Genomic DNA, 46,015 nt, shown 5'->3' with positions numbered 1-46,015 from the left:
TGAGATGAGATGAGATGAGATGAGATGAGATGAGATGAGATGAGATGAGATGAGATGAGAGAATCTTACAATATTCGGGAGTCTAATTCAATAGGCAAATAGTAAATTATCGTTATAAATCAATATGCTGTAGCAATATCTCTAATGCTCCCATGAGAATCAGAAGAGAAGATAAAGCATAAACTAAAACACTGAAATAGAGTGATAGGGCTACAAAAACCATATCCTTTTTTAAACAACTCTCTTCTTCTCGACAGATGAAACATTTCTGTTAAAGTGCTTTTTCAAAAAGTTTCATTCTTCTCATGCTTGTTGGAGATCAAACACGAAAAAATGATAAAGAGAGATCATATCGGAGAGTAACAAAATGAACTTACAACAAATTGATCCTGATATTTTTATCAGCGGACAAATTGATGTTGAAAACATCAAAACATTAGCACAAGTGGGCTTTAAAACAATTATTTGTAACCGCCCCGATCAAGAAGATCCTGATCAGCCTGATTTTTCCCTCATTAAAGCAGCAGCACAAGAATATGGCATAAAAGCCTATCATATTCCTATCGTGCCCCCCACCATTAAAAAAACAGATATTGAAACCATGAAGACAATTTTAAAAACAGCATCGACACCTCTTCTCGCCTATTGCTACCAAGGAACACGCTCCATGCATCTTTATCGTCTATCCTGTCTTTAAATCTGTGTTAATGGATCATAAAGAAAAAAGCAGTAAAATTTTAAACGATAAGAAAAACCCGAGAATTTCATAAATTTACGAAAAAGTTATGTTGAAATCAGATCGCCAACCCTTTGATTCCCCCTCTCAACAACAAAAAACGCATCTATTGCATGATGTTTTAGAATATATCTTCGTGATCATCGTGAGTTTGAGTGCTATTTTTGCCGCTCTACTCTCCTTTTCAGACCAACTTAGGGCGTATTTTTAAAAGTAAGCAGCTGATCCAACTGTGAGAGTGGTTTGGCTGCCGCCAAAATTTCTTTTGCTGCCTTTTCATCGCGTTGCATTTGTGCAATCAACGGCTCAAGCCCATCAAATTTTTCTTGCCCTCGCAAAAACTGGAAGAAAGAAACGGTGCAACTTTCTCCATAAAGATCGCCATTAAAATCAAATAAATAAGTTTCCAGAAGCGGTGCACCATTTTTAACAACTGTCGGACGACAACCAAAACTTGCAACCCCATCATACAAAACACCGTTAGCACGACGCAATCGTACCGCATAAACACCATGCGCTAAACTAACTTGAAGAGGTAAGATCTGATTAGCAGTAGGGAATCCTAAAAGGCGTCCTAGTTTTTCACCCTGAACAATCTTTGAGCATACACGGTAATGATAGCCTAACAAATGCGCTGCTTTTTCCACCTGCCCCTCAGAAAGGAGCTTGCGAATAGAGCTCGAGGAGATAATCAACGATTGTTTCTCTTGAATGTTAGAGATGCAAGGAACTTGCACCACCTCAAAACCATATTCTTTTCCCTTTTGATAAAGAAGGTGTGAATTTCCCCTTTTCTGGTGACCAAATTGAAAATTTTCACCCGTTACCACCACCGAAACATCAAAAGTTTGTTTTAAAATCACCTCGATAAATTTGTCTGCTGAAAGAGCAGCAAAATCTGCATCAAAGGGCTGTTCAATCACCCCATTAAATCCCAAAATTTTAAAGATTTCAGCTTTTTCAGCAGCTTCTGTCAAGCGATCGATAGGAGTTGAGGGGGAAAAAAAGCTTCTTGGATGTGGTTCAAAGGTTAAAACAACAGCAGGCTTATTGTTCAGACGAGCGAAATCAAGTGCTTTTTGAAGCACGGCCTGATGTCCACAATGAACACCATCGAAATTTCCAAGTGCCAACACGGTTCCTCGCCAAGCCAAAGGAAGCATATGAATCCCCTGAAGACGCAGAAAATCAGACATTATTGAAGAGCCCACATGACCGCTTGTGGCTTATAGCCATGCCGTTCAATAAAAGAGTGCAAAGCTTGCTTATCCACCACCCCATTTTGCATATAGTCATAACGGTGAATGCCTCCCATGATATAAAGAGCATCAAGACCAAAATGGATTGCACCTTTAATATCGGTCAAAAGACCATCGCCAATAGCTAAAACCTGATTTTTCTCTACTATTCCACGAATTTTTTGCAATTTTTCAAAGGCACATTCATAAATGGGTGCATAAGGTTTACCAGCAATACGAACCTCCCCGCCTAATTGTTGATAAAGACGCGCCAATGCACCAGCACACCAAAATTCCCGCTGTCCGTGATGGACAATCACATCAGGATTAGCACAAATGAAAGGCAAATTGCGCGCCCGCATACGGTGAAACATCTCCTCATAAGCAGAGGGTTCTTCTTCAAGATCTTCAAGAAAGCCACTACAAACCACAACAGAGGCTTCCCATTCTTCAACCAGTTCACACTCTAACCCTTCAAACAACATCAGATCTCGTTCTTGACCAATAAAAAAAACTTTACGGGGTGCAGCACGAATAAGATCGCGCGTTACATCTCCTGAAGTAATAAGAGCATCATAATAATCGTTATGCACATTCATATTTTGCAATTGAACAATGACATTTTCCCGTGGTCGAGGTGAATTGGTCAATAAAATAACACTTTTTCCCATCTGTCGAATTTTGTACAACACTTTTAATGCCGGTTCAAATGCGTGCACACCGTTATGCACAACACCCCAAACATCGCAAAAAACAGCATCATAATGCGCTATAACAGTCTCGATATGGGTAAGTTCATTCATTTTGCACCTGTTTATACATTTGCCATTGATCAAACTATCTTTAATCTTGTGAAACTCCTTATCGAAAGAGTATTCTTCTGTCATCTATTTTCTTAACACTGTCTTTTTTTCTACAATTTCTCAAACTTTAAGAGAGAAAATCATTTTTTCTGTCCGTAAAACTTTTGATCAGCAAACACAATATTCGTTATACACGAGAAGCGCATGAATTATAAAAGAATATTCTTTTATAATTTATTGATTTTTATCTTTTTTGGCTATTAAATTCTTGAGAGATTCATAGAGGAAAGACAAAGAGAGAGCAATTTCTTTTGCATTTTCTTAACTGTATAAAGATCAATTCTTATACCAAAGAAAAAAATTCTACGCTTCAACAAGAGAAGAGAGAACCAAACAGAGAAGCATCGTGTTCAGCAGCTGTATCAACAAACTTGATATTCCTGTTAAGTTCATTGATAAAAGTCTTGAGAGGAGACCATGGCTTACTCTTCTAAATCTTACAATCCTTCAACGCTTTCAGGTGTCTTGGCACAATATCCCATACCCAGTGTCAAGAGACGGCAAATGGAGAAGAGAGATGAGATCATCTCTTTTTAAATTTTAAGAATATAATGCCTTTTGCAAAACGAATGATGACTCTACAACCACATCCAACACAATGAATTTATTTGATGACACGCATTTGTCGCCAAATAACAGTTTTATCAATTGTTTTGTTACAATCAAAGCAGAAACAAAAGCATCCCATGGCCCCTTAATCCCATCGTGTAAGGTCCATTGCCATACTCCGCAGAATTCAAAACTCTATAATTGAAAATGATGCACAATTCTTTTTCTTCAGCCCTCCTCTATGAGCATGATAGTTTTAAAAGCAACATCACTTTTTATCTCTCTAGCCTCTGAATAAAAGAAGAGTTTTTTATAGAATTGTGTCAACAATGGTTTTTCGAGCAAAGAATGATTTGGGCAACAGTTCTAATCGCGAAGTGGTTTTGAAAATAAACGTCCCTTGAAAGAGAAATTAAACCAGTTCACCTCTCTTGAAAAAAAAGACACAAGGATTTTCACGCCTTCTTTCGACTTGCTTTTTGCCCTTTCAGTCCGTTTTATAAAATTTACGATAGAAACATCAGGGAAATCTGTCCATAAACCTCATTAGAAACTGGAAAAGGGATTATAGGATCCATTATCCCGCCTCCATTGTAAAGGCTCGGTGAATTCACTCGACCAAAGACCAATTTTATTCTGGCGTGCTCTTTCTTCAGCATGACGATATTGTATTGGAAGAGGATTTTTACTGTCTTTTGAAAGGACAAACATCCCCTCTGCAAGACCGACTTCAGCTAAATCAATTCCATCAACAAAACATTGCGCATAGGAAATACCATTGTGCATAAGTGCCTGCTGACAAGATAAATTCTGACCAAGTGTTTTGGTGACAAGCCAAGCGGTTGTAACCGCCCCACAAGGCCATTCTTGATCGTTTAATTTTGCCCTTTGACGCGGTGCACAGGTATCGACACCATAGAGATGAATATTACGAGCAACATGCTTACGCCAAGACTGTGCAACAGGAGTAACCAGTTTAAATGTAACACCACTGGTAACCAATGCCTTACCCTGAAAAGCAGTGGTATTCTTCAAGGAAACAGTGTTCTGCAAATTAAGATTCGGTTGTTTTTTTTCTAACCGCGGTGTGGCAAGAGCTTCTCTTGGCTTTTTTTCTTCCAAAGGCAAACCAACAATATCTTGCATTGTAAATATTTTTAAAACACCCAAATCTATTTTATCTTTATATTGACTGATCCCCCATAATATAGAACCCATAATATAAACAATAACGATGAATCTAAACCGCAATTGTTTAATACATTTGCTCAAAAAATTCATTATTTCTCTGTCCTTTCATATTTTTAACAATAACCTTCTTAAATTCTTGAAGAAAAATTTTAAGAAGGTCTGTCGCAAATTAACTCTGCAAAATATTACAACTTAAAATTGCCATTTTTATGTAGAACAATCTTAAGAAGAAAATTTTTGTCTCACGAGAAGAGCATTGTGAGAGTGAGAAAGAGTCACTGTCAAAGCTTTTATAAACGAGAAACCTGGGCGGGCAGGATGTGGGCTGTAAAGCTTTTTGAGGAGAGATGAAAGAATATCAGGAGATGAATAATTCTTTTTAAAGAGAGGTAAAATGACAAAAAATATATCCAAAAACATGATGTTTACCGTCCTTATGCTGTTTTTAACAGCAATCATTGTCTTAGATCCTTCTTATGCCGCTTCTACTAGTGCCGATGGACTAGGGAAGCTTGATGGTATTTTACAAAATATTGTTGACATGATGACGGGAACAACAGCAAAACTCATTGCGATTATATGTGTTGCTGCTGTGGGTATCGGCTGGATGTATGGTTTTATCGATTTACGCAAAGCTGCGTATTGTATTATCGGCATCGGCATTGTCTTTGGAGCACCTGCTCTTGTTGGTAAGTTAACGGGCACGACATAAATGAACGAAGATACCCTTTTCCTTGCTTGTACAAGACCAGCCATGTTTGCGGGTGTCACAATGGAAGCAATGGCTCTCAATATCATGGCGACGACCATTCTTTTTATTGTGACCAGCGATTTTACAATGTTTGGTTTAGGTGTTGGTCTACACTTTGTTTTACGTGAAATAACAAAGCATGATCACAACCAATTTCGCGTCTTATTTGCCTGGCTTAATACGCGGGGAAAACAAAAAAACCTCAAGCGATGGGGAGGAGGATCGACTTCCCCATTGCGCCTTATCCGTACTTATAAGGAATTAATTGCGTGAAACAAGCATCAATCATGAAACGGGAAATGCTGCCTGAAGACTATATTCCGTATATACGTCATATCAACCAGCATGTCATTGCATTAAGTTCACGGTGTTTAATGACGGTGATCGCTGTTGAAGGGGTCAATTTTGATACGGCAGATATTGATCAATTAAATTCCTTACATAACCAATTAAACACTCTTTTAAAAAACATTGCTGATGAGCGTGTTGCTTTATATTCTCATATTATTCGTCGTCGCGAAACGATCTATCCAGAGGGCCATTTTTCTTCCTCTTTTGCAGCAACATTAGATGAAAAATACAAAAAGAAAATGGTTTCGCAAGAGCTTTATAGAAATGATCTGTTTGTGTCATTGTTGTGGAATCCGGCATCAGACAAAACAGAACGCTTGGCTTCATTTTTTCAGCGTCTCACAAAAGCGAAGAAAACGCAAAGTGAACCGGATGAGGAAGCTATTCGTAAGATCGAAGAATTAAGTCGAGATTTTATAGAAGGTTTGGAGGCCTATAAAGCCCGCCTCTTATCAATTTATGAACATGATGGCCTTTTATTTTCTGAACAAAGTGAATTTCTTCACCAGTTAGTAGGAGGACGACGTGAACGTATTCCTCTCACCTTTGGGACGATTGCTTCAACGATTTACTCGGATCGTGTTATTTTTGGGAAAGAAATTATTGAAATTCGTCATGAAAGCAATGAACGTTTTGTTGGTATGTTTGGCTGGAAAGAATATCCCTCTAAAACACGCCCTGGCATGACGGATGAATTGCTGACCGCCTCCTTTGAATTCATCCTCACACAATCTTTTGTCTTTAAGAGTAAAGCGGCTGCCGGTGCCATTATGAGCCGCAAACAAAACCAAATGATTAATACAGCAGATCGTGCTAGCTCACAAATTGATGCCCTTGATGAAGCGCTTGATGATTTAGAGTCCAATCGTTTTGTTTTAGGCGAACACCATCTCTCTCTAGCCGTTTTTGCCGATCACCCTAAAATATTAGCTGAAAATCTCTCAAAAGCACGCTCACATTTAACCAATGGTGGAGCCGTTATTGCTCGAGAAGATTTAGGATTGGAAGCAGCATGGTGGGCGCAACTTCCTGGAAACTTTAGCTATCGTGCACGTTCTGGAGCTATTACCAGCAGAAATTTTGCAGCTTTATCACCGTTCCATTCCTTTCCCCTTGGACAACTTGAAGGGAATGTTTGGGGGTCCGCTGTAGCCTTGTTAAAAACGCAAGCAAGTTCTCCTTATTATTTTAATTTTCACTATGGCGACCTTGGTAATACCTTTGTTTGTGGTCCTTCTGGATCTGGTAAAACGGTCATTGTTAATTTTCTTCTTGCCCAATTACAAAAGCACAATCCAACAATGGTCTTTTTTGACAAAGATCAAGGTGCAGAGATTTTTGTGCGTGCTGGAGGTGGAAAATATAAACCCTTAAAAAATGGTCAACCTACGGGCATTTCCCCTTTAAAAGGCATGGAATACACCGAAAAAAATAAAGTTTTTCTTCGCAATTGGGTCTTAAAACTTGTGAGTCCTGAAGAACAAACTGTGACAGAACAAGAGCGACAAGATATTGCAAAAGCCATTGATTCTCTAGAAAGTTTGCCCCGTTCCCAACGCTCTCTTGGTGCACTTCAGCTGTTTTTTGATAACACATCAAAAGAAGGAATTGCCATAAGGTTACAACCTTGGATTAGAGGCAATGCTTTAGGCTGGGTTTTTGATAACGATCAAGATGATCTTAATTTAGACTCCCAATTTATTGGTTATGATATGACCGATTTCTTAGACAATGAAGAAATTCGACGTCCCTTGATGATGTATCTGTTTCACCGCATTCTCGATCTCATTGATGGGCGACGCATTATTATTATCATTGATGAATTCTGGAAAGCTCTTGAAGACGATTCATTCAAAGCGTTTGCGCAAGATCGTCTCAAAACGATCCGTAAGCAAAATGGTATGATGCTCTTTGCTACGCAAAGTCCCAAAGACGCTATCAATTCAACAATCGCCCACACGATTATTGAACAGTGCCCTACTCAAATATTTTTTCCAAATCAAAAAGCAAATTACCAAGATTATGTTGAAAATTTCAGACTGACTGAGCGTGAATTTGAACTGATACAATCAGAATTAAGTAGAGAATCCCGTCGTTTTCTCATCAAGCAGGGACAAAATTCTGTCGTTGCAGAACTTAACTTACGTGGAATGAATGATGAGATTGCTGTCTTGAGTGGCACAACCAAGAATATTGAACTCATGAACCAAATTATCAATGAACATGGCACTGCCCCCGATATATGGCTGCCCATATTTCATCAAAGGAGAGAAAATCAATGAAAAAATATAGTTTAGTTACCCTCTTATCTTTGTCTTTTATCCATCACGCCATAGCAGAAAATGGAGAAAATGTTGAAGAATATTATAAAAAGGCACTAGAAAGCACACAACAATTAAATGCTGTAAAATCAGAAACAGCTGAAACTATTCATCAGCAGGCAGCTGCAGCTATAAAAGAAATTGAAAAAATAAGCAAAGAACTTACACAAGCTCAGACACAGGCACAAGCTCCAGCAGAAGAAAAAGCTGGTACAGAAAAAATACAGGCTCTTCAAGCAAAACTTTCCGTTCTTCAAGCAAAACTTCAAGCGGACGCTTTAAAACTCCAATCTTTGGATATGATTCAAGCAAAAGATACAAAAACAAAAGAGGAGCTTCGTGAAGAAGAGATCCAAAAAGGCCATGAAAATCTTGCAAAACAACTAAAAGAAAAACTTGATAAATCTAATGTTCCATCAAGTCTTGGGAGTTTAGATGTCGGACTTTAGCTCTGCACCATTTGAGAGTGTTTCTGGATACATTTTAAAGCCACTCAATGATGTGATGGATATGACAGTGAGCAATTTGTCGAGTGCTATTTCGGCACCCCTTAATCTTGCCTCGATCATTTTCATCTTTCTTTATGGCTATAATGTCATGACGGGTCGTGCTGCTCTTTCCATGCATAGTCTTCTCAACAACGTCGTTAAAATTGTTGTTGTAACGACTATGGCAACCAATGCAGATACTTTTAACATCTATGTTAAAAATGTCTTTTTCAATGATTTAGTAAACGCCATTGGCAATGCACTCAACGGCAATAACACGGGTTCCAATGTCTTTGACTATATTTTGTTACAGGCCTCTCTCCGCTATCAAGAGGTCTTAGCGAAAGCGTGGTTCCTTGAAAAGATCTTGGTAGGGCTTCTTGGCTTTTTAATGATTTGCGCTGTCATTATCTTTTGTATCGGTGGTTTTATTGTGCAAATGTTTGCCCAAGTTGCCCTTGTGATGATTATAGGTCTTGGACCGCTGTTTATTAGTTTATACTTATTCAATGCAACCAGAAAATATACCGATGCTTGGATTACGACCTTAATCAACTTCACTATTTTGCAAGTTTTGGTGATCATGCTTGGAACGATTATGTGCAAAGTTATTCTGCACGTTCTTAGTGGCTCATATCATTCGATCTACGTTCTCTTTCCCCCTGTTGTTGTCATCTCAGTAATAGGAGCTATTCTGTTCCGGGCACTTCCTGGCATTGCCTCTGCCCTCTCCTCTGGTGGCCCATATTTTAACGCTGGCATCTCTTCAGGAGGACAGATTTTCACGATGCTCTCCGGTGGAGCTAAAGCTGGTGGAAATGTAGCCAAAGGTGCTGCTTCAAAACTCTCTGGTGCAGCAAAAATGGCGGGGGCTGCAAGATCGGGGGCCGCAGGAATAGCAAATGCTGCCGCCAAATCCGCAAGAATGGGATCTCAGGGCCGTGGTCGATTTTAATGTTGGACACCTTAAAAAGGCAAAGTTTTTGTTTTTGCAATGCGCGCGTATCAAAGCGCGCGCATTAGGCACACATTGTGGAGAGTCCTTAATATCCTTGGTTTCATCAGACCAATTAAAACCTTGCATCCCTTTCCTTTGTGAAGTGGCTCAAAGCAAGAAGTCTGAGAGGTTTAATTGTATTCCAAAATATTTGTGAGTTTAAAAAATGAAACGAAAAATAACTTTTTTTGTAATCTTAAGCATAACCCTTACCGGCTGTGCCTCTCTGAGTGGTCCTAAAAAACCGCCACGCTGTAATGGGAAACAAACCCGCATTTTAAATAGGGACAAATGGGATTGGGACAATAAAAATACATTACAAGGAAAAATCGTAAAATCTGTCACAACACCCATCATTCTGAATACCTTAGAAAGCGAAAAAGCAGGAGCGGATGTAACGATTAAGGAAGCTTCACTCAACCCCATAAAAGATGAAATGCTCTTTGAGAAAACGATGGAGAACACGCGTGAAAAGTGATGCCCTTGAAGAATATATAAAAGAAGCACGCTCATTCGATATTGATCGCATGCATGGGATGCGCGTGCGAATGAAAATTGCCATGGCTTTAACAGTGCTTTTTGGCTTAATGACCATCGCCTTAGCTTTGGCTGTAGCAGCATTAACCCCCTTAAAGTCCGTAGAGCCCTTTGTTATCCGCGTTGATAATTCAACAGGCATTGTTGATACGGTTAGTGCCCTAAAGGAATCTCCCAATGACTATGATGAAGCAATAACACGCTATTTTGCTGCCAAATATGTTCGCGCACGCGAGGGATTTCTAGCATCAGAGGCAGAAAATAATTTTAGCCTAGTCTCTTTGTTATCTTCACCAGCCGAACAAAACCGTTTTGCAAAATGGTATGCAGGCAACAATCCAGAAAGTCCACAAAATATCTATCAAAATATGATTGCGACTGTCACGATCAAATCAATTTCCTTTTTAAGCAAAGATCTTATTCAAGTGCGTTACTACAAAGCGGTCAGAGACATTAATGGTAAAGAAAATATTTCCCATTGGGTTTCGATTTTAAACTTTTCCTATGTGAATGCACAAATTTCAACGACAGACCGCTTAATCAATCCCCTTGGCTTTCAAGTGTCGGAATACAGATCCGATCCAGAGGTGATACAATGAGCAAATTTTTAAAAATAAGCTTTTTAACTTTCATGGTCGCAATCAATTGTTATACGGCGCCCCTCTTTGCAGAAACAGCACCTGTGAGTGCCCGCAAAGACAATCGTATTCGCTTTGTCAATTATGATCCCTACAATGTCACGCAAATCATTGGTTCTATTCGTTCCTCAGTGCAGCTTGAATTTGCCGATGATGAAGAAGTGATCTATGTTGGTATTGGCAATTCTGTTGCTTGGCAAGTTGCACCAGCTGGTCACTTTGTTTTCTTAAAACCACGCGAAGTTCAACCTGTCACCAATTTACAAATTGTCACCAGCCGCGAAGACGGTACAAAGCGATCTTATCAGTTTGAACTCCAAGTGCGAGAAGGCGATGTTTCAGCGGGCAATGAGACCTATTTCCTTGTAAAGTTTCGCTATCCAGAAGATGAAGCCTTGCGTAAGAAATTAGCGGAAGCAGCGAAAGCCGAACAGCACGAGGAAAATTTTGTCAATGATATTCTGAATATTCATGAAAATTTTGGTCCACGCAATTGGGCTTATGAAGCACAAGGATCAACGCTCATTGAACCAAGTTCTGTCTATGACAACGGTAAAACGACAACCTTTATATTTTTAGGCAATAGCGAAATTCCTTCCATTTATCTTGTCTCTTCTGATGGACAAGAATCGCTCGTTCCAAAATCGATTAAAGGCAATAAGGTTATCGTTCATGCGACAGCTGCGCAATTTACTTTGCGCCGTGGAAATGACGTGCTGTGCATCTTCAATAGAAGATTTACTCCAGAAGGGATCAACCCCGAAACTGGTACAACATCACCCTCTGTACAACGTAAAGTGCATATAGGAAACAACCATGAATGACACAATGGATGAAAAAGACATCAATGACCGTGATACGATAAGAGACGCTCGCGGGAAAAACCAACAGAGCAATATAGGCAAAGCAGCTGTTCTTATTATTCTTTTCAGTGTCTGTATTTATTTAGCATATTCAACACTTGCCACAGAAAAGAAACAAGCTGTTGAACTTCCCAAAGAAGGGATTATTAAGCAAACGGAGATTTTCCGACCTGCTAAGATAAAACCTACACCTCTTCCACCGAACGAACAAAATAGCAGCACGCTGTTGCCCAAGGTTGAGCTCCCAACCCCAACAATTACTCAATCAAAGCCCGATGCGAAACTTTTGGAAGCAGCACAACGTGCTCCTGTCTTAGCCTATGCGAATAAACAGCAAGAAAAAGCAATAACACAAAATGGCTTGTCCCTTAACCAACTCGAAAAAAAACCTGATGAAATAGCACAACGCTTTAACAATCTTCTCAAGCCAACCACCCTTGAGGGGATTCGTGCCTCAACGCTTGGCAACCGCAACTATATCATTGCCATGGGTGCTTCTATTCCCTGTATTTTAGAAACGGCCATTAGCAGTGATCAACAAGGTTTTACCAGCTGTATCGTCTCGCGAGATATTTTGTCAGATAATGGTCGCGTTGTCCTGCTTGATAAAGGCACACAAATTGTTGGCGAATATCGTGCTGGCTTGAAAAGAGGGCAAAAGCGCCTTTTTGTTCTCTGGAATAGAGCAAAAACCCCAAGTGGTGTCATTATCACATTAGCTTCACCGGCGACTGATTCCTTGGGGCGTTCTGGTATGGATGGAGATATTGATAATCATTGGTTCGAACGCATTGGCTCTGCACTTCTTGTTTCGATTGTCAAAGATGTAACAAACTATGCGAGAAACCGTTTTGCACCAAATCCAGAGCAGCAAAACTCTGAAACAGCCTCTTCGGGACAAAATATTGCAAATATTCTCACAGAAAACTACACCAACATTCCTCCAACATTGACCAAAAATCAAGGTGAAATGGTCAATGTTTTTGTGGCCCGCGATTTAGATTTTTCCAGTGTTTATAAATTGAAACTCACTGAAAACAAAAGACAAATCATTCATCGCATCCTTTCAAGAAACTTTTATAAAAATTCTGTGGTGCCGTTACAATGAACCCCACAATACCTCCGTTGAATGATGAAACTGTTGCAATTGTTTTAACAAAACTTGAGCCACTGCGTGCTTTTTTGAAAGATGACAGTCTTTTTGAAATTGTCATCAATCGCCCCTATCAAATCATGACCGAAGGGTTTGAAGGATGGAAAACGGTAGAGGCACCCGCCCTTTCATTTAATGAACTTATGGGCATTGCTAAAGTTGTCGCTTCCTATTCTAAGCAAAATATATCGGATAAAAATCCCATATTATCGGCAACTCTACCAGAGAATGAACGTATTCAAATTGTCATTCCTCCAGCGGTTGAAAAAGACACAATCAGTATAACAATTCGCAAACCGTCATCACGCACTTTTTCCCTCGAAGATCTTGCCAATAAAGGTCTTTTTTCCTTGTGTGAACAAGTCTCATTCACACCTTTAAAAACTTATCAATCACATTTTAACGAACTGAAAAATATTGAACACGATTTGATAACCGCTTATTATAAGAAGGATTTCGTCTCCTTTTTAAATCAAGCGGTACAACGTCAAAAAAACATTTTGATTGCTGGAAAAACCGGTTCTGGGAAGACAACACTTTCAAAGGCCCTCATTGCCAAAATTCCCAAGGATGAACGTATTATCACCATTGAAGATACACAAGAACTGATTGTCCCACAACCCAACCATGTTTCTATGATCTATTCAAAAGATGGGCAAGGTTTATCCTCTATTGGTCCTAAAGAATTGCTTGAATCTGCTTTACGCATGCGTCCTGACCGCATTCTTTTACAAGAACTTCGAGATGGAACAGCCTTTTATTATATCCGCAATGTCAATTCGGGGCACCCCGGTTCGATTACCACGGTTCATGCCTCAACAGCACTTTCTGCCTTTGAACAGATGACCCTTTTGGTCAAAGAAAGTGAAGGTGGAAGTGATTTAGAGCGTGATGATATTCGAGGACTCTTGATCTCAATGATTGATATTATCATTCAATGTAAACGGGTTAATGGGAATTTTAAAGTCACAGAAATCTATTATGACCCATTCAAACAACGAAACATTTTTGGCGGGTAAACGCATGAAGAGAACCTCTTGTGTAAAAAGACCTTTTTAAAACAACCGTTGAAAAACGCTAAAGGAAAAACAAATGGAAACAAAGGCAACAGAAAATCTTTTCTTGCATACAGCGGAAGAATTAAAAAAACGCCGCGAAGCGGTTAATGCAACCATCAACAGCTATGAAATTGAGGGGTTAACACTTCATCCCAAAACGCTGGAAATTTTAGAACGATACGCAAGGGGAGAACTTTCACTCGAAGAATTTAACACTCTCATGGACAACGCTATATTATAAAGAGGAAACAATGCCAAAAGCAAAAGCAAAAATAAAAGGAAGCGCCTCGCCCCTTCATTATGTCTATCCTAAAACGACAACACTCAAAAATAAATATGGAACAAAAGACTTAAAATCCTTTCTGGAAAAATGCTCGCATGATACAGCCCAAGCAATGATCAATCTGCGTGAAGCCCCCCTACCAGAAAACTTTGATAGTGCCTATTTATGCTCTCTTCATCATGCGTTATTTAAAAATACATTTGAATGGGCTGGACATCTACGCCATCTCCCCTTTACATTTTCAGATGGCACCACGGCCATCATGCCGGAAATGAAAAGAACGGGTTGGGACAATCCTTTTGCTATCGGTGATGAAATCGAAGAAGGTTTACAAAAATTAGAGCAAACACTTGCAGAAAAAAATAATTTGCAAGGCTTAACACGTGAAGAGTTTAATATTGAAACAATAGGCTTATTTAACTCTCTCAACCAACTCCACCCTTTCAGAGAAGGGAATGGACGCACCCAACGAGTCTTTTTTGAAAATCTCGCCAAAGCAGCAGGCCATCAGCTTGACTTCTCGCTTGTCACAAAAGAACGCATGATGCTTGCCAGTGTTGCAGTAACAGAAAAAGACGATCTAGAACCTATGCGCCATCTGTTTGAGGATATCTCCAATCCAGAAAAAATTCTTCTTTTAAAAGAATTCATGGAAAACATGAAAACTCTTGGACGCAATGTTAATGACCGCCCTGTCATGATTGTAAAGGAAGGAGAGACCTATTCAGGCACCTATAGAGGTGCTGGTATTGAAGGTTTTACCATCAACGTCAAAGGTGCTTACATCATTGGCAAAAAAGATCATCTCACACCCGACCAGCTAAAAACCTTAAAGCCTGGTGATAAATTCACCTTTACAGTTCCAAGAGCACAAGACCTTGAAAAAATCCTCATTCCAGAAGAGAAGTTGGCTCCTTTGTCTCAATCTGAATATATTGAAATGGTTTCCCAAGATGCCTGTGTAAACACATGTCGCGAACAAATTCAAAAATACGCAAAAATTGTTTATGGAAAATCGAAAGCATTAAATACACAGATGGCAGATCTTATTAAAAATCCAAACCTTAGTCAACAAATCGCTACACAGATTGCGGAGCATCCGCAGTCTGTTGCTCATCTTGCCGGTATTGACTTCTTGTGCTTTAAAAATCAAGCCCGTGCCAATGCTGAAGAGCATGTTGAAACACTTTGTAATGCCGTTGCAAATTTCGCGCATGCTGTAAAACATGCACAGCAAGAAATTACGCAAGAACATCAAAAAGAACAACAACGTCGCGGACAAAAAGTAGAAATGCCAAGTCAAAACTTGCAAAGTCTCTTCGCCTTGCCAAAAGAATTACAAGGAGAAACCTTAGCAACCTCTCCCTCTCTTCAAAACGAACTGCGTCGTTTTGTAAGAAATGCCCATAGCCGTCTCTCACAAAGTGAGCAGAAAGCAATCAAAAACAGTGATCATGAAACACTGGCGAAAAGTCTTGGAGTCTCACAACAGAAAGCAAAAGAAATTACTCAAATCACGAAGCAAGCCAAAGAAGTACATCAACAATCGCAAGTGTGTACACTCCATCGCTCAAAAGTGCTCGCAATCGCTAGCTAAACATTTTGCGCTGGTCCTCCTTGATTTAAACACCAAGAGCGAGAAGATATTTTAACAGATACACTCTCTCATGAGAAAAGGAAGTATTTCATGCTATACCCCGTCATTTTTGGTCTCTCCTCACCGAATAAAAAGGAAGACACCACAAGTGATGACTTTAATGGGAGAGAAATTCTATAAAAATGTCATGAAAGAGAAATAGATGCAGAACACTCAACATCTCGACACTTGAAAGAAAAAGCTTTCTTTAAAATGCCCTTTATAGAGGAGACCAAGCAAAAAGAGAGACTTCGTAAAGAAACCTAATACCCCTATCAATCAAGTTCTATTATTAAGGAGGTCATTATGCCAAAAGCACAAGCCAAAACAAGAGGAAGTGCCTCGCCCCTTCATTATGTCTATCCTGGAACGAACATCCTCAAAAATAAATATGGAGAAACAAATTTAACAATTTTTCTAGAAAAATGTTCAGCTGATAGAGAACAAGCACTAAAACTTCTGCGTGAAGAATCTCCGCCAGAACATTTTGATTCCAGCTATCTTTGCCATATTCATTACCAGTTATTTAAAAATACCTTTGAATGGGCTGGAAAGATCCGCACTGTTCCCTTCACATTTGCCGATGGCACCACGGCCATCATGCCAGAAATGAAAAGAGCAGAGTGGAATAAAGGTTTTGTAAACGATGAGGAAATCCTTGAAAATTTACAAAAATTAGAGAACATACTCGCCGAAAAGGACAATTTGCGAGGCTTAACGCGCCAAGAATTTATCTCTCAAGCAGTAGGAATTTTTCTTTCTCTCAGATATATTCATCCATTCATAGATGGCAATGAACACACAGAACAATTCTTTTTGGAAAGTCTTGCCGATGCAGCAGGGCATCATCTTGACTTTTCGCTGGTAACAAAAGAACGCATGACGATTGCCTATAGCGAAGCAGCACAATATGGCAATCCAGAGCCTATGTGGCATGTCCTTGAAGATATCTCCAATCCAGAAAAAAGACGTGCGTTACAAGCATTCATGAAAAGCATGAAAGACCTTGGACACGATGTTAACGATTATCCTGTTATGACTGCAAAAGAAGGTGTCACTTACCTTGGCACCTATAAAGAGATTAATTCTGATGTCTTTATGCTCGATGCGCAAGGAACTTACATCATCGGCAATAAAGAGCATCTCACGCCAGAACAAATAAAAACATTAAAATCCGGTGATACAATAACCTTTACAGCCCCAAAGAAGCAAGAGCTTGAAAACATTCTCATTCCCAAAGAAACACGAGCGCCTCTCACAGAAAGTGAATTTTCACAAAAAGTTGCAAACAGTATCCATGTCCAGTCAACTCGAGATCACATTCAACATTTGTCAAAAATTATTTATGGCAGCTCAAAAAAATTAAACACACAGATGGAATTGATTTTTACAGATCCAGATTTAGGCCAAAAGCTTGCACGTCAAATTAAGCGCTTTCCTGACTCGATTGCTCCTCTTTCAGGGATCGATTTTTTTTTCTTTAAAACGCAAACGCGCACGAGAGCTGAAGAGCATGTTAATCTGCTCTGTAGCGCAATTGTCGAATATGCGGATGCTGTAATTTATAAGCGTCATGCCATCACTCAAGAACATCAAAGCGAACAAGCACGCTGTGGAAGAGCCGTCGAGAAGCCGAGTAAAGACTTACAAAATCTATTTTGCTTATCACCAGAAGAACAAAGAGCCGTTTTGTCTCAATCTCCTCTGTTATACAAAGAACTCCGCACTTTTATATGCAGTTTAGAGCATCGTCTCTCATCAAGTGAATCTCAAGCAATCACAAACCATGATTATGAAGCCCTCGCGAAAAGTCTTGGAGTCTCACAACAAAAAGCAAAAGAGATTACCAACACTGTTGAGAAGGCCAAAGAAGCGCATACGCAAGCCTACACACGTAAACTCCATCACTCAAAAGGACTCGCGATGGCTAGCTAAAAGAGATGAAAATTTGCATCTTCCTTTGAACACTTATGGCTCAAAGAGCGTTGTCGTTTTCTTCCACAGAGGAAAAAAATGGCTATTTAACGCTCTATCTCCATTTTTCAAAAGTAAAAAAGATCGTTTTCACAGCATACCGCAATAAAACTGGAAGTAAGAAACAATGAAATACACAAAAACGCAATTTGCGCTTATTCTCATGCCAATCGCTTTAGGAATTTTAACAATATTTCTTGTTCCTCATTTTTTGTTGTCGATCACAAATGGGCTGACAGACAATGAAATTTATTGGTATATTCGCTCAAAGCCATTATTAATACTCGTCCTGTTTTCTGCTGTTTCATTACTTTATACTCTCTTACAAAAACTATACCTGCGCAAAGCGATTACCCTCGTCTCAGCACTTTTTTTTGCAATCATTGCCCTTTATTACATCGGAAGTGAAATAAAACGCTTAAGTCCCTATGTTGGTCAACAAGGAATAACTTGGAACTATGCTCTCCAATTCATGGATCCGATGATTATCTTTGGCGTTCTTATCGGCTTTGTTCTTTTAGCAATTCAAAACTTTATAACTTCTCCACAGACAAACAAAGTCAAGCGTGCTAAAAAAGGAATTTTTGGTGATGCCGCATGGATGAATTTACGCGATGCAGGCAAAATCTTTCCTGCCAATGGGCAAATTGTTGTTGGCGAAAGATACCGTGTTGATCAAGATAGTGTGTGTAATATTCCCTTTGCTCCTGGCAATAAAACAACATGGGGAAAAGGTGGAAAAGCGCCTCTGCTCTCCTTTAACCTTGATTTTGGTTCAACTCACATGATTTTTTTTGCTGGGTCTGGTGGATATAAAACAACAAGCACAGTGGTTCCAACATGCCTAACCTATCCAGGTTCTATTGTTTGCCTTGACCCTTCCACGGAAGTTGCACCAATGGTTAGATTTGCTCGGAAAAAAATGGGCAATAGAAATGTTATTGTTCTTGATCCCAATTCTATTTTAACGAAAAATTTTAACGTGCTCGATTGGCTTTTAGACGATAGCGTCCCCCTCACACAACGTGAAGCGAATATTGTTGGTTTTTCCAAATTGCTTCTCACAGATAAAAAGTCAGAAAACTCTTCAGCAGAATATTTTTCAACACAAGCACATAATCTTTTAACGGCTCTTCTTGCTCATGTGATATTTTCCGATGACTATGAAGACAGTGAGCGCAATTTAAAAACCTTACGTGGGATTTTGTCTCAATCAGAAACAGCTGTTGTCAATCAACTCCGCATCATTCAAGAAACCACCCCTTCTCCTTTTATCCGTGAAATGGTTGGTATTTTTACAGAAATGGCAGAGCAAACCTTTTCAGGCGTCTACACAACCGCTTCCAAAGACACCCAATGGCTTTCTTTGTCCAATTACGCGGATCTTGTTTGTGGCGATGACTTTGCATCCTCGGATATCACCAATGGCAATACAGATGTTTTTCTCAATCTCCCAGCGAGCATTTTGAACAGTTATCCAGCAATTGGACGGGTGATTATCGGTGCTTTCTTAAATGCCATGATTACCGCTGATGGAAACTACAAAAAGCGTGTTTTATTTGTCTTAGATGAAGTTGATCTTCTTGGATATATGAATATTTTAGAAGAAGCACGTGATCGTGGTCGTAAATACGGCACCTCGCTGATGCTTTTTTATCAATCCACAGGTCAGTTGGTCAATCACTTTGGGGAATCAGGGGCACGATCATGGTTTGAAAGCTGTTCCTTTGTCAGTTACGCTGCCATTAAAGATCTTCAAACAGCCAAAGACATTTCAGAGCGCTGTGGTCAAATGACAATTGAGGTAGCTGGAACAAGCAAATCGAGAGGTTTGTCATTGGGAAAGAACTCTTACAACATCAATTATCAACAAAGAGCCCTGATTTTACCTCACGAAATTATTCAGGAAATGCGTCAAGACGAACAAATTATTCTTATGCAAGGGCATCCCCCTTTACGATGTGGTCGAGCGATCTATTTTAGAAGAAAAGAAATGTTAGCGGCTGCTGAAAAGAACCGTTTTGCCCCACAAAAAAAGAAAAGCTGAAAAAACACCCTCTTATGGGGAATGACAGCATAAAAAAGAAAAAGCCAAGCGTTCTCTTTCATAAAAGTCTATTAAAAAGGGATTTTTATAGAGCCCAACAAGGAAAAAATGATGGAGAAGATCTTAGGTGCTACATCTGTCCGTGCGTTCCCAACATCAGCGTCCCTTGTGAACGCCCTCAAACAAAATCAACGGCAATCACGCTCTGCTCTCCATTCCTTAAAAGCCGAACAAAGAGCTTTTGAAGAAGACAACTTGGAAAGGAAAAGGACTAAAGAAGATGTCAGTGATGACAACGACAACCAAGAAGAGGAAAGCTATCAAAGAGAGCGTTTTCTAAGCACATCAAAAAAGACAACGTCCATGCAAACAATTCGAACAAGCCATCAAATCCCGTACAAAGAAATGACAAAAACGAAGAGCAACAATTGCTACAGTCAATCATACCGATCCTAAGACAGAGAGTTGAAGGAATAAAATTTTCTCCTCAAAAATTTGGAATCGCAAAAGAATACGCGAAGGGGGGATTTGAACACGAAGCGTTTAGCGCGCTCATCGCCCACCCACCCTCATAAGGAAAAAAATATGTTGGAGCAAAATTATCTGTATAAAAAGAGCAAAACACTGAAAAACAAATATGGGATCAAAGACCCACACAAACTATATACACGCACGGCCCATGATACAGCCAAAGCAGCAATGAATTTTCGCCATGAACCACCACCGCAAAGATTTGATGCCGCTTACTTAAAAACAATTCACTGGAGCCTTTTTCATCAGACTTTTGAATGGGCCGGCCAGACGCGTGACAAACCCTTTACCTTTGCAGATGGAAGCACCGCTCGTATGCCAGCGATGCGCCCAAAAGGTTATGAGATCCCCTTTGCTGTTGGTTCACAGATTCACAAAGAACTGAAACAATTAGAGCAAAGACTTCGTGCAAAGAATAATTTACAAGGTTTATCACGCCAAGAGTTTTCTGTCGAAGCCGCTGAAATTTTTATGGCACTCGATCATGCACATCCTTTCAGAAAAGGGAATGGGCGTGTCAATCGCATGTTTATGGAAAAGCTTGGAGAAGTAGCAGGTCATAGAATTGACTTTTCTTTTATCACACAAGAGCGCATGACCACTGCTTGTATTGAAGCAATGCAATATAACAATCCACAGCCAATGAGAGATCTATTTGAAGATATCACCCATCCGCAAAAAGCCCTTCTTTTAAAAGAATTCATCTCCCAAATGAGAAATTCTGGTCTCAATGAAATCAATAATCGTATTGTTGTCGCTGCAAAAGAAGGAACCACCTATGAAGGCATCTATAGGGGCTCTTCAGCAGAAGGTTTTGTTATGGAGGTAGGAGGTATTTTCGTCGTTGGCCATAAAGATGATCTCAAACCCGAGCACATCAAAACCTTACACAATGGCGCCCACATCTGCTTTGAAAAAACCAACGTTCAAAACTTACGAGAAGATCTGATCCCAAAAGAAACATTATCGCCTCTGACCAATGAAGCACTGTTTGAAAGCCTGAAATACAATCCCTGGGTCGAAGCGGGCCGAAAAAAAGTTGAAGAGCTCTCAAAATATGTTTATGGCAACCCGCAAGCTTTAAGCACAAAGCTAGATCTCATCAATGCCGATCCAACCTTAGGAAACCAGTTTGCCGATCAAATAATGCAAGATCCTAAATCCGTTCATAAGCTTGCGGGAAGGAAAATTCTTGGCATGAAAAGTCCATCGCGAAGACGCGCTGAAGAGAATGTCCAACAGCTTTGTGAAGCATTAAAAGACTATACAACAACAGCGCAACAGACAAAGGACAATATTCTAGAACAACACACAAGAGAACAAAATCGCTTGAGCCAGCCTGTTGAAAAGCCGACAAGAAACTTGCAAACCCTTTTCTCCTTATCAGCGGAACAACAAAAAGAAGCCTTGTCTCATTCTCCTACGCTGCAACGAGAACTGCATGCTTATGGACGCAAATTACACAGTCGTTTATCATCAGAGGAGCGTAAAGCCATACAGGACCAAGAGATCACAAGACTTGCTTGCCTGCTTGGCACCTCAGAAAGCAAAGCAAAAGACATTGCCAAAGTTGTGACCTCCACCAAAGAAGCACAATGTCAAACGCGTGCCCTCAAAGTCAGTCGCTCTTCATCCCTCGCTCTTAGCAGCTAACAACCACCATCATTTTTGCTTGTACTCGCATCTCTTGGCGCACATCATTTTTTCTCAATTGCGTCAAGAGGTGTTCTAAAACGTTACAAAAAATTCCCTCAAAACAGACTTAGTAATTTTATTTAACTTATTGATAAAATTTCACAAAAAAACTGTATAAAAGACACAAACATCCATTACGAAAGGGGTGAATAGCGCAGAATCTTTGGAGGTTATTCTGTCATTCAAATGAGCACTTTTTTATAAAAGCGCTCCCACCATAAAGGGAGAGAATACTCCAAAGAGGTTTTCTAAAATTTTGAAAGGAAACATGCATGAAAAAACATCAACCAAGTCCTTCTGCACCATTTGACCCAAGTGAGCTCTACGCAAAGGTTAATAAGCAAAATAGAGGACAGCGTCAAACACAATCAGCAGAAAATGTCCGAACAGAAACTCTCTATGCGCCGCAAAACCCACCAGAAGGTGCCAATCCCTATTCGAGACCGCGCAGTGAGCCAACCCCTCAAAAAACTGCGAGCCCTTATGCAGTAACTGATCTGTCAGAAGACAATTGGCGCACATCCCTCCAAGAGCCTCCTGAATTGGGTGCGGTTGGTGGACGAGCCCCCCATCAACCAGAAACTCCCTACGCAGATCTTGACTTCAGCGGAAGTGGAGGGCGACAACCCCGACCAAAATCAGAGCATCTCTACGCAGAAGTCGATCCAAGGGGCGGACGGCATCCCGCACAACCAGTAGACTCTGTCTACGCAACGCTTGGTATGGGAAGTGGTGGACCAGACGCTGAGCACCGAGAAAATCCTATCTACCAAGGACCGGAGTCAAGAAGAAGAACATCCCCTCCTCAGAGCGAGAAGGATTTAATCACCTCAGCGCTTTTAAAAAACACAGACTTCCAATATGGTGCAAGAGAAATCCAAGTGTGGTGCAAAACCGTTTATGGTAACGAGCATGCTTTGAACACCAAGCTTGCTCAAATTCTTGACGATCCTCGCAAAGGACGAGACATCTTAAAAAATCTGATGGAGAATCCTGAAATCCCTGGTAAGCTTGCGGGAACAAAGGCACTTGGCATTAAAAGCTCAGCCCGCAGAGACGCTGAGGATGCTTTTGCTCCCCTTTGTGACGCCCTTGAAAGGCATGTAATGGTTGCAGAAAAGCTCCACAAAGATCTCACCCGTGATCTCGCACAACAAAAAGGTGTTGAGAGGGGACAACAAAGTCCAGAGCGTCAAGCACACAATCAGCACCATGAACGCCATCGCACAGGAGAAGAACGGCATTCTCCACAACAAGAAAGGCAAGCACGTGGCAGACAGCAAGGTGGTAGCATGGCTTTTGCGATGTAAGCGTACAGAAGAGAGAGAAGCATAAATTCTCATCTTTTATCTGACCTCTTGGCGCAAAGTGTTGTCTTTCGATTTGCGCCAAGAATTGTTATAAAATGTTATAGAAAAATCTCTCTTCAACAAATTCCATAATTTATATAAGTTATTGATAAAATTTTATAAAATAGCTTTATAAAAGACATAAAGGTCTCTTACAGCAATGGCGAAGAGCCAAATCTTTGCAAATTATTGCAAGGGATATTTTTTGTCACAAAACTCTCAAACGATAAAGGTGGTGTGCTCACCAAAAAGGTTTTCTGAAACAATTTTGAAAGGAAACAGGCATGAAAAAAAATCAACCCCTTCCTTCACACCGTTCGGTAAAAGAGCTCATAAAACTCTACGAACAAACTGCTACAGAGCACGCTCCCTCAGAAAATCTTGCTACAAAATCTGCCTCACAACACAAGAAACAATCTTCCAGCTTGAAAAAACAACAGCAAAGACAATCGTTAACGAACACTGAAGCAGGAACGCTCTACGCAACAGCATCTTCACAAAGTCCCCCAAAGGTTCTCTCAGAAGAACAAATTATGCAGCTGCTTCCGCACAGCCGATTGGTAAAATCATATCAAGAGAAACTCCAAGATTTATGCCAAAGCGTTTATGGCAATACAAATATTTTACAAGAAAAAATGGAGGAAATTCAGAAAAATCCCACTCTAGCAGAGAGCCTCTCATGGCAACTTACAACACATCCTGAAAGTGTGTCTAAACTTGCCGGTATGGACTTCTTAGGCATAAAAAATCGTCCACGCAGAAATGCAGAAGAAAATCTTTCTACCCTTTGTAGCACTCTTGCTGGTTATGGAGAAGCTGTAAAATATGCAAGAGAAGAATTGGTCATGACCCCAGACGCAGTGCTCGTCCATTATGAACAATCAATGGGAAGTGAAGCAATAGCCAAAATTCTACAAAGCTCAGATCATCCTGAAAGGATGCACCCCCCCCTTTCGAAAGCAGAAATTTCTACCATGGTTGAGGAAAATTCAGCGATCAAAAGGCATCATGCACAAGTCAACCATTGGAGCAAAGTTGTTTTTGGCAGCTCCACTATTTTTACCGAAAAAATGAAAGAGATTCTCCAAAATCCTGCTGTAGCAGAGGAGTTCACATGGCAACTTGCAGCTTATCCCCAATCACTTCGCTCCTACGCTGGTCTGAACCTCTGTGGCTTTAAAAACAGTGCACGCCGACATGCTGAAGCAGGTCTTTCTCACCTCATTGACGCGGTTGACAACTACGCAAGTGCGGTAAATTCGCTACAAAATCACCTTCTACAATCCCATCAAAAACAACAAAAACACCACGATCCCTCTGCTCAACGAGCGAAAAGCTTACAAAGACAGCAAGAGTCACCAAAAGCTTCTAAACTGCCTAAATATTTATCCTCTACCTCACAGCATGAGTCTAGTCAAACCTCTGGGCATTCATACGAAAAAGGTCCAACCGTTCGTCCTCGTAAAGTTTTATGCCAAAAAACGATAGCCTTCTCTAGCTAAGCATGGAGAAGTTTTAGTTTCCAATCGTGTCTTTTGACACACTTCTCGCAAAGGTGAAGAAGGAATGAAATAAAAAGTTTTATCATAATTCTCCTCAAATTTGTTCTAACGGGTTCATATGACAGCATCTTTAATGACAAATATTGATGATCATCTCTATCAAAGAATGCAAAATTTTTTGAAAGCATCCAATTTTAGCATTCTCCATAAAAAGTGATGAAAAAGCATGAAGATGAAGAGGAGCTTGAAGAACTTTTCGAAAGCAAATCGTGTAAAAATTTGAAAGGAAACATGCATGAAAAAAAGACAACCTTCCCCTGCTATAGCAAACCTGATGGAAAAATTTCAAGGACCGCAAGAACAATCAACCCCAATATCCCCTACCCCAAATGTTTCCCCAAAGGAACAAACACCTCCTCACCACCAACAACCAACACAAGCCGTACAGGAAAGCGTTCCTTCGCAAAGGACATCTCCTGTAAGCGAAAAGCAACAAAGCACCATAGCAACACAAGAGAGCCCAACACCACAAACAAGGGTTTCCCCTCCAAGACCACCGCGTGCGCACGAGAGAAAGTTAAGCAACCAAGCGGCACAAGACAGCCAAACACTACAAACAAGAACTTCTCCACCAAGACCACCGCGCGCAAGAGACAGAGAGTTAAGCAACCAAGCGACACAAGACAGCCAAACACTACAAGCAAAGTTTTCCCCTCCAAAACCGCCCCGGGCGAAAGCTATGCAGAAAGACAGCTCTTCCTCTCAAGATAGTGCAGGACTTTATGCAACAGCGGTTCCACCAAAACCACCTCGTACGAAAGCCATGCAGAAAGACAGCTCTTCCTCTCAAGACAGTGAAGGTCTCACTGCAACAGCCGCTCCTCCAAAACCACCTCGTACGAAAGCCATGCAAAAAGACAGCTCTTCCTCTCAAGATAGTGCAGGACTTTATGCAACAGCGGCTCCACCAAAACCGCCTCGTACGAAAGCCATGCAGAAAGACAGTTCTTCCTCTCAAGATAGTGCAGGACTTTATGCAGCAGCGGCTGCGCAAAGACCACCGCACCTCAGCGACAAAGGGCAAAAGCGCGCAACACTTCCTTCCGCAAAAATAACCTCCTCTCTCTCTCCAGAGGAAATTCTCGACAGAGTTAGAAGCAATGCACTGGTCCTAACCTGTAAAGACAACGTCAGAAGTTTGTCTCTAACTGTTTATGGCAATCCAGATATTTTTAATCAAAAACTTGCAGAAATTGAAAAAAGTCCTTCCCTAGGCGAAAGCCTTTCATGGCAAGTTGCAGACAATCCTAAACTTGTTGGTAGACTTGCTGGAAAAAAAGTTCTTGGTATAAAAAATCAAGCACGCAAAGAGGCCGAACAGCAGGTTCCCTCTCTCTGTTTTGCCCTTGAAAATTATGCCGAGACTGTAAAACGAGCAAGAGAGAATATTTTTCAGGCCCGTTTAGGAAGAAGACCACAGCATAGAGCATCAATGGACCTAAAGACTCTCGCTGAAGATTTACAAAAAAAACCGCATCAAGCTGAGCAAGAAAGAGATACCCTTTCACCGAAGGAACTTGCCCGCAGAGTTAAAAGCCAGACACCAGTGAAATATTGTCATTCAGAAGTCACTTATTGGTGTGCAGTTGCTTTTAATGATCCGGGCATTTTGCAGTATCGGATTGAAGATATTGAAAAAAATCCTGCCATGGGAGAGGAAGTTGCATGGCAAGTTACACATCATCCTCAATTGTTTGGTAAACTTGCTGGTCGCAATTTCCATGGCTTTAAAAGTAATGCACGCAAAGAGGCTGAAAGTGCTCTTCCCTATCTAGGGGAAGCCATTGAAGGTTATGCAGAAGCTCTAAAACATGCAAAAGAGCACATTGTAGAAACCCATCAACAACAACAACGCCATACCCCTTCTAGCAGCCTAGAGAGAAACTTGCAACAACAAGACCTCTCGAAGCCTCATAAACAACTTGAACGCTCACCAGAAAATCTCCACCCAAAAGCTGCTGAAGCTTCTCTGAAGCAAGCGGAAAAGGGCAGTCTAGAGGAAAGCTTGCAACCACAGCATCCCCCCTTAAAACCTCATAAAAAACTTGAGCGCACACTAAATGTCCACCAAAAAGCTGCTGCCTCTTCCCTGAAGCAAGCAGAAAAGAGCTCTCAAGACGTTCGACCACGCAAAGTTGAGAGAGAAGGAAGTCGAGCTCTGAGCTGCTAAATAGACATCAACTTTGGTCTTTCATTTGGTCCCTTAAAGAGAAATTATATCAAGGAATAGTGTGCAATACCCCAGCAAAATTTTACCAAATATCTCGCTCACCCTAAAGAATTGAGAAAACAAAATGTTGTTCTCACTCTCTCTCAAAAGAAAGGGAATAAGCGTATTATGAAGCGTTTGACACAAGCAAGCAGACCCCATATGCTTGCAAGGATAACGCTTCATTTAAAATAAAAACGCTTGAAATTTTAAAAGAATGTGTAAAGAAAGATTCCATCAGAAGAATTAAAGACTCTGATAAACCGAGCTCTATGACAAGGAAAGATCCCTCTCTTTGAGCATAATTTTCTTTATCCAAAAAGGATCACACTGAAAAAAAAGAAACAAAAACGCTTCCAAGATTACCAGTGCAGTATGCCGGCAATTGTGCCAAAGAAATTCTTCATTGACACCAAGAAGCACCACCGCAAAGGCTAACATCAGCAAATCTGCGCTCCCTTCATCACACTTTATTGAAAAATACTTTTGAAGCGGCTAGCTCTGCCCATGAAAAACCATTCACCTTTGCACAGAACACTATCGCTCGTCCGCCAGAGTTGAAAAAAAACGATCTTGTTTTGCATCGGAAAGCATAAGGATTAAGAGAATCTTGAAAATGAAGACCGAACACTGAGATAATAATTTGCCAAACTTAACCCGCAAAGCATGGATTGAAAATGCCGCTAAAATCATGACACAGTTAAACGACACGCATCCTTTCATAAAAGACAATGAACGCACGCAACAGATGTTTTTTGACAAACTTGCTAACGTTGCAAACCACATATGTGCCTTTTTTCTTATGACAGAAAAACGCATAAATCTTACCAGTCTTGCATCCCTGAAAGACAAAAATTGACAACCTATGTAAGATTTGTTTAAAGATATCTCCAATCCAAAAAAGCGCTTGTTTTAAAAGAACGCATGGAACATAGAGATTTTGGGCTCAAGACTCTTCCTCATCATCTTATTAGGACTGTTAAAGAGGGTGAAACCTTTAGGGGCTCTCGTAGAGTCATCAAGGTATTGATTTATAACGATAATTTATCGTTTTGCCTCTCAAATGGGATCCTCAAATATTGTAAGATTCTCTTAATCTTAAATCCTTTCATTTTGTATCAATCATAATCATTTATTTGCACGTCTAAGCGGGGTTGATGTGTGAGTAAAAAACTCTAAAGAAAGGAGCAAAAATACCTCTTATGAATCGTCTGAAGAGCAAGGGCTGTCGCAACATTGAGGGCCGGTAAAGAGTATGACGGGGCCAGCTTGCACCTTTATAAGGGTAAAGATAGTGGTGCTCAATGGCGGTAGAGCAAATGGTTTCATGTTTATTTCCTCAAAGGAAAAGTCCCCTAATGATAATTTTAAGAAGCAAAACAGAGAGTGTGAAAACAAAGAAATGCCCTCTGTATCATAACCAGAAAAAACGCAATAAAAGTCCCAACAAAAATAATCATCACTCTTATCTACTCTCTGGACGTTCTCTTCTATTCGTGACAAAAATCCTCTCTCTTCAGTTTAAGAGAAAGAAACTTTATTTCTTTATGCATATTCTAAAAACTTTAAGACAGGAGCAACAAGCACGATTTAAAACGCTCCCAGCACTTTTGATGAGAGAAAGATAAACAGCAGCATAAAACACTTTAAAAGAGTATTTATTAACACTATTGTATTAACACGCTAATCAGATTTTTATAATCTCATGATTTATAGTCATCTTTTATTACCTGTCCTTTATGAAAAACCCGATGTATTTTTATGATTTTAATTAAAAAATTTGCAACTGTTGCTTCTGGAACCCTGATGAGCCGTATTTTTGGCTTTATCCGTGAAATGCTCATGGCGGCAGCTCTTGGAACTGGCCCTGTTTCCGATGCATTCAATGCAGCATTTCGTTTTCCCAATACATTTCGCCGTTTTTTTGCTGAAGGCGCCTTTAACGCAGCTTTTGTTCCTCTTTTTTCGAAAAAAATTACTGAAGATGGTGGGGAAGCTGCTTGCAAATTCGCAGAAGAGGTCTTTGGCGTTCTCTTTTCGCTGCTGTTACTTTTAACCATTGCCATGGAACTCAGTATGCCTTTTTTGGTACGAACGATCATTGCTCCAGGTTTTACAGAAGATGCGACAAAATTTAACGCAACGATTCATTTTACCGCAATCATGTTTCCCTATTTAACTTGCATGTCTTTAGCAGCAATGATGGGGGGCATGTTGAATGCTCTACGGCGCTATTTTATCGCAGCCGTAGCCCCCCTCTTCTTGAACATTATTCTCATCGGCGTGCTTGCCTATGCTTGGTTCTATAAGCTTGATGCTTGGCATATCGGCTTAAATCTTTCTTGGGGTGTCTTAGCGGCAGGCATTCTCCAACTCACCTTAATCGCTATTGCTTTGCGTCATAGTGGAATGAAGATTTTTCTTCGCCGCCCCCATTTCAGTCCCAATGTTCGCAAGCTTTTAACTTTAGCATTCCCTGCCGCCATCACAGGGGGGATCACGCAAATCAATTTGCTCATCAATACCAATATTGCTTCCAGCCAATCGGGTGCTGTATCCTCTTTGATGTATGCTGATCGTCTTTATCAATTGCCCCTAGGCGTCATAGCAATTGCCGTTGCAACGGTTCTTTTACCAGAATTAACAAGAGCACTGCGTAGCAAGAAGCATGAAGAAACGCATGATTTACAAAATCGCTCCATTGAACTTACCCTGTTGTTAACACTTCCTGCCTCTGTTGCCTTTTTGCTGCTCTCCACGCCCATTGTCAGTTTGCTTTTTGAGCGTGGGCAATTTACCAGTGAGTCAACGCACCATGTTGCACAACTCCTTAGACTTTATGGATTAGGGCTTCCAGCCTTTGTCCTCATCAAGGTGTTTATTCCCAATTTCTTTGCCCATGAAGATACAAAAACGCCGATGATTTTCACTGGTATTTGCGTTTTCATCAATATCAGTCTTGCTTTAACATTGTTCCCCCTTTTATCAGCCCGCGGCATTGTCATTGCCGAAATCACCTCTGGATGGGTTAACACACTGTTGCTTTGTAGTATCCTTATCAAACGGAGCTATTGGAAAGTTGATGCACAACTGATAAAGCACATTGCCTGTCTGATATTCGTTACTTCTTTAAGCACGATAGCCCTTCATTATCTTCTCGATGAGCTTGGTTTTTTGTCTATTCCCCTCTCCTCACAAGCATCCTTTTTCTTGCGTGCAAGCACGCTTGCAGGGATCATGCTTGCCCTCCTCTTGGTCTATTTCAGCGCCTATTTTTTAATGAATAAGCGCTCCTTTTTTCTCACCTTCAAAAATTTTAAAAAACGGCTGTAATATTTTATCTTGCTTTCAGAAAAGCGTTTTGACACAAAACGCAAAAGAAATAACTTTATTGAGGAAAGAACACTTCTATGGACACTTTCACACCGCTTGTTTTTTCTGGTGTACAACCAAGTGGTAATTTACATCTTGGTAATTATCTTGGCGCTATCCAGCATTGGGTTGAGCTACAAACCTCTTATCAATGCCTCTATTGCGTTGTCGATATGCACGCACTCACAGTAAATCCAGATCCCCTCGTTTTGACTGAAGCAACCAGAGCCGTTACAGCCGCCTTTTTAGCAGCGGGTATTGATCCTCAAAAACACATTATTTTTAACCAATCTCGGGTTTTTCAACATGCCGAACTCGCATGGATTTTCAATTGTATTGCTCGCATTGGTTGGCTCCAACGGATGACGCAATTTAAAGATAAAGCAGGAAAAGATCGTGAAAAAGCATCCCTTGGACTTTTTGCTTACCCAAGTCTGATGGCCGCTGATATTTTACTCTATCGTGCCACCCATGTTCCAGTTGGTGAAGATCAAAAACAGCATGTTGAACTGACGCGAGACATTGCCCAAAAATTTAACAACGACTATTCTGATCGTATTGCAGAATTAAATTGTGCTGTTTCGATGCAAATGGGTGAGGAAGAAAAACAAGGTTTTTTCCCAATACCAGAAGCCCTGATAGGAGAGACAGCGATGCGCGTTATGTCTCTACGCGATGGAACAAAAAAAATGTCAAAATCAGATCCTTCAGATTTTTCGCGCATTAATTTAACCGATGATGCTGATCTTATAGCCAAAAAAATCCGCAAAGCAAAAACGGACTCAGCCCCTCTTCCCGATACACTAAAAGCTCTCGAAGGACGACCAGAGATTGACAATCTTCTTGGGATTTATGCCGCCTTTGCGCAAGTGAAGAAAGAAAAAGCGCTTTTAGAATTTTCAGGGCAACAATTTTCACTATTCAAAACAGCCTTAGCAGACCTTGTTGTCCATAAACTTGCCCCAATAACAGAGGAATTGCGTCGATTGCATCAAGACAGCGCTTATATTGACTCCGTTTTGCATGATGGCGCACACCGTGCTAGCGCATTAGCAGAAAAAAATATGAAAAAAGTCCGTGAAATCGTTGGATTTTTGCACGATACATGAAACAATAGGATTTCAATCATCAAGAGGATAGAGAGAAAACCCATGGTTTCTAAGCAAAAAAATCCCCAAAAACAGCACAAGAAAAAAATTTTGGTCATTATTGATGAAACACCAGAATGTCGGCGTGCTGTTGCTTTTGCCGCACAACATGCACAAAATACCAATAGAACACTGGTCTTGCTCTGTATCGTTGACAGTATAGAATTTCAACATTTTTTGGGTGTCAATAACGTTATGCGCACAGAATCAACGCAAAGTGCCTATAAAGTGTTGCGAGAAATTGCTCATGATGTCCGCACCACACATGCTCTAGAAACAGAAATGATTATCCGCGAAGGAAAAAAAATTGATGAAATTTCTAAACTCATCGATGAAGATAAGGAAATTGCACTCATTGTTTTAGCAGCCAGTGCACACGCAGAAGGACCAGGACCACTGATTCAAATGATTGGTAACAAGGGGACAGCTTTTTCAATTCCTGTCACTGTCATTCCAAGCAACCTTGCCGATGAAGACATTGAATTGATTGCTTAAAAGCGCGAAGAAGCGTCATCATATTCCTCATCCCTCACAAAAAAAGGAGAGTTCTATGTTTATTCAAACAGAAACCACGCCCAACCCTGCAACACTCAAATTTCTACCAGGTCGTGTGGTTCTTTCCGAAGGAGTATTAGAATTTCGCAACCGTGAAGAAGCGGCTAAAAATTCACCTCTGGCGGCGAAACTGTTTAATATTCCAAATGTCAATGGTGTTTTCTTGGGTTATGATTTCATCACTGTCAGCAAAAAAGAGGGGGAATGGCAACATCTAAAACCAGTTATTTTAGGCACAATTATGGAGCATTTTCTTTCCGGTGATCCAGTTATCACCACCAACGCTTCTACACAAGCGCAAACCCATGCCCTTAACGAAGAATTTTATGATGAGAAAGATGCTGAGATTGTCTTAACAATTAAAGAGCTTCTCGAAACACGCGTTCGCCCAGCTGTTGCCAATGATGGAGGAGATATTACTTTTCGTGGATTTGAAAATGGTATTGTTTACCTCAATATGCGAGGAGCATGCGCCGGATGCCCCTCTTCGACCGCAACACTCAAACATGGCATTGAAAATCTTTTGCGGCATTTTATTCCAGAAGTTTTAGGTGTAGAAGCAATGCCGCAATAAAAAGCAAAGCGACCGATAAGCAAATGCTACAACCAAAAGAGTCTTACCACACTGTTACAAAAATGTCCACTTATGAAGGTACAAGCCGGCGCCATCATACTCTTTACCAGCCCCCAATGTTGCGACAGCCCTTTCTATTCAGACGATTCATAAGAGGCATTTTTACTCTTTTCTAAACTGTTTTCTACCCACACGATAACCCCGCTTATGGCGTGCAAATAAGTGACTTTAATTGATTGAACATAAGCAGGTTTGAGATGAGAGAATCTTACAATATTCGGGGGTCTCATTCAATAGGAAAAACAGTAAATTATCTTTATAAATCAATGTGTTGTACGCCTCTAACACAACCACAGCACTCCAATAGTGCAAAAGAAACACTCGAATCCCTAAAGCCAATGCGCTACACAAGGTACTGTCATGCAAACAAAGTGATACATCTATAGCTCCGTTGTTTCATCCCCCTCATTCTTTCATCCTATTACTACAGCACATTGATTTATAATGATAATTTATCATTTTATCTGTTGATGTGAGACCCTTGAATATTGCAAAACCCTCTCATTTTGTATCAATCATAATCATTTATTTACACGTCACAAGAGGGGCTGGTGTGTGGACAAAAACTCTAAGAAAAGAGTAAAAATGCCTCTTATGAATCGTCTGAATAGCAAGGGCTGTCGCAACATTGGGGGCTGGTAAAGAGTATGACGGCGCCGGCTTGTCTTTTCACAAGCGTAAAGATGGTGGTGTTCAATGGCTTTATCGTTATACTATCCACGGGTAGTGTCGTAAAATGGGTTTTGATGCTTTAAGAAATGTTTCTTAAAAAAGCTCGTGAATGTGCAACCCAATGGCGTTCTATTTTGCCACAAAATCTTTGATATTGGCGCCAAAACATCTTAGCAAACTTTAAAAGAAGAGAAGAGATCCTCCTCTCTTCATCACAAGCAAATGCACTTAAACAAACAGCAAGTGCTTCAACTCGATACCGCTTAAATTTTTTTAACAAATTCTGATTTTAAGCCAATTTGGCCAATTCCAGGAATCTTACAATCAATATTATGATCTCCATCAACCAGGCGAATATTCTTCACCTTAGTCCCAGTTTTGAGAACGGAGGCTGCGCCTTTTACTTTAAGATCTTTCACCACCATAACGCTATCGCCATTTGTCAAAACCTGACCATTCGCATCATAAACAATTTCCGAGGCAAAAGAATCTTCCCTCTTTTGTGGCCACTCATGGGCGCATTCAGGACATAAGAAATTTTCACCCTCTTCATAAGTATAAATCCCACCACAGTGCGGACATTTAGGGTATTGATTCATAAGATTACCTCTAATTTATTCATTCAAGAAAAGTCATCCCTCTGAGCCCTCAATAGAGCAATATATCCTCACTGTCCATTGCTAAAGCACAACACAAACATGGCATTTTTCTAAAATGCTTCGCGATTAAAATCATCTCACAAGAAATAAAAGCGAAATTTTGCTAAAGACCAAAACATCTTCTAAAATAACATGACCATCAAAACACTTCTTAAAAAAATGCATCAATGAAGCATAAGATCTCTTGGCACAAGAAGAGCACAGTGCAACCATAAGAAAAAATCACAGAAAAAATGACACTCTCTTGATCCATTTTTATCTTTATGAAAGGGCTTAGAAAACCATTCCGCCCCTTCCACCTCTAAACATTGGGGGCATTGGGATCTCTTCTTTAGCATTTCAACAACTATTGCCTTGTATCGTGATAAGAAGGTTCGCAATTAAAGCAGCATGGGCAAGAGCACAACGGACAACCTTCACGCGATCAACTTCCCAAAGCAATCAAATCAGCAACTTCACGCGATACATATCTCAACAATACGCCGCTCTGGTATACCGATAAAGCCATTGAGCACCGCCATCTTTACGCTTATGAAGGGACAAGCCGGCCTCATCATACTCTTTGTCAACATCCAATGTTGCGACAGCCCTTACTATTCAGATGATTCATAAGAGGCATTTTTACTTCTTTCTTTAAATCTTTACACACACGCCAGCCCCACTTCTGACGTGCAAATAAATGATATCACTTGATTCAAAATGAGAGGATTTAAGAGAATCTTACAATATTCGGGAATCTCATTCAATAGGAAAAACGATAAATTATCGTTATAAATCAACCAATTAGCATCGATTAAAAAAGGGTTTAAAAAAACGGGCCCAATGGACCCGTCCTCTTTATTTTTATGAAAGGGCTTAGAAATCCATTCCACCCATTCCACCCATTCCGCCACCAGGCATCGGAGGCATTGGGGTTTCTTTCTTTGGCATTTCAGCAACCATTGCTTCTGTCGTGATAAGAAGGCTCGCAATTGAAGCAGCATTCTGAAGAGCAGAACGCACAACCTTCACAGGATCAACAATTCCCAAAGCAATCAAATCACCAAATTGACCGGTTGCAGTGTTGTAACCATAGGTATCGGCATTGTTTTCCAAGACCTTACCCACAATAATTGCTGCTTCTTCACCGGCATTCGTTGCAATTTGACGAGCTGGTGCTTGGAGTGCACGACGAACAATATTAATCCCAGCTTCTTGGTCAGGATTGTTTCCTTTAACGGTCAACGCATTTGCTGCACGCAACAATGCGGTACCACCACCAGCAACAATACCTTCTTCCACAGCAGCACGTGTTGCATTCAAGGCATCATCAACACGATCTTTCTTTTCTTTCACTTCAACTTCTGTTGCACCGCCAACACGAATAACGGCAACACCACCAGCGAGTTTAGCAAGTCTTTCTTGCAATTTTTCACGATCATAGTCAGAAGTTGTTTCTTCAATTTGTGCTTTGATTTGATTAACGCGTGCATTAATTTCAGCTTTTTGCCCAGCACCATCAATAATCGTGGTATTTTCTTTCGAAATATTCACTTTCTTAGCCCGTCCAAGCATATCCAAAGTGACATTTTCAAGTTTAATGCCCACATCTTCAGAAATCACCTGACCCGATGTTAAGATTGCAATATCTTCAAGCATTGCTTTACGACGATCACCAAATCCTGGCGCTTTCACGGCAGCAATTTTCAAACCACCACGCAACTTATTAACAACGAGTGTTGCCAAAGCTTCCCCTTCAACATCTTCAGCGATGATGAGCAATGGCTTACCAGACTGAACAACAGCTTCAAGCACTGGAAGAAGAGATTGGAGATTAGACAATTTCTTCTCATGAATGAGAATGTAAGGATCATCGAGATCAGCCACCATTTTCTCAGCATTGGTGACGAAATAGGGGGAAAGATATCCACGATCGAATTGCATCCCTTCCACGACTTCTAATTCCGTTTCAGCAGTTTTTGCTTCTTCCACGGTAATGACGCCTTCATTGCCTACTTTTTCCATAGCATCAGCAATCATCTTACCGATTTCTTCCGCACCATTAGCGGAAATTGTTCCCACTTGTGCAATTTCTGCTGAAGTTTGGATTTTCTTCGCTTTTTGGAAGAGATTTGCTACCACTTCATCGACAGCAGCATCAATTCCACGCTTAAGATCCATTGGGTTCATACCAGCAGCAACGGCTTTTACGCCTTCTTGAACGATAGCTTGTCCCAAAACAGTTGCCGTTGTTGTTCCATCACCAGCAATATCATTGGTTTTGGAAGCCACTTCACGCAACATTTGCGCACCCATATTTTCGAACTTATCTTCTAGTTCGATTTCCTTTGCAACGGATACACCATCTTTTGTGATGCGAGGTGCACCAAATGATTTATCGATCACCACATTGCGCCCTTTAGGGCCGAGGGTTACCTTAACAGCGTTAGCAAGGATATCAACACCGCGCAACAAACGCTCACGCGCTTCACGGCCAAACTTGACTTCTTTAGCAGCCATTTAATTTCTCCTTGAAATTATCTCAAATAGTACAAAACAAAAAATTGGGATTCTTAAATTAGCCTAGAATACCCATAATGTCAGATTCTTTCATGATGAGGAGATCTTCCCCATTAATCTTTACTTCAGTGCCAGACCATTTTCCAAAGAGGATACGGTCCCCTGCTTTCACTTCGAGAGGCACACGCTTTCCGTTGTCATCAAGAGCGCCATTGCCAACAGCAATAATTTCACCTTCTTGAGGTTTTTCCTTTGCAGTATCAGGGATGATAATGCCACCAGCGGTTTTATTTTCAGATTCAACCCGACGAACAACGACACGATCGTGAAGTGGGCGGAATTGTATATTAGCCATGTTTTAAATCCTTAAAACTTAATATAATTGATAAAATTGAATTAATCTTAAGTTCTTGCTAGCACTCTCAAACTACGAGTGCTAACAGCAGTTGGAATATAAAATCGCTGCTCACAGATGTCAAGGATGATTAATAAAATAATTTCTCTAAAGAGCCTTCAAAGGCTTGCCTCTCTTTTCTATTTTGCGTTATCTAGCTTTTTATTAAATTTGCGAACAAAAAGGATCTTAGTCATGGTTGAAACACGTCAGGAAACCGATAGCTTTGGAACGATTGCCGTACGGCAAGATCGTTACTGGGGTGCACAAACTGAACGTTCTCTGCATAATTTTAATATCGGCAGTGAAAAACAACCTCTCAGCGTCATTTATGCCTTAAGCCTTATCAAAAAAGCAGCAGCCATTGTGAATATGGAAAAGGGCAAACTTTCAGAAAAAATTGGCAAAGCGATCATTACAGCTGCTGACGAAGTGCTCGCAGGGGCATTCGACACCCATTTTCCCCTTTCTGTTTGGCAAACCGGCTCTGGAACCCAAAGCAATATGAATGTCAATGAAGTGATTGCCAACCATGCCAGCATGCTGTTAGGAGGAAAATTAGGCAGCAAAAAACCGGTTCACCCCAATGACCATGTCAATATGAGTCAATCCTCAAATGATTCTTTTCCCACAGCGCTTCATATTGCCACCACATTGCAAACACGCCAACACTTATTTCCCATTCTTGAAGCCCTTATTATGACTTTAAAGAAAAAGGAGGAAGAATTTGCCGACATCATCAAAATCGGCCGGACTCATACCCAAGATGCAACCCCTCTCACTCTCGCACAGGAATTTTCAGGCTATCGTTCTGCCTTAGAAGCCAACCGCCAACGCATTGAAACAGCTCTAAGCGATGTGCAAATGCTTGCCCAAGGAGGCACAGCGGTTGGAACAGGGCTCAATGCACCGCAAGGTTTTGATGTTGCCTTTGCGCAAACAATCAGCACCCTGACAGGGATCACTTTTAAGACCGCTGACAATAAATTTGAAGCTCTTGCCCATCATGGAGCCCTTGCACATTTCCACGGCAGTCTCAATGCTCTGGCCGCCGATTTATTCAAAATTGCCAATGACATTCGGTTTTTGGGTTCAGGTCCACGTTCAGGATTGGGAGAACTAAATTTGCCCGAAAATGAACCAGGCTCTTCTATCATGCCGGGTAAAGTCAATCCCACACAATGTGAAGCAATGACGATGGTTGCCTGCCAAGTTTTTGGCAATCATACCAGTGTAACATTTGCTGCTAGTCAGGGACATTTTGAACTCAATGTTTATAAACCAGTGATTGGCTATAATGTTTTACAGTCGATTACGCTTCTTGGTGATTGCATGCGCTCTTTTGATCTCCATTGCATACAAGGGTTACGTGCCAATCGAATCCATATTCACACTCTCATGGAACGCTCCTTAATGCTGGTAACAGCTCTTGCCCCAGAAATTGGCTATGAAAAAGCTGCTGAAATTGCCAAAGCAGCCCATAAAAATGATACAACGTTGCGTGTTGAGGCCATAAAAGCAGGCGTTTCTGGGGAAACTTATGACCGACTGGTTGATCCTAAAAAGATGATTCAACCGCAATAAGCTCGCACAACGAGCCCGCATAATAAACAATAAAAGCAGCAAAAATCTTGATTGATGAAAACATCGGACCTTTTACGGTCCGATGTTTTCTCTCTTCAATGCGTTCACAATTACCGAATGCAAAAATCTAATTTTTTGCGCAAAGATCAAGGACATAACGCAACGCACAACACCCTCAAGAGAGCAGCGGAGAGACTTATGCCAGAAACCTCGAAAGCGCTCCACTCGACAAAAAGCGCTTCACACCACAGAAAAGAAGAAACATTTTAATCGAAAGCTTTATGTCATAATGTCGGGCTTTTCACGACCCAATTGCTGTTTTATATCCAACAATTTGAACGCAACCTGTTGCAAAGGCTGGATAACCCTTTGCGGATCTTGAAAATGTTTGCGTGGATCGCCTTCATACTGCTCAAAATAAAGCCGCAAGGTAGCCCCCACCGTTCCCGTTCCCGATAAGCGCACCACCAACCGTGCTCCATTTTTGAAAAAAATACGCAGACCTTGCCTGCTACTCACACTCTGATCAACGGGATCATGATAGGTAAAGTCCTCTGCTTTTTCGACCAAGAGTCCAGCAATTTCGGTTCCCGCCCGTGGTAAATGAGCCCGCAATTGCTCTATAAGTGCATTGGCTTTTTCCTCGTCCACTTCTTCATAATCATAGCGCAAAGAGTAAAAACGTCCATAGGTAGCCCAATGATGGTGCACAATTTGTGCGACAGTTTTCCCTGTCACCGCCAAAAGATTTAACCAAAACAACACCGCCCATAAACCATCCTTTTCGCGAATATGATGAGAGCCTGTTCCAAAGCTTTCTTCCCCACAAAAGGTTACTTTTCCCGCATCCAAGAGTGAGCCAAAAAACTTCCAACCCGTTGGTGTTTCAAAACAATTTAACTGTTTTTTTTCAGCAACCAAATCAACAGCACGCGTTGTTGGCATAGAGCGAGCGACCCCCACAATGCCTTGGCGATACGCTTTAATGAGATGTGCATATTCCACCATAATCGCCAAGGAATCAGAAGGCGTCACAAATTGCCCACGCCCAATAATGAGATTACGATCCCCATCCCCATCAGACGCCGCCCCAAGATCAGGCGCTTGCTGCAACATTAAAAGATCATAAAGCCCCTTGGCATAAACCAAATTGGGATCTGGATGTTCTCCTCCAAAATTGGGTAAGGGAACACCATTTACCACCGTTCCTTCAGGAAATCCCAAACATTTTTCAAAAATTTCATAGGCATAAGGTCCGGTTACCGCATGCATTGCATCAAAGCGCAAAGTTAAGCCTTCTTTCACAGCCTGAGCAATACAATCAAAGTCAAAAATCTCCTGCATCAAAGCGACATAATCGGCAACGGGATCAATAATATCAACCCGCATATCCCCTAGAAAAGTTGTCCCTTCTCTTTCTAAATCAATATCTGGCGCCTCAAAGATTTTATAAAAAGAAAGCTGCTGTGATGTAGTGAAAATCTCTTCACACAGAGAAACGGGAGCAGGTCCACCATTGGCAATATTGTATTTGATGCCACAATCCCCCTCTAAACCACCAGGATTATGGCTTGCTGAGAGAATAAGCCCCCCATGGGCATGCGTTTTGCGAATAAGATGCGAAACAGCCGGCGTGGAAAGAATGCCCCCTCTTCCTACTTTTACGCAAGCAACACCATTGGCCGCTGCCATTTTCAGCACAGTTTGCAAAAGGGTAGCATTAAAATAGCGCCCATCTCCGCCAAGAATGAGACATTTTCCCTCAAGATCTGCAATGCTCTTAAAAAGAGACTGGATAAAATTTTCCACGTAATGGGGTTGTTGAAAAACCGACACTTTTTTACGCAAACCAGAGGTTCCCGGTTTTTGATCATCAAAAGCCGTTGTTAAAACTGTCTTTATCATCGCAAAGGTGCCTTCATACTCTCCCCTTTAATTTTAAAGTGAATATCACACAAAGTCGACCATTAATTTCCCTTGACGCAACAATGAAATACTTGCACACTCATTAAGTATAGAAGACTTTTTAAGACACCTTCTTGAAAGCATATTTAAAAATGAGGTTTAAGTGCATATTTAAAGAAGGGATCTATTTCGAAACGCAATTTTCACAAAAATACAGGAGCATAATTATGATAAAAAAAACCGTTCCCAATGTCACTTTCCATACACGTGTCCGCGATGATTCCGTTGGTGGAGATAATCCGTATCGATGGCAAGAGGTTCACAGTGATGCGTATTTTAAAGGAAAACGGGTTATTCTTTTTTCTCTTCCAGGAGCTTTTACCCCTACATGTTCAACCTTTCAACTGCCTGATTTTGAAAAACTTTATGATGAATTTAAAAAAGCAGGCATTGATGAAATTTATTGCCTTTCCGTCAATGATGCTTTTGTCATGAACGCTTGGGGAAAGGCGCAAGAAATTAAAAATGTAAAATTAATCCCTGATGGTTCGGGGGAATTTACCCGCAAAATGGGGATGTTAGTTGCAAAAGACAATGTTGGTTTTGGCATGCGCTCATGGCGTTATGCCGCTGTTATTAACGATGGTGTCATTGAAAAATGGTTCGAAGAACCAGGTTTTTCAGATAATTGTACGACAGATCCTTATGAGATTTCTTCACCAAAAAATGTTTTAAAAACCTTACAAGGCTAATTTCATCTCTCATTCAAATATTTAAAAGCACAGATTTCACGGCATAAATTCCTTCGCGAGGATGAATTTGTGCCGTTTGTCTTTTAGAAATTTTTGAGTGCAAAAAATGTAACGAGAATATTTTACGAAACGCACATATCACTCTCTCATCATACCAACCCTCATAATGATTGAAAGAACAACCCTCCATCCTCATGGAGACTAAAGAAAGATCCATTGTAAGAGATGTCAAAGAGGTATACCGTCCCCCAAACAGCCTCCGTATAGCAGTCTCCCCCCCTCATCAAAAGGGGGACTTTTTATGCAATTGCGAGGACTATTCATCCTCAATTTTATTTTTTAAAATCATTGACTCTCAAGAATTAAGATTTCTTTTTAAATTTCAAAATGATTTCTAAAACAACTGTTTATTCGAGGGATCTCCCGTGAAAACCACATCCATTTCTTCATCTTCATCAAAGTCACACTCTTCATCACCTCTTGCAACCCCAAAAATATCTGGATTTATAAAATAACAATCCTTTTTTGTCCCTTTCGCTATAATTTTGTTACATTCTAATTCGTCAATACCTTCTTTAAAAGTTGTAAAATTAAGGTATTCTGGTTCTTGAGTAGAAAAATCACAGGACAAGAATTCAGTGAGAATATCCTGATTTAATGTTACCTGATCAAACCATAAATCCACTTCATCCTCCTCTAACATTTTCCCCACTTGCCACAGCATAACAAAAAAACTTTTCATACCAATAAAGGAGAGCCCAAGGATCATACGCCGACTCTCAGACGCTCCTGAAAATGTGATTTGGGGCAGATCTTCAAATCCGAAGTGTGAAGAAGGAAGCTGAAATGATTTTCCAATATCCTCAGGTCTTTCAAGAATAAAAGGATTTCGTTCATAGAGCAAGGTAAAATCATATTGGGCCATTGTATTTCTCCATTAATGCATTGTAATGCATTGATTTTATGAAAAAACGCATATTACCAAACAGTTACCATTATAGGCACTGACAATTGATCCCAATATTTTCCTGTAAAAATTGTTCGATTTAAGTCATTCAATTATTTTTTAAACTTAAAAAGTCTTTTCAGATCAAACTCTTTAATTCTCCCTTTCAAGAAGGCTAGATTTTGTTGTGCCACTAAGAAGAGCACATCAAAGGATTTGATGCCAACGGATGAGAATCCAAAGCTTAAGCGAATATAATTATTGTCAATATTTTTGTAAACTTTTTGAGAATCGTTCCGTAAAGCCCTTAAATTTCTCAAGATTTTTTGGTTGTTAAAGTTTTTTGGTTATGAAGATGTTATCATGCCCCTCAAAAGGACGCGTTTTTAGTAAAGCGTGCTTATACCTCTTAAGAAATCTCTCATTGTTGCCGCACTGGCTCAAAAAATAACTCGATTTTGCATAAGAACATCAAGACATAGAAACAAGAAAAGTACAGATTTCAAAAATTGAAGCTCAAATTTCCCAAATATCGCTCACAATTCTTTCCATAGGAACTTTTACCATCATTGCCTTTGTGTTTTCAAAATATCCTGCACTGCTTTGACCAATTGCTCTTCATCAACCATCACTTGCGCTGGTCGACTTTCGCGCCATGTTTGATTATCCTTAATTTCATGAGACAACCGCGCTCCTTCAATCAAATCTTTGATCTGTATTTTTCCGCACTCACGCTCTTGTGATCCTTGAATGACCACGCAAGGCGCTTTTCGCCGATCAGCGTATTTCATCTGCGCCTTCATCCCCGCTGCTCCTAAATAGAGTTCAGCACGAATTCCGGCACCACGCAATTTTCTGACCATTTTTTGATAAGCAGCAACAGCCTCAGGCTCTTTATCCATCATCAGCACCACAACCGGTCCTAACGTTTCCTTCACCGGCAATTTTCCGAGATTTTGCAAAGCAGCAATCAAGCGAGAGACCCCAATTGAAAAGCCCGTTGCTGGAACATTTTCTCCGCGAAAGCGAGCCACCAACCCATCATAGCGCCCGCCCCCCCCAACAGAGCCAAAGACAACCTTTTGTCCATCATCATTGAGCACATCAAGCAGTAAGGTAGCCTCAAAAACAGGCCCCGTATAATAATCCAAACCCCGCACCACCGATGGATCAATTTTGATACGATTCTCAGCGCCATTCGCGACAAAAATTGCTTGCATTTCCTCAAGCTCACGAATTCCTTCAAGCCCTTGATCGTGATCACCAACCACTTTTCTCAAAGCATCAAGGGTTTCCTCTGCTGTTTTTGCCCCAGCAGCAGTTAAGGAAAGAATACACTCAATATCTTTATCCTTAAGCTCCGCCCCTTTTGTAAAATCACCACTTTCATCCAAACGCCCCCTCCCTAATAGCAAACGCACCCCTTCAGGACCAAATTTATCCAACTTATCAATTGCCCTTAAAACAGTTAAGCGTTTTTCAAGCTGTTCATTTCCTGCCAAACCAATCAACTCTAAAACACTCTCGAGAATTTTTCGGTTATTAAGACGAATGGCATATTCATGATGCTGAAACCCTAATTTTTCCAAACTATCGGCTGCCATCATGCAAATTTCAGCATCCGCTGCCACTGTTGGCGCTCCAACAATATCGGCATCAAATTGCATAAATTGCCGAAACCGCCCTGGTCCGGGCTTTTCATTGCGAAAAACAAAACCAAGACGATAACTCCGATAAGGTTTTGGCAAAGTTTCAAAATTCTCTGCAAAATAACGTGCAAGTGGCGCGGTAAGATCATAGCGCAAAGACATCCATTGTTCATCATCATCTTGGAGTGAAAAAACCCCCGCATTGGGACGATCTTCATCAGGTAAAAACTTACCCAACACATCTGTATATTCAAAAATCGGTGTTTCAAGCGCTTCAAAACCGTAAAGTTCATAAACTTCACGAATTTGTGCAATCATGGTCTCAGTTGCATATAATTGCGCATTTGTGCGATCAACAAAACCACGCGGTAAACGAGCTTTGGTTTTTTCTTGTTTCGATGACATGCTTTTCTCTAACAACAATTTGGTTCACGGATGACTTGTGTCTATCTTATAGGAACAAAGGCTGCAATAACTTTATCACTCTCAACCCAGCACAATAAAGACCACCCCTCGCTTTCCAAAGAGGAGACTCCTCACCTTTAAGCGTATAAAAACACGCGCACTTTTAATCGCAAAATCCCAGCTTTCTATGAATATTTTTCCAATTATCACTTAAAAAGCCAATTATCGCTAAAAAAATGACCCGCAGCCACAAAACTCTCCGCAATAATTTCCTCACAAAACTTCCCCCTACCATCCCCCACAATGATTTGCTTATTTGCTCCTAAACAATGCCTCTCAAAACACATCTCCTACACTCTTTTCCCTCCATTCCCCTTCCCTTAAAACACCTTCTCATGCGCCCTCCAATCTCAAGAAACCCATGCATGTTTTCTTGAAAGCATCAAAACAGCTGCTGATTTCAGAGGAGCTAAAATCATTTTTCGAGAAAAAAGCACCCTCCTTATAAGAGCTTGATAGATTGATTGCCTCTGCAAAAAATCTCAAGGCATCAGTGTGCTTTTCGCTTGCTGTGCAAAATGATTGATCAGCGTTTTTAAATCCGCACTGTTACGACCAGCATCTGTAATCGACCTTGAAATTGAGGGAATAATATTCTGCCACAAATTTTGCGGAAACTGGTTTGTCAGTTGAGGAATTGTTCCCCCCTGAGCCCCAATCCCTGGAACAAGAAACAGACTGTTTTTTAACTGTTCAATTGTCTCTCTCGATTCACTGCCCAAAGTTGCTCCAATGACCGCCCCGATGGGCCCAACGGCACAATGCCCAACAGCATAATGTTGAGCAACAGACTGGCTATTATAATCACAAAGGCGCTGTGCCAAATGAACAGAAAGTGTCTGATCACCGATGCGCGCATTTCGAAGTGTCTCCCCCTCTGGATTCGAAGATTGAACAACCACAAAAACCGCTGCTTCTGTTTCTTCAGCAATTTTAATCAGAGGGATCAACGCATCAAACCCCAGAAAAGGATTGACTGTCATGGCATCCGCCTTGAACGCACTGCTTAACCCGAGCCAAGCTCTCCCATAAGCTTCAACAGTAGAGCCAATATCCCCCCTTTTTGCATCAGCAATCACCAATAAGCCTTGTTCGCGTGCATCTTCAATGAGCTCTTTGAGCACTTGAAGACCTTCCACACCATACAACTCAAAAAAAGCGACTTGCGGCTTTATCACACCCACTTTACCAACAACCGCGGCTAAGAGGATGTCACAAAACTCTTTTAAGCCTTTATAATCGCAACTTAAATTCCATGATTGCAAAACTTTATGACTAGGATCGAAACCAACACAAAGTGGTCCATAGATTTCACGGTTTTTAAAAAAAGTCGAACAAAACATACTCACACCCAAGACACTCTCTCTTTCCATTTTCGATAGGAACGAAAAAGGAATTTATTGAAAACCGAAATTTATTTTTCACAATGAACCGGTACCATAGTTCCCATGCAAAAGGAAATATTTTCCTATTTCACAACAGAACAAACAAGACAAGTGATTATTTCACAACACATCATGCTTAAGAAAAGCGTTCTTTATTGCGTTAAGAGGAGCGTTTTGATTTGAGATATGTTTTTTTGCCCTTGAATAATCTGTTTGTCTGCAGAGATTGGCAAAATAGCATGAGCGCTCACAAACTTTGCGTTGACGCAAGGGGAGAATTGGATTTCAAAATGTTTTGACAGCAAATTACGTCCCTCTACGCTTTTCCCATGCCCTTTCTTTAGAGGGAATGATTTTAGTCGTCCCCTTTATGACG

Annotated in this window: 38 protein-coding genes and 2 pseudogenes; 28 read left to right on the top strand and 12 right to left on the bottom strand. The window is 40.7% G+C overall.

The window, feature by feature from the left end:
- The first annotated feature begins 367 nt into the window (after positions 1 to 367).
- On the top strand, positions 368 to 697 hold the full coding sequence (locus tag AC0QT1_RS06725; RefSeq protein WP_473200692.1) for a protein tyrosine phosphatase family protein: 330 nt from the start codon (positions 368 to 370) through the stop codon (positions 695 to 697).
- Between the two features lie 233 nt (positions 698 to 930).
- Here AC0QT1_RS06725 and AC0QT1_RS06720 read toward each other — a convergent pair whose 3' ends face one another.
- The 3 genes from AC0QT1_RS06720 to AC0QT1_RS06710 form a co-directional block, all read right to left on the bottom strand.
- Positions 931 to 1,932, bottom strand: a complete 1,002-nt coding sequence (locus AC0QT1_RS06720) for a bifunctional riboflavin kinase/FAD synthetase (protein ID WP_473200693.1) — start codon at positions 1,930 to 1,932, stop codon at positions 931 to 933.
- Positions 1,932 to 2,777, bottom strand: a complete 846-nt coding sequence (locus AC0QT1_RS06715; RefSeq protein WP_473200694.1) for a TIGR01459 family HAD-type hydrolase — start codon at positions 2,775 to 2,777, stop codon at positions 1,932 to 1,934. The genes AC0QT1_RS06720 and AC0QT1_RS06715 overlap by 1 nt, the downstream gene beginning before the upstream one ends.
- A gap of 1,155 nt (positions 2,778 to 3,932) precedes the next feature.
- Positions 3,933 to 4,667, bottom strand: coding sequence for a hypothetical protein (locus AC0QT1_RS06710; protein WP_473200695.1), 735 nt, complete (start codon positions 4,665 to 4,667; stop codon positions 3,933 to 3,935).
- 304 nt (positions 4,668 to 4,971) lie between these two features.
- Here AC0QT1_RS06710 and AC0QT1_RS06705 point away from each other — a divergent pair, with 304 nt between their 5' ends.
- From AC0QT1_RS06705 to AC0QT1_RS06585, 25 genes and pseudogenes are all read left to right on the top strand, one after another.
- Positions 4,972 to 5,289, top strand: coding sequence for a TrbC/VirB2 family protein (locus tag AC0QT1_RS06705; RefSeq protein WP_473201933.1), 318 nt, complete (start codon positions 4,972 to 4,974; stop codon positions 5,287 to 5,289).
- Entirely contained in the window at positions 5,290 to 5,601 is a 312-nt protein-coding gene (locus AC0QT1_RS06700) for a VirB3 family type IV secretion system protein (RefSeq protein ID WP_473200697.1), read from the top strand.
- Positions 5,602 to 5,615: 14 nt separating this feature from the next.
- Positions 5,616 to 7,961, top strand: coding sequence for a VirB4 family type IV secretion/conjugal transfer ATPase (locus tag AC0QT1_RS06695; protein WP_473200731.1), 2,346 nt, complete (start codon positions 5,616 to 5,618; stop codon positions 7,959 to 7,961).
- Positions 7,958 to 8,449: a type IV secretion system protein VirB5 gene (locus AC0QT1_RS06690; protein ID WP_473201932.1), complete on the top strand. Its 492-nt coding sequence runs from the start codon at positions 7,958 to 7,960 to the stop codon at positions 8,447 to 8,449. The genes AC0QT1_RS06695 and AC0QT1_RS06690 overlap by 4 nt, the downstream gene beginning before the upstream one ends.
- A complete protein-coding gene (locus tag AC0QT1_RS06685) occupies positions 8,436 to 9,443 on the top strand; it encodes a TrbL/VirB6 family protein (protein ID WP_473200699.1) in 1,008 nt (335 codons plus the stop codon). Before AC0QT1_RS06690 ends, AC0QT1_RS06685 begins: the two co-directional genes overlap by 14 nt.
- Positions 9,444 to 9,651: 208 nt before the next feature.
- Entirely contained in the window at positions 9,652 to 9,963 is a 312-nt protein-coding gene (locus AC0QT1_RS06680; protein WP_473200700.1) for a type IV secretion system protein VirB7, read from the top strand.
- A complete protein-coding gene (locus AC0QT1_RS06675) occupies positions 9,917 to 10,621 on the top strand; it encodes a VirB8 family type IV secretion system protein (protein WP_473200701.1) in 705 nt (234 codons plus the stop codon). Before AC0QT1_RS06680 ends, AC0QT1_RS06675 begins: the two co-directional genes overlap by 47 nt.
- Positions 10,618 to 11,484 (top strand): P-type conjugative transfer protein VirB9, encoded by an 867-nt coding sequence (gene virB9, locus AC0QT1_RS06670; RefSeq protein WP_473200702.1) that lies wholly within the window; start codon positions 10,618 to 10,620, stop codon positions 11,482 to 11,484. The genes AC0QT1_RS06675 and virB9 overlap by 4 nt, the downstream gene beginning before the upstream one ends.
- Positions 11,477 to 12,631 carry a type IV secretion system protein VirB10 gene (gene virB10, locus AC0QT1_RS06665; protein ID WP_473201931.1) on the top strand — a complete coding sequence of 385 codons (1,155 nt, stop codon included), beginning with the start codon at positions 11,477 to 11,479 and terminating at the stop codon, positions 12,629 to 12,631. Before virB9 ends, virB10 begins: the two co-directional genes overlap by 8 nt.
- A complete protein-coding gene (gene virB11, locus AC0QT1_RS06660; protein ID WP_473200704.1) occupies positions 12,628 to 13,695 on the top strand; it encodes a P-type DNA transfer ATPase VirB11 in 1,068 nt (355 codons plus the stop codon). The genes virB10 and virB11 overlap by 4 nt, the downstream gene beginning before the upstream one ends.
- Positions 13,696 to 13,768: 73 nt before the next feature.
- On the top strand, positions 13,769 to 13,975 hold the full coding sequence (locus tag AC0QT1_RS06655) for an antitoxin VbhA family protein (RefSeq protein WP_473201930.1): 207 nt from the start codon (positions 13,769 to 13,771) through the stop codon (positions 13,973 to 13,975).
- 10 nt (positions 13,976 to 13,985) lie between these two features.
- Positions 13,986 to 15,614: a BID domain-containing T4SS effector gene (locus AC0QT1_RS06650; RefSeq protein WP_473200706.1), complete on the top strand. Its 1,629-nt coding sequence runs from the start codon at positions 13,986 to 13,988 to the stop codon at positions 15,612 to 15,614.
- Between the two features lie 345 nt (positions 15,615 to 15,959).
- Complete coding sequence (locus AC0QT1_RS06645; protein WP_473201929.1) at positions 15,960 to 17,588, top strand: BID domain-containing T4SS effector; 1,629 nt, start codon at positions 15,960 to 15,962, stop codon at positions 17,586 to 17,588.
- A gap of 166 nt (positions 17,589 to 17,754) precedes the next feature.
- The gene (gene traG, locus AC0QT1_RS06640; RefSeq protein WP_473200708.1) at positions 17,755 to 19,674 is read left to right on the top strand and encodes a Ti-type conjugative transfer system protein TraG; all 1,920 of its coding nucleotides are present in this window, start codon (positions 17,755 to 17,757) and stop codon (positions 19,672 to 19,674) included.
- Between the two features lie 108 nt (positions 19,675 to 19,782).
- On the top strand, positions 19,783 to 20,130 hold the full coding sequence (locus AC0QT1_RS06635; protein WP_473201928.1) for a hypothetical protein: 348 nt from the start codon (positions 19,783 to 19,785) through the stop codon (positions 20,128 to 20,130).
- 129 nt (positions 20,131 to 20,259) lie between these two features.
- On the top strand, positions 20,260 to 21,858 hold the full coding sequence (locus tag AC0QT1_RS06630; RefSeq protein ID WP_473201927.1) for a BID domain-containing T4SS effector: 1,599 nt from the start codon (positions 20,260 to 20,262) through the stop codon (positions 21,856 to 21,858).
- Positions 21,859 to 22,172: 314 nt separating this feature from the next.
- On the top strand, positions 22,173 to 23,210 hold the full coding sequence (locus AC0QT1_RS06625; RefSeq protein ID WP_473201926.1) for a BID domain-containing T4SS effector: 1,038 nt from the start codon (positions 22,173 to 22,175) through the stop codon (positions 23,208 to 23,210).
- A gap of 323 nt (positions 23,211 to 23,533) precedes the next feature.
- Positions 23,534 to 24,751, top strand: coding sequence for a BID domain-containing T4SS effector (locus AC0QT1_RS06620; RefSeq protein WP_473201925.1), 1,218 nt, complete (start codon positions 23,534 to 23,536; stop codon positions 24,749 to 24,751).
- Positions 24,752 to 25,046: 295 nt separating this feature from the next.
- Positions 25,047 to 26,981, top strand: a complete 1,935-nt coding sequence (locus AC0QT1_RS06615; protein ID WP_473201924.1) for a BID domain-containing T4SS effector — start codon at positions 25,047 to 25,049, stop codon at positions 26,979 to 26,981.
- 682 nt (positions 26,982 to 27,663) lie between these two features.
- Positions 27,664 to 27,879, top strand: a complete 216-nt coding sequence (locus AC0QT1_RS06610; RefSeq protein WP_473201923.1) for a hypothetical protein — start codon at positions 27,664 to 27,666, stop codon at positions 27,877 to 27,879.
- A gap of 902 nt (positions 27,880 to 28,781) precedes the next feature.
- Positions 28,782 to 30,353 (top strand): murein biosynthesis integral membrane protein MurJ, encoded by a 1,572-nt coding sequence (gene murJ / locus AC0QT1_RS06605; RefSeq protein WP_473200714.1) that lies wholly within the window; start codon positions 28,782 to 28,784, stop codon positions 30,351 to 30,353.
- A 77-nt stretch (positions 30,354 to 30,430) separates the two neighbouring features.
- Positions 30,431 to 31,501: a tryptophan--tRNA ligase gene (gene trpS, locus AC0QT1_RS06600; RefSeq protein WP_473201922.1), complete on the top strand. Its 1,071-nt coding sequence runs from the start codon at positions 30,431 to 30,433 to the stop codon at positions 31,499 to 31,501.
- Positions 31,502 to 31,543: 42 nt separating this feature from the next.
- A complete protein-coding gene (locus tag AC0QT1_RS06595; RefSeq protein ID WP_473201921.1) occupies positions 31,544 to 32,035 on the top strand; it encodes a universal stress protein in 492 nt (163 codons plus the stop codon).
- A gap of 55 nt (positions 32,036 to 32,090) precedes the next feature.
- On the top strand, positions 32,091 to 32,669 hold the full coding sequence (locus AC0QT1_RS06590) for a NifU family protein (protein WP_473201920.1): 579 nt from the start codon (positions 32,091 to 32,093) through the stop codon (positions 32,667 to 32,669).
- A gap of 645 nt (positions 32,670 to 33,314) precedes the next feature.
- Positions 33,315 to 33,538 (top strand): annotated as a pseudogene (locus AC0QT1_RS06585) (Arm DNA-binding domain-containing protein); the annotation flags it as partial.
- 126 nt (positions 33,539 to 33,664) lie between these two features.
- On the opposite strand, the gene AC0QT1_RS06580 reads toward AC0QT1_RS06585, so the two are convergent.
- From AC0QT1_RS06580 to groES, 4 genes and pseudogenes are all read right to left on the bottom strand, one after another.
- Entirely contained in the window at positions 33,665 to 34,000 is a 336-nt protein-coding gene (locus AC0QT1_RS06580; RefSeq protein WP_473201919.1) for a zinc ribbon domain-containing protein YjdM, read from the bottom strand.
- Between the two features lie 549 nt (positions 34,001 to 34,549).
- A pseudogene (locus AC0QT1_RS06575) lies at positions 34,550 to 34,679 on the bottom strand (integrase); the annotation flags it as partial.
- Positions 34,680 to 34,915: 236 nt separating this feature from the next.
- On the bottom strand, positions 34,916 to 36,559 hold the full coding sequence (gene groL, locus AC0QT1_RS06570) for a chaperonin GroEL (protein WP_473201918.1): 1,644 nt from the start codon (positions 36,557 to 36,559) through the stop codon (positions 34,916 to 34,918).
- A 58-nt stretch (positions 36,560 to 36,617) separates the two neighbouring features.
- On the bottom strand, positions 36,618 to 36,914 hold the full coding sequence (gene groES / locus AC0QT1_RS06565) for a co-chaperone GroES (protein WP_004865053.1): 297 nt from the start codon (positions 36,912 to 36,914) through the stop codon (positions 36,618 to 36,620).
- 234 nt (positions 36,915 to 37,148) lie between these two features.
- Between groES and fumC the strand changes: the two genes are divergently transcribed.
- Positions 37,149 to 38,537 (top strand): class II fumarate hydratase, encoded by a 1,389-nt coding sequence (fumC, locus tag AC0QT1_RS06560; protein ID WP_473201917.1) that lies wholly within the window; start codon positions 37,149 to 37,151, stop codon positions 38,535 to 38,537.
- Positions 38,538 to 38,816: 279 nt separating this feature from the next.
- Here the strand turns inward: fumC and AC0QT1_RS06555 are convergent, their stop codons facing one another.
- Positions 38,817 to 40,442, bottom strand: coding sequence for an alpha-D-glucose phosphate-specific phosphoglucomutase (locus AC0QT1_RS06555; protein ID WP_473201916.1), 1,626 nt, complete (start codon positions 40,440 to 40,442; stop codon positions 38,817 to 38,819).
- Positions 40,443 to 40,669: 227 nt separating this feature from the next.
- Here AC0QT1_RS06555 and AC0QT1_RS06550 point away from each other — a divergent pair, with 227 nt between their 5' ends.
- Positions 40,670 to 41,194, top strand: coding sequence for a redoxin family protein (locus tag AC0QT1_RS06550; protein ID WP_473200722.1), 525 nt, complete (start codon positions 40,670 to 40,672; stop codon positions 41,192 to 41,194).
- Positions 41,195 to 41,588: 394 nt separating this feature from the next.
- Here the strand turns inward: AC0QT1_RS06550 and AC0QT1_RS06545 are convergent, their stop codons facing one another.
- The 4 genes from AC0QT1_RS06545 to pyrF all read right to left on the bottom strand — a co-directional run bounded on the left by AC0QT1_RS06545 (position 41,589) and on the right by pyrF (position 45,597).
- Positions 41,589 to 42,119 (bottom strand): replication protein, encoded by a 531-nt coding sequence (locus AC0QT1_RS06545; RefSeq protein WP_473201915.1) that lies wholly within the window; start codon positions 42,117 to 42,119, stop codon positions 41,589 to 41,591.
- A gap of 587 nt (positions 42,120 to 42,706) precedes the next feature.
- Positions 42,707 to 44,194, bottom strand: coding sequence for a histidine--tRNA ligase (hisS, locus tag AC0QT1_RS06540; RefSeq protein ID WP_473201914.1), 1,488 nt, complete (start codon positions 44,192 to 44,194; stop codon positions 42,707 to 42,709).
- A 206-nt stretch (positions 44,195 to 44,400) separates the two neighbouring features.
- Positions 44,401 to 44,541 carry a hypothetical protein gene (locus tag AC0QT1_RS06535; protein ID WP_473201913.1) on the bottom strand — a complete coding sequence of 47 codons (141 nt, stop codon included), beginning with the start codon at positions 44,539 to 44,541 and terminating at the stop codon, positions 44,401 to 44,403.
- A gap of 195 nt (positions 44,542 to 44,736) precedes the next feature.
- Positions 44,737 to 45,597 carry an orotidine-5'-phosphate decarboxylase gene (gene pyrF / locus AC0QT1_RS06530; RefSeq protein ID WP_473201934.1) on the bottom strand — a complete coding sequence of 287 codons (861 nt, stop codon included), beginning with the start codon at positions 45,595 to 45,597 and terminating at the stop codon, positions 44,737 to 44,739.
- Between the last annotated feature and the right edge of the window lie 418 nt (positions 45,598 to 46,015).

It is taken from the genome of Bartonella sp. P12B (assembly GCF_055796185.1).
The sequence above is the reverse complement of the archived record's forward strand: the minus strand, read 5'-3'. Positions and strand labels throughout refer to the sequence as shown.

Bases quoted from the DNA above. Each gene is read 5' to 3' on its own strand.
- AC0QT1_RS06725 (WP_473200692.1), top strand. From the start codon at position 368: ATGAACTTACAACAAATTGATCCTGATATTTTTATCAGCGGACAAATT.
- AC0QT1_RS06720 (WP_473200693.1), bottom strand. From the start codon at position 1,932: ATGTCTGATTTTCTGCGTCTTCAGGGGATTCATATGCTTCCTTTGGCT.
- AC0QT1_RS06715 (WP_473200694.1), bottom strand. From the start codon at position 2,777: ATGAATGAACTTACCCATATCGAGACTGTTATAGCGCATTATGATGCT.
- AC0QT1_RS06710 (WP_473200695.1), bottom strand. From the start codon at position 4,667: ATGAATTTTTTGAGCAAATGTATTAAACAATTGCGGTTTAGATTCATC.
- AC0QT1_RS06705 (WP_473201933.1), top strand. From the start codon at position 4,972: ATGACAAAAAATATATCCAAAAACATGATGTTTACCGTCCTTATGCTG.
- AC0QT1_RS06700 (WP_473200697.1), top strand. From the start codon at position 5,290: ATGAACGAAGATACCCTTTTCCTTGCTTGTACAAGACCAGCCATGTTT.
- AC0QT1_RS06695 (WP_473200731.1), top strand. From the start codon at position 5,616: ATGAAACGGGAAATGCTGCCTGAAGACTATATTCCGTATATACGTCAT.
- AC0QT1_RS06690 (WP_473201932.1), top strand. From the start codon at position 7,958: ATGAAAAAATATAGTTTAGTTACCCTCTTATCTTTGTCTTTTATCCAT.
- AC0QT1_RS06685 (WP_473200699.1), top strand. From the start codon at position 8,436: ATGTCGGACTTTAGCTCTGCACCATTTGAGAGTGTTTCTGGATACATT.
- AC0QT1_RS06680 (WP_473200700.1), top strand. From the start codon at position 9,652: ATGAAACGAAAAATAACTTTTTTTGTAATCTTAAGCATAACCCTTACC.
- AC0QT1_RS06675 (WP_473200701.1), top strand. From the start codon at position 9,917: ATGAAATGCTCTTTGAGAAAACGATGGAGAACACGCGTGAAAAGTGAT.
- virB9 (WP_473200702.1), top strand. From the start codon at position 10,618: ATGAGCAAATTTTTAAAAATAAGCTTTTTAACTTTCATGGTCGCAATC.
- virB10 (WP_473201931.1), top strand. From the start codon at position 11,477: ATGAATGACACAATGGATGAAAAAGACATCAATGACCGTGATACGATA.
- virB11 (WP_473200704.1), top strand. From the start codon at position 12,628: ATGAACCCCACAATACCTCCGTTGAATGATGAAACTGTTGCAATTGTT.
- AC0QT1_RS06655 (WP_473201930.1), top strand. From the start codon at position 13,769: ATGGAAACAAAGGCAACAGAAAATCTTTTCTTGCATACAGCGGAAGAA.
- AC0QT1_RS06650 (WP_473200706.1), top strand. From the start codon at position 13,986: ATGCCAAAAGCAAAAGCAAAAATAAAAGGAAGCGCCTCGCCCCTTCAT.
- AC0QT1_RS06645 (WP_473201929.1), top strand. From the start codon at position 15,960: ATGCCAAAAGCACAAGCCAAAACAAGAGGAAGTGCCTCGCCCCTTCAT.
- traG (WP_473200708.1), top strand. From the start codon at position 17,755: ATGAAATACACAAAAACGCAATTTGCGCTTATTCTCATGCCAATCGCT.
- AC0QT1_RS06635 (WP_473201928.1), top strand. From the start codon at position 19,783: ATGATGGAGAAGATCTTAGGTGCTACATCTGTCCGTGCGTTCCCAACA.
- AC0QT1_RS06630 (WP_473201927.1), top strand. From the start codon at position 20,260: ATGTTGGAGCAAAATTATCTGTATAAAAAGAGCAAAACACTGAAAAAC.
- AC0QT1_RS06625 (WP_473201926.1), top strand. From the start codon at position 22,173: ATGAAAAAACATCAACCAAGTCCTTCTGCACCATTTGACCCAAGTGAG.
- AC0QT1_RS06620 (WP_473201925.1), top strand. From the start codon at position 23,534: ATGAAAAAAAATCAACCCCTTCCTTCACACCGTTCGGTAAAAGAGCTC.
- AC0QT1_RS06615 (WP_473201924.1), top strand. From the start codon at position 25,047: ATGAAAAAAAGACAACCTTCCCCTGCTATAGCAAACCTGATGGAAAAA.
- murJ (WP_473200714.1), top strand. From the start codon at position 28,782: ATGATTTTAATTAAAAAATTTGCAACTGTTGCTTCTGGAACCCTGATG.
- trpS (WP_473201922.1), top strand. From the start codon at position 30,431: ATGGACACTTTCACACCGCTTGTTTTTTCTGGTGTACAACCAAGTGGT.
- AC0QT1_RS06595 (WP_473201921.1), top strand. From the start codon at position 31,544: ATGGTTTCTAAGCAAAAAAATCCCCAAAAACAGCACAAGAAAAAAATT.
- AC0QT1_RS06590 (WP_473201920.1), top strand. From the start codon at position 32,091: ATGTTTATTCAAACAGAAACCACGCCCAACCCTGCAACACTCAAATTT.
- AC0QT1_RS06580 (WP_473201919.1), bottom strand. From the start codon at position 34,000: ATGAATCAATACCCTAAATGTCCGCACTGTGGTGGGATTTATACTTAT.
- groL (WP_473201918.1), bottom strand. From the start codon at position 36,559: ATGGCTGCTAAAGAAGTCAAGTTTGGCCGTGAAGCGCGTGAGCGTTTG.
- groES (WP_004865053.1), bottom strand. From the start codon at position 36,914: ATGGCTAATATACAATTCCGCCCACTTCACGATCGTGTCGTTGTTCGT.
- fumC (WP_473201917.1), top strand. From the start codon at position 37,149: ATGGTTGAAACACGTCAGGAAACCGATAGCTTTGGAACGATTGCCGTA.
- AC0QT1_RS06555 (WP_473201916.1), bottom strand. From the start codon at position 40,442: ATGATAAAGACAGTTTTAACAACGGCTTTTGATGATCAAAAACCGGGA.
- AC0QT1_RS06550 (WP_473200722.1), top strand. From the start codon at position 40,670: ATGATAAAAAAAACCGTTCCCAATGTCACTTTCCATACACGTGTCCGC.
- AC0QT1_RS06545 (WP_473201915.1), bottom strand. From the start codon at position 42,119: ATGGCCCAATATGATTTTACCTTGCTCTATGAACGAAATCCTTTTATT.
- hisS (WP_473201914.1), bottom strand. From the start codon at position 44,194: ATGTCATCGAAACAAGAAAAAACCAAAGCTCGTTTACCGCGTGGTTTT.
- AC0QT1_RS06535 (WP_473201913.1), bottom strand. From the start codon at position 44,541: ATGTGTTTTGAGAGGCATTGTTTAGGAGCAAATAAGCAAATCATTGTG.
- pyrF (WP_473201934.1), bottom strand. From the start codon at position 45,597: ATGTTTTGTTCGACTTTTTTTAAAAACCGTGAAATCTATGGACCACTT.